42 protein-coding genes and 1 riboswitch (1 of these 43 running past the window's edge) are annotated in these 57,671 nt (G+C 72.1%); of the genes, 12 read left to right on the forward strand and 30 right to left on the reverse strand.

The features are described from left to right. Nucleotides 1–254: 254 nt before the first annotated feature. A complete protein-coding gene (locus KHP12_RS16845) occupies nt 255–1,028 on the forward strand; it encodes a VOC family protein (RefSeq protein WP_086883188.1) in 774 nt (257 codons plus the stop codon). 76 nt (nt 1,029–1,104) lie between these two features. Here KHP12_RS16845 and KHP12_RS16850 read toward each other — a convergent pair whose 3' ends face one another. The 4 genes from KHP12_RS16850 to KHP12_RS16865 form a co-directional block, all read right to left on the reverse strand. Next, nucleotides 1,105–1,749 (reverse strand): thymidine kinase, encoded by a 645-nt coding sequence (locus tag KHP12_RS16850; RefSeq protein ID WP_086883189.1) that lies wholly within the window; start codon nt 1,747–1,749, stop codon nt 1,105–1,107. Nucleotides 1,750–1,837: 88 nt separating this feature from the next. Further along, nucleotides 1,838–3,079: an alkaline phosphatase family protein gene (locus tag KHP12_RS16855; protein ID WP_086886174.1), complete on the reverse strand. Its 1,242-nt coding sequence runs from the start codon at nt 3,077–3,079 to the stop codon at nt 1,838–1,840. Continuing rightward, entirely contained in the window at nt 3,079–3,675 is a 597-nt protein-coding gene (locus KHP12_RS16860) for a DUF5998 family protein (protein ID WP_020867961.1), read from the reverse strand. Before KHP12_RS16860 ends, KHP12_RS16855 begins: the two co-directional genes overlap by 1 nt. Before the next feature lie 142 nt (nt 3,676–3,817). Further along, the gene (locus KHP12_RS16865) at nt 3,818–6,646 is read right to left on the reverse strand and encodes a bifunctional acetate--CoA ligase family protein/GNAT family N-acetyltransferase (RefSeq protein ID WP_211833128.1); all 2,829 of its coding nucleotides are present in this window, start codon (nt 6,644–6,646) and stop codon (nt 3,818–3,820) included. 189 nt (nt 6,647–6,835) lie between these two features. Here KHP12_RS16865 and KHP12_RS16870 point away from each other — a divergent pair, with 189 nt between their 5' ends. After that, a complete protein-coding gene (locus KHP12_RS16870) occupies nt 6,836–7,117 on the forward strand; it encodes an HPr family phosphocarrier protein (RefSeq protein ID WP_020867963.1) in 282 nt (93 codons plus the stop codon). Between the two features lie 157 nt (nt 7,118–7,274). Here the strand turns inward: KHP12_RS16870 and KHP12_RS16875 are convergent, their stop codons facing one another. From KHP12_RS16875 to KHP12_RS16890, 4 genes are all read right to left on the reverse strand, one after another. Further along, nucleotides 7,275–8,030 (reverse strand): GntR family transcriptional regulator, encoded by a 756-nt coding sequence (locus tag KHP12_RS16875; RefSeq protein ID WP_086884069.1) that lies wholly within the window; start codon nt 8,028–8,030, stop codon nt 7,275–7,277. A gap of 265 nt (nt 8,031–8,295) precedes the next feature. Continuing rightward, a complete protein-coding gene (locus KHP12_RS16880) occupies nt 8,296–9,090 on the reverse strand; it encodes a M23 family metallopeptidase (protein ID WP_086884070.1) in 795 nt (264 codons plus the stop codon). A 14-nt stretch (nt 9,091–9,104) separates the two neighbouring features. Beyond that, nucleotides 9,105–9,269, reverse strand: a riboswitch (cyclic di-AMP (ydaO/yuaA leader). 284 nt (nt 9,270–9,553) lie between these two features. Further along, entirely contained in the window at nt 9,554–10,936 is a 1,383-nt protein-coding gene (locus KHP12_RS16885) for a M16 family metallopeptidase (RefSeq protein WP_086884072.1), read from the reverse strand. Nucleotides 10,937–10,956: 20 nt separating this feature from the next. After that, nucleotides 10,957–12,327: a M16 family metallopeptidase gene (locus tag KHP12_RS16890; RefSeq protein ID WP_078559733.1), complete on the reverse strand. Its 1,371-nt coding sequence runs from the start codon at nt 12,325–12,327 to the stop codon at nt 10,957–10,959. A 314-nt stretch (nt 12,328–12,641) separates the two neighbouring features. Between KHP12_RS16890 and KHP12_RS16895 the strand changes: the two genes are divergently transcribed. Further along, complete coding sequence (locus KHP12_RS16895; protein WP_086884071.1) at nt 12,642–15,095, forward strand: DNA gyrase/topoisomerase IV subunit A; 2,454 nt, start codon at nt 12,642–12,644, stop codon at nt 15,093–15,095. Nucleotides 15,096–15,812: 717 nt separating this feature from the next. On the opposite strand, the gene KHP12_RS16900 is transcribed toward KHP12_RS16895, so the two are convergent. Then, a complete protein-coding gene (locus tag KHP12_RS16900; protein WP_245010183.1) occupies nt 15,813–16,139 on the reverse strand; it encodes a tetratricopeptide repeat protein in 327 nt (108 codons plus the stop codon). Between the two features lie 287 nt (nt 16,140–16,426). On the opposite strand from KHP12_RS16900, the gene KHP12_RS16905 reads away from it, so the two are divergent. The 3 genes from KHP12_RS16905 to KHP12_RS16915 all read left to right on the forward strand — a co-directional run bounded on the left by KHP12_RS16905 (nt 16,427) and on the right by KHP12_RS16915 (nt 19,961). Next, a complete protein-coding gene (locus KHP12_RS16905; protein WP_086886472.1) occupies nt 16,427–17,446 on the forward strand; it encodes a ferredoxin family protein in 1,020 nt (339 codons plus the stop codon). Nucleotides 17,447–17,583: 137 nt separating this feature from the next. Next, a complete protein-coding gene (locus KHP12_RS16910; protein WP_210609998.1) occupies nt 17,584–19,254 on the forward strand; it encodes an ATP-binding protein in 1,671 nt (556 codons plus the stop codon). Continuing rightward, nucleotides 19,251–19,961: a response regulator gene (locus tag KHP12_RS16915; protein ID WP_086881187.1), complete on the forward strand. Its 711-nt coding sequence runs from the start codon at nt 19,251–19,253 to the stop codon at nt 19,959–19,961. The genes KHP12_RS16910 and KHP12_RS16915 overlap by 4 nt, the downstream gene beginning before the upstream one ends. 50 nt (nt 19,962–20,011) lie before the next feature. On the opposite strand, the gene KHP12_RS16920 is transcribed toward KHP12_RS16915, so the two are convergent. The 3 genes from KHP12_RS16920 to KHP12_RS16930 all read right to left on the reverse strand — a co-directional run bounded on the left by KHP12_RS16920 (nt 20,012) and on the right by KHP12_RS16930 (nt 24,408). Continuing rightward, nucleotides 20,012–21,616, reverse strand: a complete 1,605-nt coding sequence (locus KHP12_RS16920) for a monocarboxylic acid transporter (protein WP_086881188.1) — start codon at nt 21,614–21,616, stop codon at nt 20,012–20,014. Continuing rightward, nucleotides 21,613–22,065 carry a DUF485 domain-containing protein gene (locus KHP12_RS16925; RefSeq protein WP_208652951.1) on the reverse strand — a complete coding sequence of 151 codons (453 nt, stop codon included), beginning with the start codon at nt 22,063–22,065 and terminating at the stop codon, nt 21,613–21,615. Before KHP12_RS16925 ends, KHP12_RS16920 begins: the two co-directional genes overlap by 4 nt. A 219-nt stretch (nt 22,066–22,284) precedes the next feature. After that, nucleotides 22,285–24,408 (reverse strand): DNA gyrase/topoisomerase IV subunit B, encoded by a 2,124-nt coding sequence (locus tag KHP12_RS16930; protein WP_086881189.1) that lies wholly within the window; start codon nt 24,406–24,408, stop codon nt 22,285–22,287. A gap of 441 nt (nt 24,409–24,849) precedes the next feature. Between KHP12_RS16930 and KHP12_RS16935 the strand changes: the two genes are divergently transcribed. Continuing rightward, complete coding sequence (locus tag KHP12_RS16935) at nt 24,850–25,080, forward strand: DUF7455 domain-containing protein (RefSeq protein ID WP_037964812.1); 231 nt, start codon at nt 24,850–24,852, stop codon at nt 25,078–25,080. A gap of 225 nt (nt 25,081–25,305) precedes the next feature. Here the strand turns inward: KHP12_RS16935 and KHP12_RS16940 are convergent, their stop codons facing one another. The 6 genes from KHP12_RS16940 to KHP12_RS16965 form a co-directional block, all read right to left on the reverse strand. After that, nucleotides 25,306–26,136, reverse strand: a complete 831-nt coding sequence (locus KHP12_RS16940; protein ID WP_086881190.1) for a S1 family peptidase — start codon at nt 26,134–26,136, stop codon at nt 25,306–25,308. 204 nt (nt 26,137–26,340) lie between these two features. After that, a complete protein-coding gene (locus KHP12_RS16945) occupies nt 26,341–27,909 on the reverse strand; it encodes an RNA polymerase sigma factor (RefSeq protein ID WP_210609996.1) in 1,569 nt (522 codons plus the stop codon). Between the two features lie 468 nt (nt 27,910–28,377). Then, entirely contained in the window at nt 28,378–29,331 is a 954-nt protein-coding gene (locus KHP12_RS16950; protein WP_078559735.1) for a FadR/GntR family transcriptional regulator, read from the reverse strand. Between the two features lie 263 nt (nt 29,332–29,594). After that, nucleotides 29,595–31,868, reverse strand: a complete 2,274-nt coding sequence (locus KHP12_RS16955) for an ATP-binding cassette domain-containing protein (protein ID WP_211833129.1) — start codon at nt 31,866–31,868, stop codon at nt 29,595–29,597. A gap of 130 nt (nt 31,869–31,998) precedes the next feature. Continuing rightward, entirely contained in the window at nt 31,999–32,760 is a 762-nt protein-coding gene (locus KHP12_RS16960; RefSeq protein ID WP_210609992.1) for an NUDIX hydrolase, read from the reverse strand. A gap of 402 nt (nt 32,761–33,162) precedes the next feature. Further along, entirely contained in the window at nt 33,163–34,692 is a 1,530-nt protein-coding gene (locus KHP12_RS16965; RefSeq protein WP_086879268.1) for a DUF4192 domain-containing protein, read from the reverse strand. 111 nt (nt 34,693–34,803) lie between these two features. Here KHP12_RS16965 and KHP12_RS16970 point away from each other — a divergent pair, with 111 nt between their 5' ends. Together KHP12_RS16970 and KHP12_RS16975 are read left to right on the forward strand one after the other, a co-directional pair. Then, nucleotides 34,804–36,969, forward strand: coding sequence for a RecQ family ATP-dependent DNA helicase (locus tag KHP12_RS16970; RefSeq protein WP_211833130.1), 2,166 nt, complete (start codon nt 34,804–34,806; stop codon nt 36,967–36,969). Nucleotides 36,970–37,198: 229 nt separating this feature from the next. Further along, nucleotides 37,199–37,822 carry a hypothetical protein gene (locus KHP12_RS16975; RefSeq protein ID WP_211833131.1) on the forward strand — a complete coding sequence of 208 codons (624 nt, stop codon included), beginning with the start codon at nt 37,199–37,201 and terminating at the stop codon, nt 37,820–37,822. A 100-nt stretch (nt 37,823–37,922) separates the two neighbouring features. Here KHP12_RS16975 and KHP12_RS16980 read toward each other — a convergent pair whose 3' ends face one another. The 5 genes from KHP12_RS16980 to abc-f all read right to left on the reverse strand — a co-directional run bounded on the left by KHP12_RS16980 (nt 37,923) and on the right by abc-f (nt 42,791). After that, nucleotides 37,923–38,582: a hypothetical protein gene (locus KHP12_RS16980; protein WP_211833132.1), complete on the reverse strand. Its 660-nt coding sequence runs from the start codon at nt 38,580–38,582 to the stop codon at nt 37,923–37,925. A 68-nt stretch (nt 38,583–38,650) separates the two neighbouring features. Further along, complete coding sequence (rnhB, locus tag KHP12_RS16985; protein WP_086879272.1) at nt 38,651–39,352, reverse strand: ribonuclease HII; 702 nt, start codon at nt 39,350–39,352, stop codon at nt 38,651–38,653. A gap of 191 nt (nt 39,353–39,543) precedes the next feature. Continuing rightward, nucleotides 39,544–40,464 carry an ADP-ribosylglycohydrolase family protein gene (locus KHP12_RS16990; RefSeq protein ID WP_211833133.1) on the reverse strand — a complete coding sequence of 307 codons (921 nt, stop codon included), beginning with the start codon at nt 40,462–40,464 and terminating at the stop codon, nt 39,544–39,546. Nucleotides 40,465–40,475: 11 nt separating this feature from the next. Next, nucleotides 40,476–41,135: a histidine phosphatase family protein gene (locus KHP12_RS16995; protein WP_086879273.1), complete on the reverse strand. Its 660-nt coding sequence runs from the start codon at nt 41,133–41,135 to the stop codon at nt 40,476–40,478. A gap of 9 nt (nt 41,136–41,144) precedes the next feature. Continuing rightward, nucleotides 41,145–42,791, reverse strand: coding sequence for a ribosomal protection-like ABC-F family protein (gene abc-f, locus KHP12_RS17000; RefSeq protein WP_086879274.1), 1,647 nt, complete (start codon nt 42,789–42,791; stop codon nt 41,145–41,147). A gap of 114 nt (nt 42,792–42,905) precedes the next feature. On the opposite strand from abc-f, the gene KHP12_RS17005 reads away from it, so the two are divergent. Beyond that, nucleotides 42,906–43,532: a TetR/AcrR family transcriptional regulator gene (locus KHP12_RS17005; RefSeq protein WP_086879275.1), complete on the forward strand. Its 627-nt coding sequence runs from the start codon at nt 42,906–42,908 to the stop codon at nt 43,530–43,532. A gap of 38 nt (nt 43,533–43,570) precedes the next feature. On the opposite strand, the gene KHP12_RS17010 is transcribed toward KHP12_RS17005, so the two are convergent. The 3 genes from KHP12_RS17010 to nrdR all read right to left on the reverse strand — a co-directional run bounded on the left by KHP12_RS17010 (nt 43,571) and on the right by nrdR (nt 47,854). After that, the gene (locus KHP12_RS17010) at nt 43,571–44,176 is read right to left on the reverse strand and encodes a YdbC family protein (RefSeq protein ID WP_044569357.1); all 606 of its coding nucleotides are present in this window, start codon (nt 44,174–44,176) and stop codon (nt 43,571–43,573) included. Between the two features lie 171 nt (nt 44,177–44,347). Then, complete coding sequence (locus KHP12_RS17015; RefSeq protein ID WP_086879276.1) at nt 44,348–47,215, reverse strand: vitamin B12-dependent ribonucleotide reductase; 2,868 nt, start codon at nt 47,213–47,215, stop codon at nt 44,348–44,350. A gap of 117 nt (nt 47,216–47,332) precedes the next feature. Beyond that, nucleotides 47,333–47,854, reverse strand: coding sequence for a transcriptional regulator NrdR (gene nrdR, locus KHP12_RS17020; protein ID WP_020867993.1), 522 nt, complete (start codon nt 47,852–47,854; stop codon nt 47,333–47,335). Between the two features lie 451 nt (nt 47,855–48,305). Between nrdR and lexA the strand changes: the two genes are divergently transcribed. Then, nucleotides 48,306–49,109, forward strand: coding sequence for a transcriptional repressor LexA (lexA, locus tag KHP12_RS17025; RefSeq protein WP_037958216.1), 804 nt, complete (start codon nt 48,306–48,308; stop codon nt 49,107–49,109). A 145-nt stretch (nt 49,110–49,254) separates the two neighbouring features. Here lexA and KHP12_RS17030 read toward each other — a convergent pair whose 3' ends face one another. The 4 genes from KHP12_RS17030 to KHP12_RS17045 all read right to left on the reverse strand — a co-directional run bounded on the left by KHP12_RS17030 (nt 49,255) and on the right by KHP12_RS17045 (nt 56,470). Continuing rightward, a complete protein-coding gene (locus tag KHP12_RS17030; RefSeq protein ID WP_086879277.1) occupies nt 49,255–51,255 on the reverse strand; it encodes an ATP-dependent DNA helicase in 2,001 nt (666 codons plus the stop codon). 242 nt (nt 51,256–51,497) lie between these two features. Next, a complete protein-coding gene (locus KHP12_RS17035) occupies nt 51,498–52,196 on the reverse strand; it encodes a GNAT family N-acetyltransferase (RefSeq protein ID WP_086879278.1) in 699 nt (232 codons plus the stop codon). 77 nt (nt 52,197–52,273) lie between these two features. Continuing rightward, nucleotides 52,274–54,289 carry an IucA/IucC family protein gene (locus KHP12_RS17040; RefSeq protein WP_244202452.1) on the reverse strand — a complete coding sequence of 672 codons (2,016 nt, stop codon included), beginning with the start codon at nt 54,287–54,289 and terminating at the stop codon, nt 52,274–52,276. A gap of 435 nt (nt 54,290–54,724) precedes the next feature. Further along, nucleotides 54,725–56,470, reverse strand: coding sequence for a diaminobutyrate--2-oxoglutarate transaminase family protein (locus KHP12_RS17045; RefSeq protein WP_372455201.1), 1,746 nt, complete (start codon nt 56,468–56,470; stop codon nt 54,725–54,727). A 235-nt stretch (nt 56,471–56,705) separates the two neighbouring features. On the opposite strand from KHP12_RS17045, the gene KHP12_RS17050 reads away from it, so the two are divergent. After that, on the forward strand, nt 56,706–57,671 hold the 5' portion of the coding sequence (locus KHP12_RS17050; RefSeq protein ID WP_210609990.1) for a trypsin-like serine peptidase. 210 nt of this gene lie beyond the right edge of the window; the window shows 966 of its 1,176 coding nt (coding positions 1–966); it begins with the start codon at nt 56,706–56,708; its stop codon lies off the right edge, out of view.

Genomic DNA, 57,671 nt, shown 5'->3' on the forward strand with positions numbered 1-57,671 from the left:
ATTGGACCACCCGGTCACCCGGTGTACGTTCGGGTGACACCAGAGCGCAATGAAGCCGAAACGGATGTGCGGTAGTAATTCGGGCATTCTGCTTCGAGGCACGGTGAATTGCCGCTCCGCCAGGGCGCTATGTGCGACAGGTGGTGCAAACATCTGTCGGACCCCCCGCATCAGCACCTCCGCACGACCGCCCCGCGCCGCCGACCGGCCCGGGGCCGTACGTCCACCACGATGGTCCGAGGAGAGAATGACGTATGACCCAGGCAGCGACTCGGCGCACACCGGGCACGCCCTGCTGGACGAGTCTGATGGTGCACAGCCTTGCCGCGACACAGGACTTCTACCACTCCCTGTTCGGCTGGGAGTTCACCCCGGGCCCCCAGCAGCTCGGCGCGTATGTCCGCGCGGTCCAGGGCGGCCGGCCGGTCGCCGGGTTGAGCGAGCTGCCTCCGGATCGCCATCTGCCCGTGGCCTGGATGACCTATCTGGCCTCCGACGACGCCGATGAGACCGCCGAGATGATCCGCGCGTGCGGCGGCACCGTGGCGGTGGGCCCGCTGGACGCCGGCGAGGCCGGCCGGATGCTGATCGCCGCCGACCCCGAGGGCGCGGTGTTCGGGGTGTGGCAGGAGTGCACCTACGCGGCGGCGGAGCCCGGGGCGCCGGGCACTCCGGTCTGGCACGAGCTGCTGACCCGTGACGGCACCGGGGTGCTGAAGTTCTACAAGATGGTCTTCGGCTATCAGGCGGAGCCGGCCGCGCCGGAGGAGGCGGGCTGCCGCACCCTGCGGCTGGACGGCCGGCCGGTCTGCGCGGTCCAGAGCGTGGGCGACGCCCTGCCGCGCGACCGGGGCCCGTACTGGATGACCCACTTCGCGGTGGACGATGTGGACGAGACGGTGCGCCGGGTGACCGCGCTGGGCGGTCAGGTGGTGCGGCCTCCGTCGCGGGGAGCGAGCGGCCATCGGGCCACGGTGCGGGACCCGGAGGGGGCGTCCTTCACCGTCGTACGGCGCGCTGAGGGATGAGCCGGGCGCCGGCCGGGGGGCCATGAGTCGAGCACCGGCCGGGGGCCGGGGCGGGCCGGACCACGGGAGGACCCCGTCAGTCGACGGGCAGCACCTCCGGTGACAGGGCGGCGGCGCGCGCCCGGGCGGCCGTCATCCGGCGCCGGTGGTGGCGCCGGCACAGCACCTCGTAACCGACCTCGTTCCCCGGCCGGTTGACGTCGCCCACGACCACCTGGGCGCCCTCGACGACCATCTGGCCGCCGACGGTACGGGCGTTGTGCGTCGCCCGGGCGCCGCACCAGCACAGCGCCTCCACCTGAAGCACCTCCACCCGGTCGGCGAGCTCCACCAGGCGCTGGGAGCCGGGGAAGAGCTTGCTGCGGAAGTCGGTGGTGATGCCGAAGGCGAAGACGTCCACCTCCAGGTCGTCCACCACCCGGGCGAGTTGGTCGATCTGCGGCGGGGTCAGGAACTGCGCCTCGTCCGCTATGACGTAGTCGACCCGGCCCCCGGCGGTCAGCGCCTGGATCACATGGGTGTAGAAGTCGAGGTCGTCGGCGACCTCGATGGCCTCGGTGGCCAGCCCGAGCCGCGAGGAGAGCTTGCCCTCGCCCTCCCGGTCGTCCCGGGTGTAGATCATCCCCTGGAGCCCGCGCGCCGAGCGGTTGTGCTGGATCTGCAGAGCGAGGGTGCTCTTTCCGCAGTCCATCGTTCCGGAAAAGAACACCAGCTCGGGCATGAGGAGGCGGGGCCTTTCGTAGGGCGGGGGTGACCGGGGCGGGGCTGAGCGGGGCGGGCGTGAACGGGGCGGGCGTGAACGGGGGCGCTCAGGAGCGTACTTCGAGGAGCGGCACCAGCTGCTCCAGGGGGGTCATCGAACCGTGCAGCCCGACCATGGCGGACTCCTTCGGCTCGGTGTGCGAGGCGACGATCGCGATGTCGTCGCGCGCGGCGGCCACGATGTCGCCGATCCGCCGGTACACCCGGTCGTCGACGCCCTTCCCACCGCCATCGGCACCGCCGGGCCCGCCGAACCAGCCCGCCTCGATGGCCTCGTCACGGCCGGCCACCCACATCCGCTCCCCCAGCACCTCGCGCCAGACGGCCAGCACATCGCCCGCGGCGCCCGGGACGGCGTACACATGGCGGGCGCGGCCCTCGCCGCCGAGCAGCGAGACGCCCGCGCGCAGCTCCCAGTCCTCGTCGAAGTCGATGCGCGACTCCGGGTCGAAGGGGACGTCGATCATGCCGTGGTCGGCGGTGACATAGAGCGCCGAGCGGGGCGGCAGCCGCTCCGCCAGCCGCTGGGCGAGCCCGTCGACATAGCGGAGCTGATCGCGCCACTCGGGCGAGTCCACGCCGAAGCGGTGCCCCTTGCCGTCCACCTCGCTGTAGTACGTGTAGACGAGCGAGCGGCCCGCGGCGGCGAGTTGCTCGGCCGCGAGGTCCATCCGCTCCTCACCGGTGAGCCGCCCGTGGAAGGTGCCGCCGCTGAGCGCGACCTTGGTGAGCGGGGTCTCGGCGAAGGTGGGCGCGGAGACCTGGCAGGTGTGCACCCCCGCGGCGTCGGCGAGCTGGAAGACGGTCGGATACGGCTGCCAGGCGTGCGGCTCCGTCCAGGGCTGCCAGCGCAGCTGGTTCATCAGCTGGCCGGTGTCCGGGTCCAGCACCGTGTAGCCGGGCAGGCCATGGGCGCCGGGCGGCAGTCCGGTGCCCACCGAGGCGAGCGAGGTCGCGGTGGTGGACGGGAAGCCCGCGGTGAGCGGCTCCCCCGAACCGTTCAGCGAACTGGGCAGCAGCGAGGTCAGAAACGGCGCCTCGTCGGGGTGGGCGCGCAGCAGCTCCCAGCCGAGGCCGTCCACCAGGAAGACGCAGACGCGGTCGGCGGGGGCCAGCGCCAGGCCGGAGGAGAGCCCCGGGACCTCCTGGCCCGCGGCCACGGCGGGCAGCAGATCGGCGAGCGAGCCGGTGCCGTACCGCGGCAGGGGCGCGGAGCGGGGGTCGAGCGGGGTGGGCTCGGGCCAGAAGGAGGCGGTGGAGGGCAGCGGGCCGGTGGCGGGGCCGGACATCAGCGACCGGTGTCCGGGGTGGCCGCGGTGGCCTCGGAGAGCGCCTGGGCGAAGGCGAGGGTCTGACGAACGGTGTCGGGGCCGTCCCCGGCCTCGCTGACGCGCAGGCTGAGGTCGTCGGCGGTGGACGAGCCGGTGTAGCCGTGGTCGGCCTCGCAGTTGGGGTCGCCGCAGGCGGCGGGCTCCAGGTCCAGGCGGCTGACGGCGCCCCAGCCGATGGTCAGCACGACCTCGCGGGGCAGCGTGCCCGGGGTGTACGACTCGGGGTTGGCGACGACGCGGCTGAGCACGACCGAGGAGATCCGCTGGAGCTTCACGGACTCGGTGGAGGTGGTGGCGTACGGCGACGGGGAGGTGCCGTCCGCGGCCTGCTCGTCGGTGTGGCTGACGATGAAGCGATTGTCCGTGAGGACCAGCACCGTCACATGGCGGCGGACCTCGTTGGCGTCGAAGGTGGTCTCCTGGTGGACCAGGTACGACACGATGGGCTCGCCGCCCACGGCGGCCTCCACCGCCTCGGCCACGAGTGCCGGGTAATAGCCACTGCGCTCGATCGCCGCGCGCAGCCCCTGGGTCGTCGTACCGGTCTTCGCCATGTGCACCATCCTACGGGGCGACGCCGACACGGGCGCCCGTGCCCGTCGAGGCTCGGACGACTCCCGCCGAGGTTCGGACGACCGCACGCCAAGGTTCGGACGGCTCGGCACGCCAAGGTTCGGACGGCTCGGGGCAGGCGGCTCAGTAGGCGGGCATGTGGCGGGGGCCGAGGTCGGTGCGCGGGGGCGGCGGGGCGAGCCGCGCCGAGGCGCCGAGCACGGACAGGCCGTGCTGGGCGACGACGACGGGCTCGAGGTCGACGGCGACCATTTCGGGGTGGTCGTCCACCAGGCGGGACACCCTCAGCAGCAGCTCCTCGAGGGCTACGGTGTCCACCGGCTTGGAGCCGCGCCAGCCGAACAGCAGCGGCGCGGTCCGGATGGACCGGATCAGCTCGGCGGCGTCCCGGCCGGTGACGGGGACGAGGCCGTGGGCGGTGTCGCCGAGCAGTTCGGACGGGGCGCCGGCGAGCCCGAAGGAGAGCACGGCCCCGGCGGCGGGATCGATGGCGGCCCGTACGACGGTGTCCACGCCGCGCGGCGCCATCCGCTGCACGACCAGCCCCAGCTCCTCGGGGCGGCCCAGGTAGTCGGTCAACTCGGCGTAGGCCCGGCGCAGTTCCGTCTCGCTGCCCAGCTCCAGCCGCACCCCGCCCAGGTCGGCGCGGTGGCGCAGATGGGGGGCAGTGGGCTTGAGCGCGACCGGGAAGCCGAGCCGCTCGGCGGCCCTCACGGCGGCGTCGGGGTCGGGCGCGGGGAGGGCGGGCAGCACGCTGACGCCATAGCGGGCCAGCAGGCGCTGGGTGTCGGCGGCGGACAGCTCGACGCCGGGGCCCGCGCCGTCGACCGTCCCGCCGCCCGTGCCGTCGCCGCCGTGGCCGCCGCCGCCGTGGCCGTCCGCCGGGGCGAGCAGGACCTGGATGTCGGCGGCGGCACCCGCCTCGTCGATGTCGTCGTACTCCGGGACCCGCCCGGGCTCGGCGGACTCCTCCCGCCAGCGCGCGTACCGTACGGCCTCGGCGAGCGCGCGCACGGCCCGCTCGGCGGCGGGGTAGGCGGGGATCCTGCGGGTGCCCGGGGCGGGCTCGGCGCCCGTCCCGGCCAGGGCCTGTGCGAGTTCCTGGATCTCCAGGTGGACCACCGCCACCGGCTTGGCCGGACCGGGCCCGGGAGTCTGCGCCGCCTCCCTTACGGCCGCCGCGAGGGCCTGGGCGCTGCCGTCGCCGACCCAGGGGATGGCGGTGACGATCACGGCGTCACAGGTGTCGTCGGCGAGGGCCTCGGTAAGGGCGCGCCGGAAGTCGTCCGGGGTGGCGTCCGTGGTCAGGTCGCGGGGCGGCAGCGGGCGGAGTTCCTCGGTGAGGCAGGCGTCGTAGGTGATCAGGCCGAGCGACTCGGAGTTGCCGAGGATGGCGACGCGCGGACCGGCGGGCAGCGGCTGGGAGGCGAGCAGCACCCCGGTGTCGGCGAGTTCGGTCACGGTGTCGACCCGGATGACGCCCGCCTGCCGCAGCAGATCGGAGACGGTGGCGTCCGGGATCCGGGTGGTGGGCACGGCGTGGCCGGTGGGGGCGCTGCCGGTGTGGCGGGCGCCCTTGACGACGACCACCGGTTTCACGGCCGCCGTGCGCCTGGCGAGCCGGGTGAACTTGCGGGGGTTGCCGATCGACTCCAGGTACATCAGGACGACGTCGGTCAGCGGATCGTCGTACCAGTACTGGAGCAGGTCGTTGCCCGAGACGTCGGCGCGGTTCCCGGCGGACACGAAGGTCGATATCCCCGCGATCCCGGCGAGGCTCGCCAGCCCGGCGCCGCGCCGGTTCAGCCCGGACAGCAGCGCGATGCCGATCGCCCCGGACTGGGTGAACAGGCCCAGCCGGCCGGGGTTGGGCAGCCGTGGGGACAGGGAGGCGTTCAGCCGGACGCCGTCGGCGGTGTTGATGACGCCGAAGGCGTTGGGGCCGATGACGCGCATGCCGTAGGACCGGGCCTGGCGGACGAGATCCCGCTGCCGGTCACGGCCCTCGCCCCCGCTCTCGGCGTATCCGGCGGAGAGCACGACGAGCCCCTGGACGCCGTGGTCGCCGCAATCGGCCACGACGGCGGACACCCGCTCGGCGGGGACGGCGACGACGGCCAGGTCCACGGGCTCCTCTATGGCGCGCAGCGAGCGGTGGGCCGGGACACCCTCGGGCTCCAGGAGCGTCATGTCGTCGGGGAAGGCGTGGTTGACGGCGTGGACGCGCCCGGTGAAGCCGCCGTCCAGAAGGTTGCGCAGCACGGTGCGGCCGACGCCGCCGGGCGTGCGGCTGGTGCCGATGACGGCCACGGAGCCGGGCGCGAGCAGCCGCTGGACGGAGCGCGCCTCGGCGCGCTGCTCACGGGCGCGCATGACGGCCAGGGACCGGTCGGTGGGTTCGAGGTCGAACTCGAGGCGGACGACCCCGTCCTCGAAGCTGCGCTTCTGGGTGTAGCCCGCGTCCGTGAACACCTTGATCATCTTGTTGTTGGCGGGCAGCACCTCGGCGGCGAACCGCCGGATGCCCCGCTCGCGTGCCACGGCGGCGATGTGTTCGAGGAGCGCGGAGGCCACCCCGCGGCCCTGGTGGGCGTCCTGGACGAGGAAGGCGACCTCAGCCTCGTCGGCGGGGGCCGCGGCGGGCACCCCCCGGCCGTCGATGCGGTCGTACCGAACGGTGGCGATGAACTCATCCCCCACGATGGCCGCCAGGCCCACCCGGTCGACGTAGTCGTGGTGGGTGAAGCGGTGGACATCGCGGTCGGAGAGACGGGGGTAGGGCGCGAAGAAGCGGTAGTACTTCGACTCGTCCGAGACCCGCTCGTAGAAACTGACCAGCCGCTGGGCGTCATCGGTGGTGATGGGACGGATCTGTGCCGTGCCGCCGTCCCGGAGCACCACATCGGCTTCCCAGTGGGTCGGGTAGGCGTGATGGTCCGACGGGCTCCGCATGGGAGCCAGCGTACGGGCCCGCCCGGTCCGGATGGTGGACACCCTTGCATCGGGGCCAAGTGTCGGGGGAAGGTCCGTATCGGGCCAGTCCGGGCATGGCCGGGCTCACTCGGACATCGTTCGGGTGAATCCGGACACCGTATGATTTTGGTCTAGACAACACCACCGTCACACCTGAAGGGCAACACCATGGCTGAGCGCCGCGTCACCATCGGCTGGGCCGAGGGCCTGCACGCCCGCCCTGCGTCGATCTTCGTCCGGGCGGCCACCGCCGCCGGCGTCCCCATCACGATCGCCAAGGGCGACGGCACCCCGGTCAACGCCGCCTCCATGCTGGCCGTGCTCGGCCTGGGCGCCCAGGGCGGCGAGGAGGTCGTCCTCGCTTCCGACGCGGACGACGCCGAGGTCGCGCTCGACCGTCTGGCGAAGCTGGTGGCGGAGGGGCTCGAGGAGCTTCCCGAGACCGTCTGACCCCGGGCTAGCCCTGCCTGGAATTCCCTGGCTGATTCCCGGAGTGATTTCAGGGATTCGACACGGCGGGGCCGCGGTGGCCGTAATGGTCACCGCGGCCCCGCCGTTTTCATGTTTCCGCGCACAGAATTCCCAAGAGTTGTATACGGGAGCTCTGTTAATTCCGGCCGCTTGCCGTGTTGACGGAATGTTTCGAAGTCCTCACCGGAATCGGGCGGCGCAGCCGGTATTCCGACAGCGCGCGCTCGGTGTGCGCGGTGGCGAGCGCCCGCGCGCGGTCGGCGTCGCCGCGCGCCACCGCGTCCACCAGCGCGCCGTGCTCCGCCCAGGACTCCATGGCCCGCGCGGCCGGGTCGGGGCGCACGGTGCCCTCGGGGGGCGCGGGCCACGCCCCGGGAGCGGCCGCGTACACCCACGCGGTCTTACGCCGCAGCTGGACGAGCAGCGCGGCCAGGCTCGGGCTGCCGGACGCCTGGGCGAGCGTCTCGTGGAACCAGTCGCCCAGCGGCCGCAGTTCGCCGAGCTGACCGCCCTGGGCCCGCTCCCGGCCGAGCCGGACCAGTCCGCGCAGCACCTTCAGATGGGCCTCGGTGCGGCGCTGTGCGGCCCGTGCGGCGCCCAGCGGCTCCAGCAGCGTGCGGATGTCCAGCAGATCGGCCGCCTCGCGCTCGGAGGGCTGGGCGACGCAGGCCCCCGCGTGCCGCCGGGTCGTCACGAATCCCTCGGACTCCAGGGTGCGCAGGGCCTCGCGGACCGGCACCCGGGAGACGCCGTAGCGCCGGGCGAGCAGTTCCTCGGTGAGGCGGCTGCCGGGCTGATACGCACCGGAGACGATGTCGTCGCGAATCGCCGTGCAGACCGCGTGTGCCGAAATCCGGCGACCGCCCTGGACCGCGTTCGTATCCCCGCTCACTTACGGTCCCGCATTGTAGAACCTCCGCCTTTACGCCCGCGAAACGTAACCATGGAACGCGCGTTGAACGACTCTATTCCACGCGGCCGCCATTTCCGATGGCGGGAAGCATTTCATAGATATTTTTTGGTCAGGCGGGCGGTGGCACGCCGAAGGCCCCGTCCGGCGGACGGGGCCTTCTCGGAAGTCTCCCGGGATCCCGGGATCGTGGGACCGCGCGGCGTTCGCGCCGGACGCGCGACGGGGCAGACGTCGACGCCGTGCGTCAGACGTTGACGCCGTGCGTACGCAGGTACGACAGCGGGTCGATGTCCGAGCCGTAGTCCGGGCTGGTGCGGGCCTCGAAGTGCAGATGCGGTCCGGTGACGTTGCCGGTGGCGCCCGACAGGCCGATCTGCTGGCCGGGGGTGACCTTCTGGCCGACCGAGACGCTGATCGACGACAGATGGCCGTACTGGGTGTACGTGCCGTCGTTCATCTTGATGACGACATTGTTGCCGTAGGAGCCGCCCCAGCCCGCCTCGACGATCTCGCCCATGCCCACGGAGTGCACCGTGGTGCCGGTGGAGGCGTGGAAGTCGATGCCGGTGTGGGTGCCGGAGGACCACAGTCCGCTGGACGCCTGGTAGCCGGTGGAGACGTAGGAGCCGCTGATCGGCGACACGAAGGTGTTGAGGCGCTTGCGCTCGGCCTCGCGCGCCGCGCGCTCCTTGGCCTCGCGCTCGGCCTTGGCCTTCTTCGTCGCGGCCTCCGCCTTTCTGGCGGCCTCCTGGCGGGCGATCGCCTCTGCCTTGGCCTTGGCGGCGGCCTGCTCGGCGGCGGTCTCCTGGGACTGCGCCTGGGCCTCGATGTGGTCCGCGATCCCGTCGCCGATCACGATCGCCTGGGTCAGACCGGTCTGCTGGGGGTCGGGGGGCCCGTCGGCCGCGAACGCCTGTCCGGTGATCCCGGCGACCACACCCGAGGCGACGGTCGTGATGCCCACGACGTTCGCACTCGTGCGGATGTTGACCTTGGTGGTGCGGCGATGCTTCCCGGTGGCAGTGCGGGTGGACGCCATACTGAGGCGCACTCCTTTCCTTCCTTCTCGCCTACCGGGTTAGCTGACGGGTTCGGAGCAGGAAGGTCTCCTACGGACCCCTCCCCCGGCCGGGGAAGGCGCCCGATTCACCCCTGGGGACGTGTTGGGTCCCCGGCTCCCCTGGCTTGCGCCGTACGGGGACTCGGCGATGACTGTCCGGTGCCGCGGATGCGGCGGGTCGCTGGCGAACAGCCGGACTGACGCTAAACGGGCCCGCTTTCGATCACCAAACGGTTCCGGTTTTTTGTTGCTCTCCCCACAAACCAAACAAGCAGTCAGTCCTATAAATCGGGCATGTCCGACGGACTCCGGCGCCCTTCCGGGACCGGGGTCCCTCCGCTGCCGGCTCATGGACCCGAGGTCCGCCGGACCGCCCGCCGGACCGTCAGCGAGTCGGCCGGACCGGCGGTTCAGCGCACGGATCCGGCCAACTTTCCTCGCCTCAGTTGGAGATGACGCGCACCTCGCCGATGCCGAGCGCCCGGACCGGCTCCTCGATCGCCGAGGCGTCCCCGACCAGCACCGTGACCAGCCGGTCCGCCGGGAAGGCGCTCACCACCGCGGCGGTGGCCTCCACCGTGCCGGTCTCCGCCAGCCGGGCGTACAACTGCGCCTGGAAGTCGTCCGGAAGATGCTGCTCGACCTGGTCCGCGAGGGTGTTCGCGACGGACGCCGCCGTCTCGTACTTCAGCGGGGCGACGCCCACCAGGTTCTGCACCGCGACATCGCGCTCGTCGTCGGTCAGCCCCTCCTCCTTCAGCGTGCGCAGCACCTTCCAGAGGTCGTCCAGCGCGGGGCCGGTGACCTCGGTGGCCACCGAGCCGCTGATCGCCAGCATCGAGGCGCCCGAGGAGCCGCCCGTGGGCGACGGGGGCCCGGAGCGCAGCACCTGTCCGAAGGCGCGCACCCCGTAGGTGTAGCCCTTCTCCTCACGCAGCACGCGGTCGAGGCGGGAGGTGAGGGTGCCGCCCAGGCAGTACGTGCCGAGCACCTGCGCGGGCCAGACCCGGTCGTGGCGGTCGGCGCCCACGCGCCCGATGAGCAGCTGGGTCTGCACCGCGCCCGGCCGGTCGACGATCACCACACGGCCGGTGTCGTCCGCGACGATCGGCGGAGCCGTGCGCGGCGCGCCCGCCCCGCCCGTCCAGGCACCGAGGGTGTCCACGAGCGCCCGGTCCAGGTCGACGCCGCCGAGGTCGCCCACGATGACGGCGGTGGCGGTGGAGGGGCGGAGATGCGCCTCGTAGAAGGCCCGCACGGCCGCGGCGTCGATGCCCTCGATGGTCTCCTGGGTGCCCTGGCGCGGCCGGGACATCCGCGACTCGGCCGGGAAGAGCTCAGCGGAGAGGGCCATGGAGGCGCGGCGGGCCGGGTTGGCCAGCTCATGGGGGATCTCGTCCAGCCGGTTGCGCACCAGCCGCTCGACCTCGCCGTCCGGGAAGGCGGGGGCGCGCAGCGCGTCGGCCACCAGACCGAGCGCCTTGGGCAGCCGGGAGACCGGGACCTCCAGGGAGACGCGGACGCCGGCGTGGTCGGCGTGGGCGTCCAGCGTGGCGCCGCAGCGCTCGAGCTCGGCGGCGAACTCCTCGGCGTCGTGCTTGTCGGTGCCCTCCGACAGGGCGCGCGCCATGATCGTGGCGACGCCTTCGAGCCCGGCCGGCTCGGCGTCCAGCGGCGCCTCCAGGTTGATCTCCACGGCGACGACCTGCTGGCCGGGGCGGTGGCAGCGCAGCACGGTGAGGCCGTTGGGCAGCTCACCGCGCTCGGGGGCGGGGAACGCCCACGGCCTGGGGGCGCCGCCCTTGGGCTGCGGGTGGAAGGTCATGGTCGCGGTGACGGCGTCGCTCACTGGGCCGCCTCCCCTTCTGCGTCGGTCTCGGCGGCTTCGGCGGTGTCGGCTGCGTCCTCGGCACCCTGGACGGGCTCGTAGACCAGCACGGCGCGGTTGTCGGGGCGCAGCCGCGCCGCGGCCACGGCCCGCACCTCCTCGGGGCTGATGTCGAGCACCCGCTCCACGGCGGTCAGCGCCAGCTGCGGGTCGCCGAAGAGCACCGCGTAACGGCAGAGCTCGTCGGCCCGGCCGCCGACCGTGGCCAGCCGGTCCAGCCACTCGCGCTCGATCTGCGCCTGGGCGCGCTCCATCTCCTGCGGGGTCGGCCCCTCCTCGGCGAAGCGGGCCAGCTCCTCGTCGACGGCGGCCTCGATGGCGGGCACCTCGACACCGCCGGAGGTCTTCACGTCCAGCCAGCCCAGCGAGGGGGCGCCCGACAGCCGCAGCAGGCCGAACCCGGCGGCCACGGCGGTGCGGTCGCGGCGCACCAGGCGGTTGTGGAGCCGGGAGGACTCGCCGCCGCCGAGGACGGTCAGCGCCAGGTCGGCGGCGTCGGCCTCACGGGTGCCGTCGTGCGGCAGCCGGTAGGCGGCCATCAGGGCGCGGGCCGGGACCTCCTCCTCCACGACCTCGCGCAGCTGACCGCCGATCACCTCCGGGAGCGTGCCGTCACGCGGCGGCCGCTTGCCCTCGTGGGAGGGGATGGAGCCGAAGTACTTCTCGATCCAGGCGAGCGTCTGCTCGGGGTCGATGTCGCCGACGATCGCCAGCACGGCGTTGTTGGGGGCGTAGTAGGTGCGGAAGAACTCCCGCGCGTCCTCCAGGGAGGCCGCGTCCAGGTCGGCCATGGAGCCGATCGGGGTGTGGTGGTACGGGTGGCCCTCGGGGTACGCCATGGCGACGAGCTTCTCGAAGGCGGTGCCGTACGGGACGTTGTCGTACCGCTGGCGGCGCTCGTTCTTGACGACGTCGCGCTGGTTCTCCAGGCTCTCCTCGTCCAGCGCGGTCAGAAGGGACCCCATCCGGTCGGCCTCCAGCCACAGGGCGAGCTCGACCTGGTGGGCGGGCATGGTCTCGAAGTAGTTGGTGCGCTCGAAGCTGGTCGTGCCGTTGAGCGAGCCGCCGGCCCCCTGCACCAGCTCGAAGTGGCCGTTGCCGGTGACCTGCGCCGAGCCCTGGAACATCAGGTGCTCGAAGAGGTGCGCCAGGCCGGTGCGCCCCTTGACCTCATGGCGCGAGCCGACGTCGTACCACAGACAGACCGCGGCGACCGGGGTCAGATGGTCCTCGGAGAGCACCACGCGCAGGCCATTGGCCAGGCGGTGCTCAGTCGCTTTCAAGCCGCCGGAGCCGGCCTGCTGCGTGGCCGTGTGACCCATGGGCATGTACGTCCCTTCGATCGCGTGATGGAGCGCGTGCCAGCCGCTTGCGCAGCGCTTCTGTCACTGTATGCAAGGGGACGGACATCTGGCGAAGTTCCGGTCCACTCCCGTCCCGCCGAGCGGTCCCGAACCGTTTCCGCGAGCCCTCCGGCGCCGGATCCGGACCCCTCCGAGGGGGCTTCGCGCGGTGCCGCCGGGCGCGGTTCCGGGGCCGCCCGGGCCGCTCGCGCCCCGGCCCGTTCCACACTTGTCGGTGGACCGGGCCACAATGGTCCGCGTCAGATCCCGCATCGGCAGTTGAAGGAGCCCCAAGCGCGATGGCCCGCCGCCGCACGAAGACCCCGCCGCCGGACGACTTCGAGGAGCGCATCCTCGACATCGACGTCGTCGACGAGATGCAGGGCTCCTACCTCGAGTACGCCTACTCGGTCATCTACTCGCGCGCGCTGCCCGACGCCCGAGACGGGCTCAAGCCCGTGCACCGCCGCATCCTCTACCAGATGAACGACATGGGCCTGCGCCCCGAGCGCTCCTATGTGAAGTGCGCCCGCGTCGTCGGCGAGGTGATGGGAAAGCTCCACCCGCACGGCGACGCGTCGATCTACGACGCGCTGGTGCGCATGGCGCAGCCGTTCTCCATGCGCCTGCCGATGGTCGACGGCCACGGGAACTTCGGCTCGCTGGGCAACGACGACCCGCCGGCCGCGATGCGGTACACCGAGTGCCGGATGGCGTCGGCCACCTCGCTGATGACCGAGTCGATCGACGAGGACACGGTCGACTTCTCCCCGAACTACGACGGCAGCGAGCAGGAGCCCGTCACCCTCCCCGCCGCCTATCCGAACCTGCTGGTCAACGGCACGTCCGGGATCGCGGTCGGCATGGCCACCAATATGCCGCCGCACAACCTGGGCGAGGTCATCGCCGCCGCCCGCCATCTGATCAGGCACCCGGGCGCGGACCTCGACACGCTGATGCGGCATGTGCCGGGGCCCGACCTGCCCACCGGCGGCCGGATCGTGGGCATGAGCGGCATCCGGGACGCGTACGAGACGGGCCGCGGCACCTTCAAGATCCGCGCCACGGTGGCCGTGGAGGACGTGACGGCCCGCCGTAAGGGCCTCGTCGTCACCGAGCTGCCCTTCGCCGTGGGGCCCGAGAAGGTCATCTCCAAGATCAAGGACCTGGTCGGCTCGAAGAAGCTCCAGGGCATCGCGGACGTCAAGGACCTCACCGACCGTGAGCACGGGCTGCGGCTGGTCATCGAGATCAAGAACGGCTTCAACCCCGAGGCCGTGCTGGAGCAGCTCTACAAGCTCACGCCGATGGAGGAGTCCTTCGGCATCAACAACGTGGCGCTGGTGGACGGCCAGCCGCTCACGCTGGGCCTCAAGGAGCTGCTGGAGGTCTACCTCGACCACCGCTTCAATGTGGTCCGGCGGCGCAGCGAGTTCCGGCGCACCAAGCGGCTGAACCGGCTGCACCTGGTCGAGGGTCTGCTGGTGGCCCTGCTCGACATCGACGAGGTCATCCGCCTCATCCGGCAGAGCGAGAACGCGGCGGAGGCCAAGCGGTCCCTCATCGAGCGCTTCGGCCTCTCCGACATCCAGACCCAGTACATCCTGGACACCCCGCTGCGCCGGCTGACCAAGTTCGACCGGCTGGAGCTGGAGTCGGAGCGCGACCGGCTCAACGCCGAGATCGAGGAGCTGACCCGGATCCTCGACTCCGACGCCGAGCTGCGCAAGCTGGTCTCCTCCGAACTGGCCGCGGTGGCCAAGAAGTTCGGCACCCCGCGCCGCACGGTGCTGCTGGAGTCGTCGAACGCGCCGGTGACCGCGGTGCCGCTGGAGGTCGCGGACGACCCCTGCCGGGTGCTGCTGTCCTCCACCGGTCTGCTGGCCCGCACCGCCGACGGCGAGCCGTTCCCGGTCGAGGGGAAGGCCAAGCGCGCCAAGCACGATGTGATCGTCTCGGCGGTCCCGGCCACGGCCCGCGGCTCCGTGGGCGCCGTGACCTCCACCGGGCGGCTGCTGCGGCTCTCGGTGATCGACCTCCCGATGCTCCCGGAGTCGGCCGCACCCCCGAATCTGTCGGGCGGGGCGCCCATCGCCGAGTTCCTCTCCCTGGAGGACGACGAGGAGCTGATCTGCCTCACCACCCTGGACGAGTCCTCACCGGGGCTCGCGATCGGCACGGAGCAGGGCGTCGTCAAGCGCGTGGTCCCCGACTACCCCGCCAACAAGGACGAGTTGGAGATCATCGGCCTCAAGGAGGGCGACCGGATCGTGGGCGCGGTGGAGCTGTCCACCGGCGAGGAGGACCTGGTCTTCATCACCGACGACGCCCAGCTGCTGCGCTACGCGGCGAGCCAGGTGCGGCCGCAGGGCCGCGCCGCGGGCGGTATGGCAGGCGTCAAGCTCGGCTCCGGCGCCAAGGTGATCTCGTTCACGGCCGTCGACCCGGCGAGCGACGCGGTGGTCTTCACGGTCGCGGGCGCGAGCGGCACGCTCGATGACTCGGTGCAGCAGTCGGCCAAGCTCACCCCCTTCGACCAGTACCCGCGCAAGGGCCGGGCCACGGGCGGGGTGCGCTGTCAGCGGTTCCTGAAGGGCGAGGACTGCCTGGTCATGGCCTGGGCGGGCACGATCCCGGCCCGCGCGGCGGGGCCGAACGGCACCCCGGCGGCCCTGCCGGAGATCGACCCGCGCCGGGACGGCTCGGGCGAACCGCTCGCCAAGCCGGTGACGGTGGTGGCCGGGCCGGTGTAGCCGGGGCCGGGCAGGTGTAGCCGGGGCCGGGCAGGTGTAGCCGGGGCCGGGCAGGTGTAGCCGGGGCCGGGCAGGTGTAGCCGGGGCCGGGCAGGTGTAGCCGGGGCCGGGCAGGTGTAGCCGGGGCCGGGCAGGTGTAGCCGGGGCCGGGCAGGTGTAGCGGACGGGCCGGTCTGGCAGGACGGGCAGGGCTGGCGGAACGGGCCCGGACGAGCCGGGTCTGGCCCGGACGAGCAGGACGAGCGCGCAGGGGCGCGGCACCGCGAGGGTGCCGCGCACCGCGCCGTACGCGGGCACCGCAACGCCGCACGCAGACACCCGCAACGCCGTACGAGGGCACCGCACCGTACGAGGGCACCTCGCCGTACGAGGGCACCGCGACGCCGTACGCAGACACCGCGCCGTACGTGGGCACAGGCACTGCTCACCCCCTCGGGCCCGTCCGCACACGGGCCGCCCCGCTCCGGGCGTGCGGCACGGCCCGACGGGGCCCGCATGACCCGATGTGACGGCTGCCCCGCTCCTGGCGCCCGGCACGGGCCCTCGCCGCGTTGCCGGAGCGGCCCGAGTACGCCCCGCCCACGACGGGGCGAGCCTCCCCCGGACACGCGACCGCACCAGGCTTCCCCGGCTGCCGCCGGGAGCTACCCCCGCTCGCGGCCGGGCGCCCCGAAGAAGGCGGCCACCGGACGGCGGACGGGCGGACGGGCGGACGATTCAGTGGCCGCTTCCGTTGCGCCGGGCGCGCATCTGGCGGAGGGCGAGGCGCGCGCCGTCGTGGCCGCGGTCGGCCGCCCGCTGGAAGTGCCGCTCGGCCTCGCCCAGCTCGCCACGGTCCAGGTGGACGGTGCCGAGCACCACCATGGCCGAGAGATCCCCCGTCGCGGCGGCCTTACCGAGCCAGTGGACGGCCTCGGCGTACGCGCCGCGCTGCCCCAGCCCGATGCCGTAGACGGTCATCCCCCGCGGATCACCGGACTCGGCCGCCTTACGGGCGAGCGATTCGGGAATCGGCCGCCCCTCGTCGTAGGCCGCCCTCACCATGGCCCTCAGCCCGGGATCCAGCGAGCGCGCCCCGCGTCTCCCCCGGCGGCTGCGCCATCGCGCCCATAACCCACCCATATCCGCCCCCTCCGCCCCCTGGGCGTCATTTTCCCGCCTGCTCCCATCGCATGGAACGGCGAGTACGCGGCGGAATACGGACTGCCGCGCTCCGCCGCCCGGGGCCGATGGCGCCGTCCGGCTCCGATCGCTCGTCCCTCCACCACGGCTCCGGCGCGTACGTACGGCCCGGCGCGCGCTCTCGATCAAGAGAGGTTAGGCTTACCTTCGTGAGCACGTGCGCGACCGCCTCCCGCGACCTGTCCGAGCCGCTCGCCGGGACGGCGGCCACCGCCTCCACCTGGCTGCTGGTGGAACAGCCCGGACCCTGGGGCACCGAGGCCCTCACCGCCAGCCGGCTCGACCCGGCCGTAGGGCGCGCCCTGGAGCGCGCCGCCGAGGGCACCGGCGTACGGGTCGCGCTGATCCGCCGCCCCGGCCGCCACGCCGATCTGCACACCGGCGCCCGGCACCGGGTGTTCGTGGCCCACACCCGGCCCGGCCGCTCCTGGATCCGCACCACCGCCCTGGACGACCCGGCGCGGCTGCTCGGCCTGGATCTCACCGCGCTGGGCGCGGGCGACCCCGGCGGGCTCACCCTTCGGCCCCACGAGCCCCACAAGCCCAACGAGCCCCATGACCCCGCCGCTGACCCCGCCGCCTGGGAGGAGTACACCGGCGATCCACTGGTGCTGGTGTGCACCAACGGCAAGCGCGACCGCTGCTGCGCCCTCCTCGGCCGCCCGCTGGCCGGTGAGCTTGCCGCCTCCGGGGTCCACGGCACCTGGGAGATCACCCATATCGGCGGCCATCGCTTCTCCCCCACCCTCGTCGTGCTGCCCCACGGCTACACCTACGGCCGTGCCACCGCGCAGGGCGTCAAGGACGTCATCGAGGCGCTGCGGAACGGCCGGGTGGTCACCGACGGCTGCCGCGGCCGCTCCGCCTGGGAGCGCCCCGGCCAGGCGGCGGAGCTGGCCGTCCGCGAGCTGACCGGCGAGGACGGGACCGACGCGCTGACCGTCGTACGGACCGAGGGCGAGGCCCCGGTCTGGTCCGTGACCGTCGCGCACCGCGACGGCCGGGCCTGGCGCGTGAGCGTCGCACAGCTCGCCGCGGCGCCGCCGCGGCCGGAGAGCTGCGGGCTCCCCCTAGGCTCCCCGGCCCGGATGGAGGTCGTCGGGATCCGGACCGCCCGGCGGCCCGCGCACACGCACGGCGTACGGGCGATGGCCGCCGGGCGCCTCTGACGCCCCGGGCGACGCTCTCGTAAGCCCGCACCCACCCCCGTAGCACCCCGGGACCGCCGCTCCCGGGCCTCTCCGCGGGCGCCTCCCCAGGTCCTGCCCCGGCCCCTCCCACCCGCGCTTGGTTACCCTTCGTTGCCATGAGCGCCGCGATACCGCCGGGGCCGGCAGCCACGGCCACAAGGTGGCGCATCGGCTGGCCCCGACGCGTCTTCTCCCAGGTCCTGCTGATGCAGCTGGCCATCGCCACGGGTGTCACCGTGCTCGCGACCGGCCTCTTCCTCGCGCCGCTCAGCGACCACCTCGACGACCAGGCCATGCGCCGCGCCCTCGCCATCGCCCAGACCACGGCCGCCGAGCCCCGGATGGCCGACGCGCTCCAGCACACCCGGCCCACCCCCGGCGGGCCGGTGCAGACCGAGGCGGAGCGCATCCGCCGGGCGACCGGCGCCGAATATGTCGTGATCATGGACCGGCGCGGGGTGCGCTGGTCCCACACCTCCCCGGACGAGATCGGGAAGCATGTCTCCACCGACCCCACCGAGGCCCTCGAGGGCCGGGAGGTCATGGAGATCGACGACGGCACCCTCGGCAGGTCGGCCCGCGGCAAGGTACCCCTGCGCACGGGGGACGGCCATATCGTGGGCGCCGTCTCCGTGGGCATCTCCTACGAGAGCGTGCGCGCCCGGCTCGTCGCCGCGGTCCCGGAGATGCTCGCCTACGCGGGCGGCGCGCTCGCGGTCGGCGCCCTGGCCGCGTACATGGTCTCCCGCCGGCTCCAGCGACGCACCCATGACCTGGCCTTCTCCGATATCTCGGCGCTGCTGGCCGAACGCGAGGCGATGCTGCACGGCATCCGGGAGGGCGTCGTCGCCCTCGACGCCCACGGCCGCATCCGCCTGATCAACGACGAGGCCCAGCGGCTGCTTGATCTGCGCCCCGAAGACACCGGGCAGCACCTGGAGGCGGTGCTGTCCCCAGGTCGTACGACCGATGTGCTGTCCGGGCGGGTCACCGGCGCCGATCTGCTGACCGTCAGCGGCGGCCGGGTGCTGGTCGCCAACCGGATGCCGACGGACGACGGCGGCGCGGTGGTCACCCTGCGTGACCGCACCGAGCTGGAGCGGCTGGGCCGCGAGCTGGACGGCACCCGGGGCCTGATCGACGCCCTACGGGCCCAGGACCATGAGCACGCCAACCGGATGCACACCCTCCTCGGCCTGATCGAACTCGAACTGCACGACGAGGCGATGGAGTTCATCACCGAGGCGATCGGGGTGCACCGGGCCACCGCCGAGCAGGTCACCGAGCGGGTGCACGATCCGCTGCTGGCCTCCCTGCTGGTCGGCAAGGCCACGGTCGCCACCGAACGCGGCGTCTCGCTGTCCGTCGCCGGGGACAGCCTGCTGCCCAACCGGCTGGTGGACCCACCGGGAGTGGTGACGATCGTCGGCAACCTCATCGACAACGCCCTGGACGCGGCGGTCGGTTCGGCGGAGCCGCGGGTCGAGGTGGAGCTGTGCGCCGACGACCGTACGGTGCTGCTGCGGGTCTCCGACACCGGCCCCGGGATCCCCGCCGACCGGCGCGACGTGGTCTTCACCGAGGGCTGGTCGACCAAGGAGCCGCCCGCCCACGGCAAGCGCGGCATAGGGCTCGCGCTGGTCCGCCGCCTCGCCGAACGCCAGGGCGGCAGCGTCCGCGTGTCCGACCGCGAGGGCGGGGGCGCGGAGTTCACCGTCGTCCTCCCCGAGGCGCTGGCCGAACAGCCGGCCGGGCCACCGCTGACCGCGACAGGAGAGCCACGATGACCCTTGGAACCGGACCGGGCGGGCCCCTGGAGGTGCTGGTCGTGGACGACGACGTCCGGGTGGCCCGGGTCAACGCCGCGTACGTCGGCAAGGTGGCCGGATTCCGCGTCGCCGGGCAGGCGCACACCGCCGCCGAGGCGCTGGCCTTCCTGGCGGGCCCCCAGGGCGCCCGCGTCGACCTGGTGCTGCTCGACCACTATCTGCCGGACGGGACGGGGCTGTCGCTGGTGCGGCGGCTGCGGCAGCTCGGCCATCACACCGACATCATCATGGTGACCGCCGCCCGCGACATCGCGACCGTCCAGGCGGCCATGCGCCATGGCGCGCTCCAGTACCTGGTCAAGCCGTTCACCTTCGCGGGGCTGCGGGCCAAGTTGGAGGGGTACGCGGCACTGCGCCGCGCCCTTGAGGGCGACGGCGAGGCCGGGCAGGACCAGGTGGACCGGATCTTCGGCGCCCTGGGCGGCGCCTCGGCCGGGCCCGCGGAGCTGCCCAAGGGCCATTCCGCGCTCACCGCCGATCTCGTACGGGAGGTGCTGCGGGGCGCGGAGGGCCCGCTGTCGGCGCAGGAGGTGGCCGAGCGCTCCTCGCTCAGCAGACAGACCGCACAGCGCTATCTGAAGCTGCTTGAGCGCACGGGCCGGGTGCGGCTGAGCCTGAAATACGGCGAGACCGGCCGCCCCGAGCACCGCTACGACTGGGTCTGAGCCCTTCCCCACCTCAGGCCGCGCCCGCCACCTCAGGCCCCGCCCCCGTCTCAGGCCGCGCCCGCCCCGGTGAGCGCCCGCACCTCCGTCTCGGCGTGCTCGGCGGCATGGCCGGGGAGATCCGCGGGGGCGGGTGAGGTGACCGTCCCGAGCCAGCCCGCGAGGAACCCGAGGGGCACCGAGACCAGCCCCGGGTTCTGGAGCGGGAAGAGGTGGAAGTCCACCCCGGAGAAGATCGCGTCCGGGCCGCCGGAGACCACCGGGGACAGCACCACCAGCACCACCGCCGGAAGCAGCCCCCCGTAGACCGACCAGACCGCGCCCCGCGCGGTGAACCGCCGCCAGAACAGCGAGTACAGCAGCACCGGGAGGTTCGCCGACGCGGCGGCGGCGAACGCGAGCCCCACCAGGAACGCCACATTGAGGTCCTCGGCGAGCAGCCCCAGCCCGATCGCGGCCGCCCCGATCCCCACCGCCGCGATCCGCGCGACCACCACCTCGCCGCGCTGGGTGCGGCCCGCCCGCCTGCTCAGCGAGGCGTAGAGGTCATGGGCGACGGAGGCCGAGGAGGCGAGGGTGATCCCGGCGACGACGGCCAGGATGGTGGCGAAGGCGATCGCGGCGACGACCGCGAACAGCACGGTGCCCCCGGTCGATCCGGCGCCGCCCCCGAGGTCGAGCGCGAGCAGCGGAACGGCCGTGTTCCCGGCCGCGTTGGAGGTTCGTACGGCATCGGTGCCCAGCACGGCGGCCGCGCCGAAGCCGAGCACGATCGTCATCAGGTAGAAGCCGCCGATCAGCCAGATGGACCAGATCACCGAGCGGCGGGCGGCCCGGGCGGTGGGCACGGTGTAGAAGCGCGAGAGGATGTGCGGCAGCCCGGCGGTGCCCAGCACCAGGGCGAGGCCGAGGCTCACGAAGTCCAGCCGGGCGGTCCAGCCGCCGCCGTACTTGAGCCCGGGGGCGAGGAAGTCCACGCCGCGGCCGCTGTTCCGCGCGGCGGTGCTGAGCAGGGTGTCGAGATCGCCGCGGAAGCGGACGAGGACCAGGGCGGTCAGCGCGATCGCCCCGCCCATCAGCAGCACGGCCTTCACGATCTGGATCCAGGTGGTGGCGCGCATCCCGCCGAGCGCCACGAAGACCACCATCAGGGTGCCCACGCCGATCACCGTCCAGGCGCGGGCACGGCCGCCCGTCTCCCCGAGCAGCAGGGCGACCAAACTGCCCGCGCCGACCATCTGGGCCACGAGATAGAGCACACAGACCGTGACCGACGAGATGCCCGCGGCGATCCGGACCCGGCGCTCCCGCATCCGGGCGGCCAGCACATCGGCCAGGGTGAACCGGCCGCAGTTGCGGACCAGTTCGGCCACCAGCAGCAGGACCACCAGCCAGGCCACGAAGAAGCCCACGCAGTACAGCACCCCGTCATAGCCGAAGAGCGCGATCAGGCCGGAGATCCCGAGGAAGGACGCGGCGGACATGTAGTCACCGGCGATGGCGAAGCCGTTCTCCATCGGGGAGAACAGCCGCCCGCCCGCGTAGAACTCCTCCGGCGAGCCGTGCCGGCGCCCCGCCCAGGTGGTGATGGCCAGGGTGGACGCCACGAAGACGCCGAAGAGCAGCAGCGCCAGGTTCCGCTGATCGCCGGTCACCGCCCGTGCCCCCGCATCATCTCCTGCGTCACCCAGCGGAGTTCGAGCGCGACCCGGTCCCGGCGCAGCCGTGCGTGCCGGGCGTACACCCAGGTCAGCAGGAAGGTGGTGGCGAACTGCGCGAGCCCCGCGACCATCGCCACATTGAGCGTGCCCACAACTGGGCGGGCCATCAGCCGGGGTGCGGTGGTGGCCGCGACGACATACGCGAGGTACCAGATGAGGAACGCTGCGGCCGCGGGGAACACGAACCGGCGGTAGCGCCGGCGCACCTCCTGGAACGCGGCGCTGCCGTGCACCTCCGTGTAGACCGCCTGGGCGGCGGGCGGACGCGCACGCCTGGGTTCACCCTCCGTGTCGTCCGCCTCACCCCAGCCGGACGCGAGCGCGTCGTACCACGGGTCCTCCAGCCGCGCCGCTCCCGTGTCGCGCGCGTTGTGCATGTCCACCCCGAACACTCCTTGTTCACTGCGGCATTCGCCGCGTGACCAAGGATGTGCAGATCAGAGAGATCCAGAGCCGTTCAATACCGGACCTTCACCCCATCAGGTGACTCAGGTGATGAACAGCCCGGAAACGGCACTACAGGAGTGAGTAGCGCGGGGAAACGCCGGCGGGGTCTCCCGGGTGGGAGACCCCGCCGGACCGGCCCTGCCGAGGGCCGGGCGTCAGACGTCGATGCGCGACCGGTCCAGGGTCGCCGCCGAGTTGGTGATGAACTCCTTACGGGGCGCGACCTCATTGCCCATGAGCAGGTCGAAGGCGCGCTCGGCGGCCTCCAGGTCGCTGATGTTGATGCGCCGCAGGGTGCGGTGGCGCGGGTCCATCGTGGTCTCCGCGAGCTGGTCGGCGTCCATCTCACCGAGACCCTTGTAGCGCTGGATGCCGTCCTTGTAGCGGATCTCCCGGCGCTCCAGGTCCAGCAGCGTCTCCCGCAGCTCGTTGTCCGAGTATGTGTAGAGGTACTTCTCCTGGCCACGCTTGGGGTTGACCAGCTCCACCCGGTGCAGCGGCGGCACCGCCGAGAAGACCCGTCCCTGCTCGACCATCGGCCGCATATAGCGCTGGAAGAGTGTCAGCAGCAGACAGCGGATGTGGGCGCCGTCGACATCGGCGTCCGCGAGGAAGATCACCTTGCCGTAGCGCGCCTGGTCGATGTCGAACGTACGGCCCGACCCCGCCCCTATGACCTGGATGATCGCTCCGCACTCGGCGTTCTTCAGCATGTCGGAGACGGACGACTTCTGGGTGTTGAGGATCTTGCCGCGGATCGGCAGCAGCGCCTGGAACTCGGAGTTCCGGGCGAGCTTGGCCGTACCGAGCGCCGAGTCCCCCTCGACGATGAACAGCTCGCTGCGGTCCACATCATCACTGCGGCAGTCGGCCAGCTTCGCGGGCAGCGAGGAGGACTCCAGCGCGGTCTTACGGCGCTGTGCCTCCTTGTGCTGACGGGCGGCGATGCGCGTACGGGCCGCGGCCACGACCTTCTCCAGGATGGCGCGGGCCTGCTGCTTGTCGTCCCGCTTGGAGGAGGTCAGGAACGCCTTGAGCTCCTTGGAGACCACATTGGCCACGACGCGGGAGGCCGCCGAGGTGCCCAGCACCTCCTTGGTCTGGCCCTCGAACTGCGGCTCCGCCAGCCTTACGGTCACCACCGCCGTCAGGCCCTCCATGGCGTCGTCCTTGACGACGTCGTCCTCGGCGACCCGCAGCAGCTTGGTGGCGCGCAGCGCCTCGTTCACCGTCCTGGCGATCGAGCGCTCGAAGCCGGAGACGTGAGTGCCGCCCTTGGGGGTGGCGATGATGTTGACGAAGGACTTGACCGTCGTGTCGTAGCCGGTGCCCCAGCGCAACGCGATGTCGACACCCAGGTCGCGGGTGACCTCGGTCGGGGTCATGTGGCCGTGCTCGTCGAGGACCGGCACGGTCTCCTTGAAGGTGCCCTGTCCGGACAGCCGCAGCACATCGCAGACGGGCTTGTCCTGGGCGAGGTACTCACAGAACTCGCTGATCCCCCCGTCGTACCGGAAGGTCTCCTCGACCGGCCCCTCCTGCCCCTCCAGACCCCGCTCGTCCCGGACCACCAGGGTGAGCCCCGGCACCAGGAACGCGGTCTGCCGGGCGCGCGCGTACAGCGTCTCCACGGAGAGCTTGGCGTCCTTGAGGAAAATCTGGCGGTCCGCCCAGTAACGGGTGCGGGTGCCGGTGCGGGTCTTGGGAACCCTCTTGCCCTTGAGGAGGCCGCTGGACGGGTCGAACGGGGCGTCCGGCCCGGACTCGGTGAAGATCCCGGGGACGCCGCGGCGGAAGCTGATCGCGTGGGTCCTGCCGTTGAGGTCCACCTCCACGTCGAGACGGGCGGACAGCGCGTTCACCACGGAGGCGCCGACGCCGTGCAGACCGCCGGAGGCCGCGTACGCGCCGCCGCCGAACTTTCCGCCGGCGTGCAGCTTGGTCATCACCAGCTCGACGCCGGACAGCCCCGTCTTGGGCTCGATGTCCACCGGGATCCCCCGGCCGTTGTCCCGCACCTCCACGGATCCGTCGTCGTGGAGGATCACCTCGATGTGATCGCAGAAGCCGCCCAGGGCTTCGTCCACCGAGTTGTCGATGATCTCCCAGAGGCAGTGCATGAGACCACGGCTGTCGGTGGAGCCGATGTACATGCCGGGGCGCTTGCGCACCGCCTCGAGCCCCTCGAGGACGAGAAGGTGCCGCGCGGTGTAGTTACCGCCGCCCCGGTCTGCTCCGGTCAGCAGCGCAGTGGACGGCACGGACGTGTCGGCGGTCACGCGGTTCGCTCCTCGCTGAATTTCTGGTTGGCCCGGCTGTGGGCACGATGGTGGCATGGTCGCCCGACAGAGCGTACCGAGGCCTGATAGAGCCTTTGTGCCGCCACCCATGGAAACGTCCATGCTAGTCGCACTGGCCACCGTTTCGCTCGTACGTTCGATAGCTCGCGGCGGTGCCGCACAGATCACGTTCCCTTTCAGGCATGAACCATTTAGGCTCCGGGCACGTCCTCATTCACAACCGGCAACCCGGCCGGGAGGGCAAACCAGACAATCGACGCGAAGCATCAAAGCTAGGCAATACGGCTCATTCGCCGCCAAACGTCACCATCCGGCCTACTCAGAAGCAACTTTTGGGAAAAAGCCACGAGCGGGAACGATTTCAGGCTGGTTGGATGTTGACCCTGGTACGACAGCTCGTCGAGCTAGAGAAGAGGCGACGTGACTACTGTTCTGACCCCCGCGAGCCCGTTGACGGCCGCTGACCGCTGCGATCGCTGCGGCGCCCAGGCGTACCTGCGCGTCGTGCTGATCAGCGGTGGTGAACTGCTCTTCTGCGCCCACCACGGGCGCAAGTTCGAGCCGGAACTCAAGAAGATCGCCGCGGAAATACAGGACGAGACCGAGCGACTCACGGCCGTTCCGGCGTCCGCGTCCGAGGACGAACGCTGACGCCTCATACCCACGACGACGAGCGACGCCGGCCCAGGGCCGGATTCCGGGCGGTCTGCCCCCTGACCGGGGCGGCCGCCCACGCTCGTATCGTGGGTCTCTCCGCGGTTTCAGCGCTTTCGGCGCCCTCGGCATGACGCAAGGGCCCTGCGGGGCTCGCCCAGGGACCCCTTCCAGGCCCTTCCACAGGCGCCCCCGGGCCCACAGGCACCTCCGGGCTCCGCGTCAGTCATGGGCGGCCACCAGACCCGCCACCGAGGAGATCCTCGTGTAGACGCCGGGCCGCCCCGCCACGGCGCATCCACTCCCCCAGGACACCAGGCCCACCAGCCGCCCCCGGACCACCAGAGGCCCTCCACTGTCCCCCTGGCAGGCATCCCGGCCCCCGTCCGGCAGCCCCGCGCAGACCATGGAGCGCGGGTCGTAGTCCCCCTCGGCGTTGCCCGGATAGGCGCTCTCACAGACGCTGTCGGCCAGCACCTGGACCGTCGCGGTGCGCAGCGACGAGGCATAGGTTCCATCGCCCTCCGTATCGCCCCAGCCGTACACCGCGGCCCGCTCACCCGGCTGGTACGCCTTGTCGCCGGTGGCCGCCATACGGATCGTGTAGGCCGCGGGCACCGCGACCCCCAGGGTGAGCACCGCGATGTCCCCGGCCCTGTTGTCGCCCTCGTACGCCGGATTGACCCACACACGCGCGAGCGGGTACTCCACCCCGTCCTTCTTGCGCAGGTCGTTACGACCGATGATCACCTTCAGGTCCCGTACCTCCCGCCAGTCCTTGCCGAGCACCCCACGACTCAGGCAGTGGGCCGCCGTGACCACCGTTGTGGGGCCCACCACCGCCCCGCCGCAGAACTGGCCCGACCTCTTCTCCCCGAAGAGCGCACGGCTGGCCACGGCCACCGCCCAGGGCGCCTCGACCGTACGGGCCGGATGCCCGCCGATCACCACCCGGTCGGCCGTCGCCGGGGCGGGCGCGGTGAGCACTATCGCGAGCGCGGCGGCCAGCGGCACCGCCAGGGCGATGAGGAGCGAGCGGGGCGACCTGGACATGCGGCCTCCTGACCATACGGAGCAAGACGCATACTCAGCGTTACCCCCTCTGTCGCGAAGCGCATCCCGAGTGGGCCCAAGCGGGGAACGGGACGCCGGGGGACTTGGCACCGCGCAGCGCGAAGGCCGGGCTCCCTCGGAGGGAGCCCGGCCTTCGCGCTGTACCGCTTACGCCGTAAGGCGGCTATGAAGCGGCGGTCCGCATCAGTCCAGGTAGTCGCGGAGGACCTGGGAGCGGGACGGGTGGCGCAGCTTCGACATCGTCTTGGACTCGATCTGACGGATGCGCTCACGCGTCACGCCGTAGACCTTGCCGATCTCGTCGAGAGTCTTCGGCTGACCGTCGGTGAGGCCGAAGCGCATCGAGACCACGCCCGCCTCGCGCTCGCTGAGCGTGTCGAGCACGGAGTGCAGCTGCTCCTGGAGCAGGGTGAAGCTGACCGCGTCGGCCGGGACGACCGCCTCGGAGTCCTCGATGAGGTCACCGAACTCGCTGTCGCCGTCCTCGCCCAGCGGGGTGTGCAGCGAGATCGGCTCACGGCCGTACTTCTGGACCTCGATGACCTTCTCGGGGGTCATGTCGAGCTCCTTGGCCAGCTCCTCCGGAGTGGGCTCACGGCCCAGGTCCTGGAGCATCTGGCGCTGAACGCGCGCCAGCTTGTTGATGACCTCGACCATGTGCACCGGGATACGGATGGTGCGGGCCTGGTCGGCCATGGCGCGGGTGATCGCCTGACGGATCCACCAGGTGGCGTACGTGGAGAACTTGTAGCCCTTGGTGTAGTCGAACTTCTCGACCGCGCGGATCAGACCGAGGTTGCCCTCCTGGATGAGGTCCAGGAAGAGCATGCCGCGGCCCGTGTAGCGCTTGGCCAGCGAGACCACCAGACGGAGGTTGGCCTCCAGGAGGTGGTTCTTGGCGCGGCGGCCGTCCTCGGCGATGATCTCCAGCTCGCGCTTGAGCTTGGGGGCCAGCTTGTCGGAGTTGGCGAGCTTGTCCTCGGCGAACAGACCGGCCTCGATGCGCTTGGCGAGCTCGACCTCCTGCTCGGCGTTGAGCAGCGGGACCTTGCCGATCTGCTTGAGGTAGTCCTTGACCGGGTCGGCGGTGGCACCGGCCGCGGCGACCTGCTGCGCGGGGGCGTCGTCCTCGTCCTCGTCGGAGAGCACGAAGCCCGCGTTCTCCGGCTCGGCCTCGGCGCCCTCGGGGCCGGGCTTGCCCGGTGCCTCCTCGATGACGTCCTCGCCCTCGAGGAGCTCGTCGGTGACGTCCTTCTTGGCGGTGGTCTTCTTCGCGACCGTCTTCTTGGCGGCGGCGGTGGTGGCCTTCTTGGCGACCGTCTTCTTGGCCGCGGTCTTCTTGGCGGCGGCCTTCTTCGCGGGGGCGGCCGCGACCTCACCGGCCGGGGCGGCGCCCGGGTCCGCGGTGGGGGCGACCGGGGCGGCGGGGGCCTTCTTGGCGGTGACCGTCTTGGCCGCGACAGTCTTGGTGGCGGTGCGCTTTGCCGGGCTCTTCGCTGCGACGCTCTTACGGGTGCGTTTGGGCGCCTCTGCGGCACTGACCATCAGCGTCACACCCTCCTCGTCGAGGATCTGGTTGAGGCTGCGCAGTACGTTCTTCCACTGGGTTGGCGGAATCTGGTCAGCCTCGAAGGCCCGGCGCACATCGTCGCCGGCGATCTGCCCCTCAGCCTTTCCCCGCTCGATGAGCGCCATGACAGACTCCGACTCGGCGATCTCCGGCGGGAGCGTACGGGATGTGCTGGCCGACACGAACAACCTCTCGGAACGTTGGAAACGGCTTCCGGCTCAGTCCACTGGGGACCGGAGCCGACGACCGCCGGCAGGGATGAACCGACGGCGCGGGCGGAGTGCGGAGGAGTACAGCGTTTTGAGCGACATCCGTATTCCCTCCGCGGCTGCCACCTCTTTAATCATCGCGCTGCCCCAAAGAGCGTTACGCCCAATACTCGTGGCCCGAGTCACACCCCATAACGGTCTTAATGCCCATCCAACGGGACAGAAAACTCCCAATCGCACACCGATGGGAGCCACACGGCGCCGATCGACCAGATCGCGCCGCGCCGCCGAACCCGCGACGCGGGATCCGGCGACGCCCTCTCGTACGCCGTACGGCATCCATCGGGCCGGAACTCGCCGCCTACCGACACCGCCTTGCCGTACGTCGTACGCCGCACGCTCCGGACGCCCGGCGCTCCGGGCGACCGGACGCGCCGCGGATCAGTGCTCGCGCGGCGCGGGCACCCCGACCTCGGCATGATCGAGATCCGGGTGGACGGTCAGCAGCTGGCGCATCGCCGCCTCGGCCGCCGCGGCGTCGCCCTCGCCGACCGCCTCGACGATCCTGCGGTGATGGGCGACCCCCGCCTCGGTGAGGCGGTCGCAGCCGGAGACCGGGGCCCCGGAGACATGGAGCGCGGCGGCGACGATGCCCGCCAGGTGCTCCAGCATCCGATTGCCCCCGACCTGGAGCAGCAGCGCGTGGAACTCGGCGTCGGCGCGGGAGAAGGTGAGGGCGTCACCCTGGGCCAGCGCGTGGCTCATGATCTCGACCATGTCGCCGAGCCGCTGCTGCACCTCCTCGCGGCCGTGCCCGGCGGCGAGCCGGGCGGCCAGCGGCTCGATGGTCCAGCGCAGCTCGCACAGCTCACGGCGCTGGTCGTCACGCTGCGGGCCGAAGGCGCGCCACTCGATGATGTCCGGATCGAGCAGGTTCCAGTCGCTGACCGGACGGACCCGGGTGCCCACATTGGGGCGGGCGCTGACCAGGCCCTTGGCCTCGAGGACGCGCAGCGATTCCCGTACGACGGTGCGGGAGACCTCGAAGCGCTGACCGATCTCCTCGGGGACGAGCGGACGGTCCGCGCCCAGGTCACCGGAGACGATCATCTGGCCCAGCTGCTGAACGAGTTGGCCGTGCAGCCCGCGGCCCCGGTTGCCGGCCGCGCGTCGGCCCACCCGGCCGATCTCCGCCTCGGCACCGTCCCAGGAGGAGGGGGCGCTGCCGCGGTCGGCGCCGGGGGCTTCGGCGTAGGAGTAGCGGTCAAGCTCGCCCGAACCGGCCAGGCCGGAGTCGGCGGGGCGAGCCGCGGTCATCGTGGTGTGCGCAAGGGTACTCACGCATCCTTTGTCGGCGACGCCTCGGAAGCCCTTGAGGTCTTTGGTGAAAAGCACACGAAAGGGTGATCGCCCATTACCTCACAATTGACGCTCAATCAGACAGAAAGAAGCATCCTTCGGGGAGTTGCGAGCAGCTCGCGCGACGGCTGTACGAATCCGCTCCGGGCCTGATCCACTGGCCTGGGGACGGGCGACTGGCTGCGCACGAGCCAGGCGGCCGCTGGGCCGAGCGGGCGGCGGGGCGGGCATCGGAGCGGGCGGGCGGTCGACGGGGCGGGCGTGGGCGCCCGGCGCGGGGCGGGTGCTGCCGGCGGGTGCTACTGGCGGGTGCTCTTGCCGCGCAGACCGGTGAGGGCGTAGGCGCACAGCAGGACGGCCACCGACAACATCAGCGCCTGTCCGACCGGTTGGGAGGCGAGCCGCAGCGCGACCGCCAGCCCTCGGTCGATCAGGGAGGGCGACCGGTCCAGCGTCGCCGCGCGCAGCCGGTGCGGCAGCATGACCAGCGAACGCAGCGACGGGTCCTGCCCGGCGCGCTGGACGACGGGCACCGCGAGGATCGGCACGGCGAGCAGGGTGGCCAGCCCGAGCGCGGTGGAACGGAAGACTCCGGCGGCGAGCAGCCCGGCCCACGACGAGCCGATGGTCAGGCCGAAGACGCCGACCACCAGCGCGGGCCAGTCGCCCGGCAGCGGTACCGCGTTGCCGCCCACGAGCAGCAGGAGCGCCGCGCTGTCGAGCACGATGACGCCGAGCGACAGCAGGACGGCACCGGCCGCGCAGACCGCGAATTTGGCGGCCAGCAGCCCGAGTCGGCGGGGCACCGCGTCCCGGGTCGCGGCCAGTGCCGGAAAGCGGAACTCGTCGCCGAAGGCGAGGGCGCCCAGGAGACCGGCCGCGATGGCGACGGGAGGCAGCGGGAGGTCGGCGGGCCAGCCGGTGAGCCGGTGCAGCTCCCCGGTATCACCGGCGCGGGCGAGCAGCACGGAGGCGAGGAGGGAGGCCACGATGGAGGCGACGCCGATCAGCCAGCCGGTCCGTACGCCCGTGGCGCGGCGCACCTCGTAACGCATCGGCCAGGCGGGGCCGGGGAAGCGGAGCTTGGGGAGCAGCCGCAGCGGGGGCGCCTCGGGGTCGCGGGCGCGAGCGGCCGCGGGAGTCCCCGGGCCCAGATCGGCGGTCTCCTCGACCAGCCGGTGGACCACGATGCCGTGGCGGTAGGCGGTCTCCCCGACCGATGCGGGGGACAGGCCGTAGACGGAGATATGGGTGTCGTCGTCCCGCACCACGGAGAACGGGTCGGCGGGCGTGGCGACCGGCTCCTCCTCGGCCTCGGCTCCGACTCCAACCCCGACCTCGACCCCGACCCCGGCGCCGACGGCGATCCCGGTCCGCGTGCGGGCCGCTTCGGCGCCAGCCGCGTCGGTGTCGGCAGCGGGGGCGGGGATGGCGGCGGGTGCGGGGGCTGGTGCGGGGGTGGTGGCTGGTGCGGGGGTGGTGGCAGCCTTGTCCGCCGGGTTTGCCGTGTCTGCCTTGTTGGCCCTGGTCGCCTTGCCGCCGGCCGGCTTGTCGTTGATCGCCTTGTCGTTGACCGTCTTGTCGTTGACCGCGGCTTCCGCGGTGGCCTTCTTCGCCTCGGCCGCGGCGGAGCCCCGGGTGGCGAACGGGGCCATCCTGACCTTGCGCCAGATCGCCCTCTTCCTGGCCTTGGGCCCGGCGCTCTCGGCCTTGACGACATCGCCCCCGTCGGCCACGTCGGGCTGGGCGACGTCGGCGGCCTGAGCGGCCTCGGCCTTGGCCGCGAGCTCGGCCGCCACCCGGGCCTCCTCCGCCGCCTGTGCCTCGGCCAACTGCCGGGCGGCCTCGACCTCCTCTTCCAGGACGGCGGCGAGGCGGCCGACGAGCGGCGAGTGGACGACGACACGGGGGCGCAGCCTGGTGCGGGCGAACTCGTCCACCGGCTGATCGGCCACCAGCCGCCCCGATTCCAGGGTGAGCACCTGGTCCGCGAGGCGGATCACACCCTCGGCGTCCTCGGTGGCGACGAGGACGGCGCCGCCCTGGGAGGCGAATTGACGCAGCAGCCTGTACAGCCAGGCGGTCTCCCGGGCCGACAGGCCCCGCGCGGGCTCGTCGAGGACCAGGGTGTGCGGGTCCCCCAGCAGCGCGGTGGCGATCCCGAGACGACGCTCCGCCCCGGTCGACAGATCACCGAGACGCTCGTCCGCCAGATCGGTGAGGCCGACCACATCGAGCACGACATCGGCGCGTGCGGCAGCTACCCCGGCCGCGGCACCGAGCATCCTCAGATGCCCCCGCACGGTGCGGCCAGGGTGGCCCGGGACGTCCTCGAGGAGAACGCCGATCTCATGAGCCGGGCGCCGGATGCGGTGCAGGGGGCGGCCCCGGAAGAAGGCGGAGCCATGGCCCCGGTCGAGCTGTAGCAGAAGCCGCAGCGCGGTGGTCTTGCCCGCGCCGGGGCCGCCGAGCAGTGCGGTGACCCGGCCCGCCGGGGCCTCGAAGGTGAGGTCGTCGACAACGGGCGGATGGTTGCGGCGGGGGGTGCTGGTCAGTCCGGTGGCCTGGATCATGGCTTCTCCCGCGGGGCATGGAACCGCTCGATGGCACGTGGGGACTGGTGGCGTACCGGAGAACGTTAACCCGCTATGTCCTATTTCGTCAGGACATAGCACTCCCGGGGAGTCGTCGTGTCATGGCCCGTCACACCTCGGGGCGAAGCATGGGCGGATTGAGCAGCGTCGCCCCTCCGGCCCGGAACAGCTGGGCCGGACGGCCGCCCTGACGGGTCGTCGTACCGCCGGTGGGCACCAGGAAGCCCGGGGTGCCGGTGACCTTGCGGTGGAAGTTCCGTGGGTCCAGGGCCACGCCCCACACCGCCTCGTACACCCGGCGCAGCTCGCCGACCGTGAACTCCTGCGGACAGAAGGCGGTGGCCAGCGAGGAGTACTCGATCTTGGAGCGGGCGCGCTCGACCCCATCCGCGAGGATGCGGGCATGGTCGAAGGCGAGCGGGGCGGCCAGATCACTGTCGCGCGCGAAGGCCCCCTCCTGGTCGAGCAGCGACTCGACCGGCGCCCAGCGCACCGTGTGCGCGTCGCCCCCGGCCCGGGGCGCGGGCAGATCGGGCGCCAGCGCGAGATGCGCCACGCTGACCACGCGCATCCGGGGGTCCCGCTTCGGATCGCCGTACGTGGCGAGCTGCTCAAGATGGGCCGCGTTCGGCGGGACCGGAAGCGTGGGGTCATGGGCGAGCAGCCCGGTTTCCTCGGCCAACTCCCTGGCAGCGGCGACGGCGAGATCCTCATCGGGCCGCACGAAACCGCCGGGCAGCGCCCACCGACCCTTGAAAGGCGGCTCCCCGCGACGAACGGCCAACGCACACAGCGAATGCCGCCGCACGGTGAGCACGACCAGATCAACGGTGACGGCGAATGCCGGAAAGGCCGACGGGTCGTAGGGCATGACGCGATCATAGTCGTCTGCCTGACGATAATCAGGCCCTTGAGCATGATCACCGATGTTCGTGAAATCGCTCTCTCAAGCGCTCGCCTGCACGAATCCCACACCCCCTTCCGATTCCCCGACCCGCCCCACACGGGCGAACCGCCACCCCGCAACCCACCATCCACCCCGGACCGCCACGCCTCGGCCCAGCTCTCTCGTCGCCCCCTGTCCACCCGGCCGCCGAGCCTCGGCACGCCTCCTGCCGCCCAAAGGCCGCCCCTGGCATCCGGACCTCAGCACACCCGCCTGCCGCCCCCGGGCCCCGTGTCATAGGCCTGAGCCGTCCAGCGGACCGGCACCCCGAGAGCGACCCCGCAGCCGCTCCTGCCCCCGCCCCAGGACTCCCCCGGTCCGTCCGGGTCAGCGGCGGCTGCGCGTGCCCCGGCCGCCGGTGCGGCGTCGGGTGCGCGGCCGCCCTTCCGGGCGGCGCCTGCCACCGGGGGCGCTCGTCCCTGCCGGGCCGCTCCTGCCGCCCGGGGCCGCCGTCCCGCTCCGCCGCTCCCGCGCCGACTGCCGCTCCATCTGGCCTTCCACCTCCCCCGAGTCCTCCAACCCCTCCGCTTCCTCCGACTCCTCCGCTTCCGCGCGGGCGACCGACTCGGCAGGCTCAGCCGACTCGGCCGGTCCGGCCGTTTCCACGACCGCTTCGGCCGGGGTTCCGGCCGCCCCCTGCGCTTCGGCGGCAGCCAAGCCGCCGAGCCGCTCCAGCTCCGCGTGCACCGCGGCGTGTACAGCACGGTCGGCGCGGTCGGCCGGGTCGTAGCGCTCGGAGTCCTCCCGGCGCAGGCATTGGCGCAGCAGCTTCGGATGGACTCCCTCATTGCACGCCTGGTGCAACAACCTCGCGAAGAGGTAGTCCGGATCGACCCGCAGGGCACGGCCGAGCGCCACCCGTGCCATGAGCTCATCCCCCGCCGACCAGGCGACCCACCCCGCCAGGGTGAGCGGCGCCGCCGCATGCTCCCCATAGGAGCCGACACAGCGACGGGCCAGCGCGCGCCACAGCCGCAGCGCCGCGTCGGCGTCCGCTTCCTCCATCCATCCGGCCACCCGATCCCGGGTCCGCCGGTCCTGCAACCCGATGATCATCACCGCCGCCTCCTGGTCGTCGAGCAGACCGTCATCGCGGAGATCGGCCGCGCAGACGTCGGCCACCGGCGGCGCGGCCTGGAACGTGTCCAGCATCCGGCCCACCAGACCGAGGGTCTGCGCACGCACGGTCGCGGAGCCGGCGCCATCCAGAATCCTCGGCACAAGATCGGCTCCGGCCGCGTCCAGCGCCCGCTCCTGAATATCGGCCCGAGGCGCCCCGAGCGGGGCGAGCCTGACCTCCATCTCGCTCAGCGAGCCGCGCACCTGGACCCCCGCGTACGTCGCCGCCGCGGCCATGACCGAGGTGCCGGGCAGAGCGAGCGGAACGCCTTCCGGCGGACAGCAGCGCCGGTCGGGGCAGACATACGACCAGAACCGGCCGCCGGAGATGCACAGCGCCTCGAACACCGGCACCTCCAACCCGCCGCACGCGATGCGCAGCCGCTGGGCGAGGGGCCGCAGCCGCTCCATCGCCTCCTGCGCGGACTCACCCTCGGCCGGCTCCTGGCACAGGAACAGAACGACCCCGTCCGGCCGCACACCACGCCGCTCACTGCCGCTGATCAAGCATTCGGCGAGCTGATCGCAGACCTCCGGCCACTCCTCCGGAACTCGGGGAATGCCGAGCCTGAGCCTGCCGCCGAACCGGCCGCGGGTGCCGTGCAGCGCGATCATCACGATGCTGTCGTCCGGCTGGAAGCCCAGGACATAGGGCAGGGCATCGGCGAGCTCCGCCGGACTGCGGAGAGTGACCTGCTCTTCGCCGGGCAGACCGGCCGCTTCGTTGTGTCGAGTCATGGCCCGACGGTCCCTCAGCCCCGACGGTCCCGCCACCCCTGTGGATAACGTTATCCACAGGCTGCCGGGGGCGTTGGCGCGATGTCGGCGGGATCGGGTTGCATGGGGGGCATGAGCGACGAAAACCTGCGCCTCTCGGCCGACCGCGTCCTGGCCCGCCTCGTCGGGGACACCACCGGCTCCGCCCGGCTCCGGGAGGATCAATGGCGGGCGATCGAGGCGCTGGTCGCCGAGCGTCGCCGGGCGCTGGTCGTCCAGCGCACCGGCTGGGGCAAGTCGGCGGTGTATTTCGTCGCCACCGCGCTGCTGCGCGAGCGCGGCAGCGGTCCCACCGTGATCGTCTCCCCGCTCCTCGCGCTGATGCGCAACCAGGTCGAGGCCGCCGCGCGCGCCGGTATCCAGGCCCGCACGATCAATTCCGCGAACACCGAGGAGTGGGACACCATCCAGGCGGAGGTGGCCGCGGGTGAGGTGGATGTGCTGCTGGTGAGCCCGGAGCGGCTCAACAACCCCGACTTCCGCGACCAGGTGCTGCCCCAGCTCGCCGCCGCCACCGGCCTGCTGGTCGTCGACGAGGCACACTGCATCTCCGACTGGGGCCATGACTTCCGGCCCGACTACCGCAGGCTGCGCACCATGCTCGCCGATCTTCCCCAGGGCGTGCCCGTGCTCGCCACCACCGCGACCGCGAACGCGCGGGTCACCGCCGATGTGGCCGAGCAGCTGGGCACGGGCGAAGGAACCGGGCGGGCGCTGGTGCTGCGCGGCCCGCTGGACCGGGAGAGCCTGCGGCTGGGCGTGCTGCCGCTGCCGGACGCCGCGCATCGGCTCGCCTGGCTCGCCGACCACCTCGATGAGCTGCCGGGCTCCGGGATCATCTACACCCTCACCGTGGCCGCTGCCGAGGAGGTGACCGCGTTCCTGCGGCAGCGCGGTCACACCGTCGCCTCCTACACCGGCAAGACGGAGAACGCGGATCGCCAGCAGGCCGAGGAGGACCTGCTGGCCAACCGGGTCAAGGCGCTGGTCGCCACCTCAGCGCTGGGCATGGGCTTCGACAAGCCGGACCTCGGCTTCGTGGTCCATCTCGGTTCGCCGTCCTCCCCCATCGCCTACTACCAGCAGGTCGGGCGCGCCGGGCGCGGTGTGGAGCACGCCGAGGTGCTGCTCCTGCCCGGCCGCGAGGACGAGGCGATCTGGCGGTATTTCGCCTCGCTCGCCTTCCCGCCCGAGGAGCAGGTGCGCCGCACGCTCGACGTGCTCGCGTCGTCGGACCGGCCGGTGTCGCTGCCCGCGCTCGAGCCCCAGGTCGAGCTGCGGCGGTCGCGTCTGGAGATCATGCTCAAGGTGCTCGACGTGGACGGCGCGGTGCGGCGGGTGCGCGGCGGCTGGACCGCCACCGGGCAGCCCTGGGCGTATGACGCGGAGCGGTATGCGTGGGTGGCACGCCAGCGGGAGACCGAGCAGCAGGCCATGCGGGACTACGCCACGACGGCCGACTGCCGGATGGAGTTCCTGCGGCGACAGCTGGACGACGAGAAGGCGGCGCCCTGTGGCCGCTGTGACAACTGCGCGGGGGCGCGGTTCACCACCGAGGTGTCCGCCGCCTCGCTGGACGCGGCGCGCGGTGAGCTGGGGCGGCCCGGTGTCGAGGTGGAGCCGCGCCGTATGTGGCCGACCGGGCTGCCCGCGGTGGGCGTCGATCTCAAGGGCCGCATTCCGGCGGGTGAGCAGGCCGCTCCGGGCCGGGCCCTGGGCCGTCTGTCCGACATCGGCTGGGGAAACCGGCTGCGGCCGCTGCTGGCCCCGCAGAGCCCGGACGCCCCGGTGCCCGACGATGTGGCCGGTGCGGTGGTGACGGTGCTCGCCGACTGGGCCAAGGGCCCCGGCGGCTGGGCCTCGGGCGCGCCGGACGCCCCGGACCGCCCGGTGGGCGTGGTCACCCTCGCCTCCCGCACCCGCCCGCAGTTGATCCAGTCACTCGGCGAACGGATCGCCACGGTCGGCCGGTTGCCCCTGCTCGGGAGCGTCGCGTACCACGGCGGCGAGATCGACACCCGGGTGCCGCGCACCAACAGCGCCCAGCGGCTGCGGGCGCTGCACGGCGCGCTGACCGTGCCGCCCCCGCTGGCGGCGGCCCTCGCCGAGGCGGGTGGACCGGTGCTGCTGGTGGACGATCTGGCGGACACCGGCTGGACTCTGGCCGTCGCCTCCCGGCTGCTCCGCCGGGCCGGGGCGGCCGGGGTGTTTCCGCTGGTCCTGGCCGTGCAGGGGTAGGGACGGCCAGGGCCGCGGCGAGGCGCGAACCGGCCAGGAATATAGAACGCACATCCACGTAAAACGGTCAGTGGTGCCGACTGTGCATTGCCGCACGCGGGCGCTGCCGCGAGAATTGTCAGCAGCTCCCCCGCCCCCGGTCCGGCCGTGGCACCGACGGGGCTGTGTCGTGGCCCGCGCCCGTGCCCGACCCTTCGCACGGACCGTGGGCGCAGACGAAGGGAGGACCGTGACCTTCGGCTTCGTTCCGCCACCGTCCGCCGATTCCGCTTCCCGAGTCGGCCGGATGCTCCAGCCCGCCGAGTGGGCGGCAGCGGGAATCCCGTTGCTGCGCAATCCGCGCGAGGTGGTCACCGGACTGCACATCCGCCATCTGCCGACGCCCTCGACCGCCGTCGTCGCGGTCCTCGATCCGGAGGAACGGCTCACGGCGAGCGCCTCGTTCGTCCGCCGCGGCGCCGCCGCCGTCGACGGCTGGGACTTCCGGAACGCGCTGCTGGCGCAGTTGCGCCGGGTGATCCCGCACGATCTGCGCCGCCGCACACCGATCCGCACCGCCGTGCTCCTCTACTGCCGCGAGGGCGAGAGCCGGTGGACGGAGGAGGACGGCGCCTGGATGTGGGGGCTGCGCGACGCCTGCACCCTGCACGGCCTGCGCTGCGGTGCGTACATCACGCTGACCCACGACGGATGGCGGGTCCTCGGCGAGGGGCGGGGCGGCCGCCGGCCGCACTCCACTTCGCTGCCGGCCGAGCTGGGCGTGGCCGTCGAGGGCGACGGCGACGCCAAGGCGCTGCCGCGGCCCCACCTCGGAGGGCGGCGCAAGGCGCTGAGCCACTCCGCCGCCGTCTGACCGGTCGCGGGCCGCGCGGCCACCGGCCGTCCGGGCGCCGGACAGCTCCGCCACGTGGGGCAGAGACTGCCGGACACCGGGCGTTCGGGGACGTGCGGCCTCAGGCGCCCGGACCGATGAGGGTGTTGATGCGCTCCGGATCGCCGCAGACGATCAGCAGCGTCCCGGCCCGGCCCATCGCCTCGGGCAGCGCGCGGGCCACCGCATCGTTCGCACCACCGTTGACGGCGACGACCACGACCGGACGGCCCTTGAGGCGGTCGGCATCCGCGCCGGCGTAGAAGACATCGTCTCCGGCGTCGTGCTGCGCCCAGTAGGACGCCTCGCCGAAGGACAACTCATGTGCCGCCCACGGATGCTGCTCCCCGGTGGTCAGCACCAGGATGTCACCAGGGGCTCGGCCGGAATCCAGCAGCAGGTCGACCGCCTCGTCCGCCGCGTCCAGGGCGCCGTCCACCGTGGCGGGGATCAGCTGGATCTGGGGCGTGGCCTTTGTGGCGGTGGGTGCGGCCTTGGCAGCCGAAGCCGCCGGGGCGGTCGGCACGGGCTTCGTCGCATCGCTCGTGGTGCGCTGCGACTGGGCCGACGAGGTTCCGGCGGAGCCACGGTTGGGACCGGGGCTTCCTGGCCGCCGCGGTGCGGGCCGGGGGCCGGGACCAGGGACAGGACGAGGGGTCGGCGCGGTGCGGCCTGCGGCCGGTGTCGCGCGGGGACCCGGGACACTCTCGTGAATCTGAGGCTCCTCGGGGATGAGAGGCATGGGCTGATGTCTATCAAACGTCGGTGCGAGTCGCATCGGCGGGTGGCGGTTTTGACCGCTTGGTCTGCTCAGAAGTCGAAGCCGAGTTGGCCTTCGTCCTCCAGCCCGACCGGTTCGGATGTGCTGCGGAACCGCTTCAGGTGCCGCCAGCGGGGCAGCCCGTCCATATAGGCCCAGGACAGCCGGTGGTGGGGCGTGGGCCCCAGTTCCCGCAGGGCGGCGCGGTGCGTGGGGGACGGATATCCGGCGTTGTCCCCGAAGCAGAAGTCCGTGTGCTCGGCTCCCAGTTCGGCCATCATCGCATCCCGGCGGACCTTGGCGATCACCGAGGCGGCGGCGACGGACACACAGGACTGATCGCCCTTGATGACCGTACGAACCGTCCAGGGACCGCCGAGGTAGTCGTACTTCCCGTCCAGGATGACCGCGTCCGGCCGGACCGGCAGCGCGTCCAGCGCACGCGTGGCGGCGAGCCGGAGGGCGGCCGTCATCCCCAGGTCGTCGATCTCCTCGGGAGAGGAGTGACCCAGGGCGTGCGCGGTGACCCACGAGTCCAACTCCAGGGCCAGGGCCGTGCGCTTCTTGGGACTCAGCAGCTTGGAGTCGGTGAGCCCGGTCGGCGGACGGCGCAGACCGGTGACCGCCGCGCAGACCGTCACCGGACCGGCCCATGCCCCGCGCCCGACTTCGTCGATACCGACGACGATCTTGGCTCCCGTCGTGGCTCGGAGCGAGCGCTCGACACTGTGGGTGGGCGGTTCATAGGCCATGGCGAGGACAACCTTACGCCGCTCTTACCTGCGTTCGGAACCCGGTTCCCCAGCAGTGATCATCGACCGCCGCCGGCGGTTGCCACCCTGGTGGATCCGGGGGCCGTTTCCGCCCAACACGACGCGGCGCACGGCTGGTTCGACGGGTGGGGCAAACCGGACGGCGCACCGCAGCGCGCCCACGCCGAAGGTCAGTCGGCGCCCGCGCGCCCCGGCCGCCCATCGCCGGTGCCCGGGGCCCACTCCGGCAGCGCCTCGGTGCGGTCCAGCCAGTCGGCCGGCGGCGCACCGGCGGCCTCGGACGCGACCACTCCCCCGACGATGGCGCAGGTGGTGTCCACGTCTCCGCCGGCCGAGGCCGTCCTCCAGAACGCCTCCTCGAAGGAGCCCAGGTGGCGAGCGGCCGCCCACAGGGCGAACGGCACGGTGTCATGGGCGCTGGTGCGGCGGCCACAGCCGAGCACCGCGGCGACGGTCCCGGCGTCCGCGTAGTCGAGCATGTCGCGGGCGCGGCGCAGCCCCGCCTGGACGGCGCTGCGCGGCACCACCTCGACCACCCGGTCCAGCAGTTCCCCGGGCCCGCCATGGCCCGCCGGATCGGCCACCAGTGCCGCGGCCGCGGCCACCGCCATGGCGCCCGCCACCGCCTCGCGATGCTGATGCGTGGTGCACGCCGAGATCTCCGCCTGATGCGTGGCCTGCTCCACATCGCCCGCGTACCAGGCGCCCAGCGGGGCGATCCGCATGGCGGCGCCGTTGCCCCACGAGCCCTGCCCCTGGAACAGCCCGGCGGCCAGGTCGCGCCAGTCGCCGCCCTCCCTGATCAGGCGGAGCATCCGGTTCACGGCGGGGCCGTAGCCCCGGTCGAAATCGTGGTGGTCGGCGAAGGACCGGGCGAGATCGTCCTGGTCGATCCGGCCGTGGGTCACCAGGGCGGCCAGGATCGAGCAGGCCATCTCGGTGTCGTCAGTCCACTGCCAGGGGGTGGGCGGCAGCGCGCGGCGCTTGAGGTAGGGATAGTTGGCGGGGACGAAGAACTGGGAGCCGAGGGCGTCGCCCACGGCCAGCCCGCGCAGGCTCCGCAGAGCCCGGTGGAAACGGTCAGCGGTCATCGTTGCGCACTCTAACCGGTGTGGCCGTAGGGCTTGGGGGCGCACCAGCGCTCAAAGGGCCGGTCGAGGTGGTAGCGGCCGTCGGAGCCGAGCAGCAGGGTCCGCATCTCGCCGTTGCCGGGGTTCGACAGCGACTCGAATTCGGCGACGCTCCAGTGCAGCCACCGCATGCAGAACAGCCGCATGGTCATCCCATGGGTCACCAGCAGGACGTTCGGCGGGTGTGCCGGGTCCTGGAAACTGCGCCACAGGCTCTCCAGGAAGGCGTCCACCCGGTCGTAGACGTCGGCGCCCGACTCACCCTGAGCGAACCGGTAGAAGAAGTGCCCGTAGGCATTGCGGTACGCCTTCTGCTTCCGCACGTCCTCGCGGTCCTGCCAGTTCCCCCAGTCCTGCTCCCGCAGCCGCGGCTCCTCCCTGACCCGGGTGCGGGAGGGGTCGAGATCGAGCAGCTTCAGGGTCTGATGGGTGCGACGGTACGGCGACACATAGATCGACACGCGCTCGTCGCCGAAGGTGTCGCGCAGTCGCTCACCCGCCTCCTCCGCCTGCCTGCGCCCGGTCTCGGTCAGTCTCAGAGCATGGTCGGGCACCCTTTCGTACACCGAGTCGTCGACGTTCCCCTCCGATTCTCCGTGCCGTAGGAGGACGATGCGCCGGGGTCGTGCCATGGCGCCACCCTAGATCGAGGCCGTGGCCGGCGCCTCGCCGCCCTCCTCGGCCATGGGCCGACCTCCTCGTATCTCGCGGCGGCGCCCAGTGAAGCGGCTGCGCAACAGCCGGTCGTGCGAGACCACCACCAGCGCCCCGGTCCACTGGGCCAGCGCCTCCTCCAGCTCCTCCACCAGGCCGAGGGCGAGATGGTTGGTCGGCTCGTCGAGCAGCAGCAGATCGGCGGGGCGGGCCAGCAACCTGGCGAGCGCCAGCCGGCGGCGCTGGCCCGCGGAGAGCGACCCCACCGGGACGTGGAGGGCATCCGGGCGGAACAGCCCGTACGACAGCAGCAGGTCGGTCTGCTCCTCCGGTGTCCCCGGCAGCCCACGGCCGAAGGCCGACAGCAGCCGCTCCCGGGGCCGGGCAACGGGTATCTCCTGGGCGAGATAGCCGATCCTGCCCCGGCGGGCCACCCGGCCCGCCTCCGGTTTCTCCACCCCGGCCATGACCCGCAGCAACGTGGATTTGCCCGCGCCGTTGGCACCGTGGACGAGCAGTCTCTCTCCGGCCGCCACCGTGAGCCGGTCGACCGCCAGCCGCTCCCCCACGCGGACATCGTGAAGGTCGACGAGCAGACCGTCCGCCGAGCCCGCGGCGGGGAGTGCCGAGAACCGCAGCGGCTCCGGCGGGCGCGGCACCGGGTCCTCCTGGAGTCTGCGCAGCCTCTCGCGTGCGTTCCGCACCCTGCTGGAGACCGAGGACTGCACACGTCCCCGGTCCCGGTCGTAGGCCAGCTTGTTGCCGTCCTTCATGCCGCGCCCCGGGGCCACCCGCCGGGCGACGGTGGTGGCGGCCTCGGCGAGCGCGGCCGTCTCCGCGCACCACTCCTCGTACGCCTGCTCCCAGCGGCGGCGCGTGGCGGTCTGCTCGGCGACGAATCCGCCGTACCCCCCGCCGTACCGGACCAGGGTGCGCCGGTCGGCGTCCACCTCGACGATCGCGGTCGCCACCCGCTCCAGGAAGACCCGGTCGTGGGAGACGGCGACGACGGTGCCCCGATGCGCCCGGAGCGCCTCCTCCAGCCAGCCGAGCGCCGCGCCGTCGAGGTGGTTCGTCGGCTCGTCCAGCAGCATCACCTCGGGGGCGGCCGCGATCAGGCAGGCGAGCCCGAGCCGGGCCTGCTCACCGCCCGACAGACTGCCGAGCCGCCGCTCGTACCCGATGCCGCCGAGCCCCAGGCCGTGCAGGGCCTTCTCCACCCGGGCATCCGCCTCATAGCCACCGCGGGCCTCGAACGCGGTGAGCAGATCGCCATAAGCGGCGAGCACATCGGGGGTACCGTCGGCGAGATCCGCCTCCAACTCGCGCAGCCCGCGCTCCATGGCGCGCACCTCGGCGAGGGCGGTGTCCACCGCGTCACGCACCGTGCGATCCGGCGGCAGCTCGGGCGTCTGGCCGAGGTGGCCGACGCCGCCTTCGGCCACTGTCACCACGGCGCCGTCGTCCGGCGACTCGCGCCCGGTCAGCAGCCGCAGCAAGGTGGACTTACCGGCCCCGTTCTCCCCCACGACGCCGATCCGCTCCCCGGGCCGCACCGCGAAGGACACGTCGTCGAGCAGCAGCCGGTCACCCCGGGACAGCGTGACGCCTCGCAGCGAGATCTGAGTGGGCAAGGGCGCACCTCCGAGCACGCGAGCGGCCATTCGGACCGCACACTCCAAACACAACTGAAGTTGCGTTACCCTCAGCATGGCACAGCGAACCCACTAACACAACTGGAGTTGCACTTGTCCACAGAGAGCGCCGCCCCGACGCCGGGCACCGTCCGCCCCGGCGGGCGCACCGCGCGCACCCGCTCGGCGGTGCGCGACGCCGTGCTCACCGGCCTCGCCGAGCACGGCTATCCGGGTCTGACCGTGGAGTACGTCGCCGAGCGCTCCGGCATCCACAAAACGACCGTCTACCGGCGCTGGGGCAGCGTCGAGGGGCTCGTGGCGGACGCGCTTGACCTGGCGGGAGAGGACGCCTGGACGCCGCCCGACACCGGGAATCTGGAGGGCGATCTGCGCGCCCTCGCCCGCGAGGTGGCCGAGACCTTCGGCAGCGCGTCGGCCGCCGCCGCGCCGACCGCCTTCATCGCGGCCGCGTTCCAGTCCGAGCGCGCGGCGCAGGCGCTGCGCGACTTCTACACCGAGCGCTTCGCGCGCTGCGAAACCGTGGTGCGCAGGGCCGTCGACCGAGGCGAGGCCCCCTCCGGCACCGACGCCGCGGCGGTCGTACGCGCCGTCTCCGCGCCCTTGTTCTTCCGGGCGCTCATCACCCGCGAGCCCATCGACACCCCGCTCGCCGACCAGACGGCCACCGCCGTCGCCGCCGCGGTCCGGACCGGGGCCTATCTCCCCGCCCGCCGCTGATCAGGACCGCCCCCCCTTGCCCGGCAGCGGGCTCCGCATCACACCGTCCAGGCGGACTCGACCCGTACGACATCGCCGGCGATCGCCGCCACATCCGCTTCCGTCTGCGCGCGCAGGCCGAGCCGCTCGACCCGCTCCACACGGTACTTCCCGTGCTCGGCCGCCGAGTCCCACATCGACAACACCAGGAACTCGTTCCCCGGCGCCTCCCCGAACACCCCGCGCAGCATCCCGGGCGACCCGGCCATGGCCGGATTCCACACCTTCTCCTGCACCAGCGTGAAGTGATCCACCCGGTCGGGGCGCACCCGGCAGTGCGCGACGCGCACCACGTCCGCGTCGGAGAACCGCGGCTCGAAGCCGACCTTCACATCGAATCGGTGCTCGAACAGCCGGACTTGCATATCTCGGTACGTGCCCGACTGCGAGGCCGCCAGCCGGTCGTGCGAGCGCGCCATGAAGGAGTCGTAGAACGCCCGGCTCTCCCAGAACGAGAAGACATGCGCCACATTCGGCCGCCCCCGGCTCCAGCCACCGCCCTGCCCCCGGAATCCCGGTTCGCCGGGCAACCCCGCCCACTTCCGCTGCCCCCGCTCGAAACCCGGGCGGTCCACCACGGTGCAGCGAATCCACTTGACCAGCACCGCGCCATCCTACGGCCGTACGGTGGCCCTCATCACATACCGGAGAGTCCGCCCCCGGTTCGCCATCGCGCCCTACGGCGCCGGGGGACGACGGCGGCGGGGCGCGGACCCGAAGGCCCGCGCCCCGCCTGGGATGTCATCCCCTCGGATGCCATCCGTAAGGACTCACGATCAGCTGCAGCCGCTCGTGGAACCGCAGCCCTCGCACAGGTAGCAGCTGCCCGCACGGCGCATCTTGGTGCCACAGGAGAAGCAGAGCGGCGCGTCCGCGTTCAACCCCAGCTGGATCTCGACCAGTTCGGTCGAGCTGTGGGCCTCCTTCGCCGACTCGGACCCGCTCCGCGGCTGCGACGACGACCCACTGCTCTTCGGGGCGGTCACATGGCGCGGCGCGGACTGGGCCAGGCCCTCGACGTCCACCTCGTCGTCGGCGGCCTCGTAGGACCCCGTCTCCAGGTGGCGCTGGCGCTCCTCGGCGGAGTGGATGCCGAGCGCCGAGCGGGTCTCGAAGGGCAGGAAGTCCAGCGCCAGCCGGCGGAAGATGTAGTCGACGATCGACTGCGCCATCCGCACGTCCGGGTCGTCCGTCATCCCGGCCGGCTCGAAGCGCATGTTGGTGAACTTCGAGACGTAGGTCTCCAGCGGCACGCCGTACTGAAGACCGACCGACACGGCGATCGAGAAGGCGTCCATCATGCCCGCCAGGGTCGAGCCCTGCTTGGACATCTTCAGGAAGACCTCACCGAGACCGTCGTCCGGGTAGGAGTTGGCGGTCATGTAGCCCTCGGCGCCGCCCACCGTGAAGGAGGTGGTGATGCCGGGGCGGCCCTTGGGAAGGCGCCTGCGGACCGGGCGGTACTCGACGACCTTCTCGACCTCGGGCTCGGCCTGCTCCTTCTCCTCCTTCTTCTTGGCGGAGAGCGGCTGGCCGACCTTGCAGTTGTCGCGGTAGATCGCCAGCGCCTTGAGGCCGAGCTTCCAGCCCTCGAAGTAGATCTCCTCGATCTCCTCGACGGTGGCCGACTCCGGCATGTTGACCGTCTTGGAGATCGCGCCGGACAGGAACGGCTGGGCGGCCGCCATCATCCGCACATGCCCCATCGGCGAGATGGAGCGCTCGCCCATCGCGCAGTCGAAGACCTCGTAGTGCGCGGGCTTGAGCCCCGGCGCGTCGATCACATTGCCGTGCTCGGCGATGTGAGCGACGATCGCCTCGACCTGCTCCTCCTGGTAGCCGAGCCGCTTGAGCGCCTTGGGGACCGTGTTGTTCACGATCTGCATGGAGCCGCCGCCGACCAGCTTCTTGAACTTGACCAGGGCCAGGTCCGGCTCGACGCCCGTGGTGTCGCAGTCCATCATCAGGCCGATGGTGCCGGTCGGCGCGAGCACCGACGCCTGGGCGTTGCGGTAGCCGCTCTTCTCGCCGAGGCGCAGCACGTCCTGCCAGGCCTCGGTGGCCGCGGCCCAGACCGGAGTGTCCAGGTCGTCCATGCGCTTGGCGGCGGCGTTGGCGTCCGAGTGCTGCTTCATGACGCGCTTGTGGGCGTCCGCGTTCCGGGCGTAGCCGTCGTACGTGCCGACCACGGCGGCGAGCTCCGCGGAGCGCTTGTACGAGGTGCCGGTCATCAGGGAGGTGATGGCTCCGGCCAGGGCCCGGCCGCCGTCGCTGTCGTAGGCATGGCCGGTGGCCATCAGCAGGGCGCCCAGGTTGGCGTAGCCGATGCCCAGCTGGCGGAAGGCGCGGGTGGTCTCGCCGATCTTCTCGGTCGGGAAGTCCGCGAAGCAGATGGAGATGTCCATCGCCGTGATGACCAGCTCGACGACCTTGGCGAAGCGCTCGGCGTCGAAGCGCTGGTTGCCCGCGTCGTCGTCCTGGAGGAACTTCATCAGGTTGAGCGAGGCGAGGTTGCACGAGGAGTTGTCCAGGTGCATGTACTCGCTGCACGGGTTGGAGGCGGTGATCCGGCCCGACTCCGGCGAGGTGTGCCAGTGGTTGATGGTGTCGTCGTACTGGATGCCCGGGTCGGCGCAGGCCCAGGCGGCCTCGGCCATCTTGCGGAAGAGCGTCTTGGCGTCGATCTCCTCGATGGGCTCACCGGTCATCCGGCTGCGCAGCCCGAACGAGGAGCCGGACTCCACCGCCTTCATGAACGTGTCGTTCACGCGGACGGAGTTGTTGGCGTTCTGGTACTGGACGGACGTGATGTCGTCGCCGCCCAGGTCCATGTCGAAGCCCGCGTCGCGCAGGGCGCGGATCTTCTCCTCCTCCTTGACCTTGGTCTCGATGAACGCCTCGACGTCCGGGTGATCGACATCGAGCACGACCATCTTGGCGGCCCGGCGGGTGGCGCCGCCCGACTTGATCGTTCCGGCGGAGGCGTCGGCGCCGCGCATGAAGGAGACGGGGCCGGAGGCGTTGCCGCCCGAGGAGAGGAGCTCCTTGGAGGAGCGGATGCGGGAGAGGTTCAGGCCGGCGCCGGAGCCGCCCTTGAAGATCATCCCCTCTTCCTTGTACCAGTCCAGGATCGACTCCATGGAGTCGTCCACGGAGAGGATGAAGCAGGCGCTGACCTGCTGCGGCTGCTTGGTGCCGACGTTGAACCAGACAGGCGAGTTGAAGCTGAAGACCTGGTGCAGCAGCGCGTAGGTGAGCTCGTGGTCGAAGATCTCGGCGTCCGCGGGCGAGGCGAAGTAGCCATTGTCCTCACCGGCCTTGCGGTAGGTGCGCACCACGCGGTCGATGAGCTGCTTCAGGCTCGCCTCGCGGTCCGGGGAGCCCACCGCACCACGGAAGTACTTGCTTGTGACGATGTTGACCGCGTTCACCGACCAGAAGTCGGGGAACTCCACGCCGCGCTGCTCGAAGTTGACCGAACCGTCGCGCCAGTTGGTCATGACGACGTCACGGCGCTCCCAGACCACCTCGTCATACGGATGCACGCCGGGGGTGGTGTGAATGCGCTCGATACGCAGACCCTTGTTCGCCTTGCTGCCCTTGGAGCGGGAGCCTCGTGCCGGGCCGCTCGTCGTCTCTGTCATTCCGCCTCCCTGTACGGGCGAAAACGCCCTGATGTGCCCATTTCTTCCCCAGGCACGGTGTGTCTGTTCTTTCACCCGGACGCGGCAAGCGCCCCGGGCGGGTATGTGGGCCGCCGGTCAGTCGGCGGCGATGGCCGGCGCGGGGGCCTCCGCGGCCCCTTCGGCGCCGGGCCCGCGGTCGTGCGCGGGAGGCCGTTGCTGGTCACGCAGCTCCGCCACGGCGGCTTCGAAGTCCTCGAGGGAGTCGAAGGCGCGGTAGACGGAGGCGAAGCGGAGGTAGGCGACGAGGTCGAGCTTCTGGAGCGGGCCGAGTATGGCGAGCCCGACGTCATGGGTGGACAGCTCGGCGCTGCCGGTGGCCCGGACCGCCTCCTCCACCTGCTGGCCGAGCTTGGCGAGGGCGTCCTCGGTGACCGGACGGCCCTGGCACGCCTTGCGAACCCCCGAGATGACCTTGTCGCGGCTGAACGGCTCGGTGACCCCGCTCCGCTTGATCACCATGAGTGACGCGGTCTCCACGGTCGTGAAGCGACGCGAGCAGTCGGGGCACTGGCGGCGCCTGCGGATCGAGCAGCCGTCATCCGTGGTCCGGCTGTCGACGACGCGGCTGTCGGGGTGCCTGCAGAAGGGGCAGTGCATGACTCCGGTCCCTCCCTCACCCTCAAAAACGGCGCATGACTGAACATGCCTGAACATGCCTGATCAGCCCCGTCCAGGCCGTAAGGCCCTCCGAGGCGGCCACAAGCATAGGCCAAAACTCTGTCGGCGGATCCACCAGGGACCACAACCTGTGGGTGGCTTGCATCCATCAAACCACTAGATCTGGTGTCCGGCACTCAACCGAGCCGGATGGCGTGTCGCGGGCCGGGAGCAGGCACGAGACTACGCGAACCCCGTGCGTCCCGGATTCACAGGGGTCGGGATGCAAGACTGGGGCCGCCGCACGGCGACCGGACCAAACGGCGTATACACCCAACCCTGTGATCACGTCAGTCCATCTGCGAAATTTCACTCGAACGTGTGTTTGGCGCAACCTTTCGAAAGCAACTACCGTTGTCCAACTAGGGAGAACATCTCGAGAGGGGCCGTCGTGACCACCACCGCAGAGAGCGCCACCGTTACCGCCCAGGAGCGCTCCCAGAGCCGACTCGAACAGACACACGCGATGAACCAGACCCACCCGATGAACGACGACGCCACGACCCCGGAGGGGCAGAAGCCCGCGCGCTCGCTACCAGGGCGACCTCCAGGCATCCGGGCGGACAGCTCAGGGCTGACCGACCGGCAGCGGCGCGTCATCGAGGTCATTCGCGACTCTGTGCAGCGGCGTGGCTACCCGCCGTCCATGCGGGAGATCGGTCAGGCGGTGGGCCTCTCCAGCACCTCCTCCGTCGCCCATCAGCTGATGGCCCTGGAGCGGAAGGGCTTTCTGCGGCGCGACCCCCATCGGCCCCGAGCCTACGAGGTCCGCGGCTCCGACCAGCCCAGCACCCAGCCCCCGGACACCACCGGCAAGCCCGCCGCCTCCTATGTGCCGCTGGTCGGCCGGATCGCGGCCGGTGGCCCGATCCTCGCCGAGGAGTCGGTCGAGGATGTCTTCCCGCTCCCCCGGCAGCTGGTCGGCGACGGTGAGCTCTTCGTGCTGAAGGTGGTCGGCGACTCCATGATCGAGGCCGCCATCTGCGACGGCGACTGGGTGACGGTGCGCCGCCAGCCCGTCGCGGAGAACGGCGACATTGTCGCCGCGATGCTCGACGGTGAGGCCACGGTGAAGCGTTTCAAGCGTGAGGACGGCCATGTGTGGCTGCTTCCGCACAACGCCGCCTACCAGCCGATCCCCGGCGACGAGGCCACCATTCTGGGCAAGGTGGTCGCGGTGCTGCGGCGCGTCTGAGCGCGCCGGATCGAGGTGCGCCCTTAGCGTGCCCTACGACCGGGCCCCGGGACCACTGCGCCGGTTCCGGGGCCCTGCTGTGTCCGACGACCGTCGAGGCCCTGTCGCGTGAGAGCACCTGTCGTATGGGACGACCGCGCCCCCGCTAGCCCTCCTTCGCCTTGGCCGCCGCGTCGATGGCGGCCAGCGAGCGGCGCACTTGGTTGCGGTCGGTGGTGTACCAGAATTCCGGCATGGACTTGCGGAGGAACGAGCCGTAGCGGGCCCGCTCGACCCGCGGGTCCAGAACGGCGACGATGCCCCGGTCGCCCGAAGCCCGCACCAGCCGGCCGGCGCCCTGGGCCATCAGCAGCGCGGCATGGGTCGCGGCGACGGCCATGAAGCCATTGCCCCCGGCCTCCTCCACCGCCTTCTGGCGGGCACTCATCAGAGGGTCATCGGGACGGGGGAAGGGCACCCGGTCCATCACCACCAACTGGCAACTCGGCCCCGGCACATCGACGCCCTGCCAGAGGGACAGCGTGCCGAACAGGCAGGTCCTGGCGTCGGCGGAGAAGGAACGGATCAGCTCGCCCAGCGTCTCCTCGCCCTGGAGGAGGATGGGCATGTCCAGACGCCCACGCAGGTCCTCCGCGGCCGCCTGGGCGGCGCGCATGGACGAGAACAGCCCGAGCGTACGACCACCCGCGGCCTCGACCAGCTCGGCGAGCTCATCGAGCATATCGGCGCGGCTGCCCTCGCGGCCGGGCTGGGCGAGATGCTTGGCGACGTAGAGAATCCCCTGCTTGGAGTAGTCGAAGGGCGAGCCGACGTCGAGACCCTGCCAGCGCGGCGCGGTCTCCTCGCCGCCCTCCGGGTCCTGCGGGCTCTCGGGGGCGAGACCGAGTGAGGCCGCCACCCCGTTGAAGTCCCCGCCCAGCTTGAGCGTGGCGGAGGTGAGGACGACGGACCGGTCCTCGAACAGCTTCTCGCGCAGCAGCCCGGACACCGAGAGCGGGGCGACACGCAGCGAGGCGCCGAAGCGATCGTGCCGCTCGTACCAGACCACGTCGTACTCGGACGCTTCGACGATCCGCTCGGCCACCTGGTGGATGTTCTCCACGGCGCCCAGCGCCTGCTTGCGGACCGCGTCCTCGTCCTTGACCGAGGCGTCCCGTGTGGCGCCGAGCGCCGAGATCACCGTGCGGGCCGCGTCGCGCAGCGCCATCAGCACATAGCCGAGGTCCTCGGGGATCTTCTCGAGGCGGCCGGGCAGGGCGAGCTCCATCAGCCGCTCGAAGCCCTCGGAGGCGGTCTGGAGGGCGTCCGCCGCCTGTTCGTTGACCAGCTTCGCGGCACGCCGCACGGCGCGGTTGACCTGGCCAGGGGTGAGCTCTCCGCTGGCCACGCCGGTGACCCGGGAGACCAGCTCATGGGCCTCGTCGACGATCAGCACCTCATGGCTGGGCAGCACGGGGGCGCCCTCGATCGCGTCGATGGCGAGCAGCGCGTGATTGGTGACGACGACATCGGCGAGCTTGGCCCGCTCACGGGCGGCCTCGGCGAAGCACTCCGCGCCATAGGCGCACTTGGACGCGCCGAGGCACTCCCGGGAGGTGACCGATACCTGGGACCAGGCGCGGTCCGAGACACCGGGGGTCAGATCGTCCCGGTCGCCCGTCTCGGTATCGTCCGACCAGTCGCGCAACCGCAGCAGGTCCTTGCCGAGCTTGCTGGTGGGCGCGGCGGCCTCGAACGGGTCGAAGAGCCCGGCCTCATCCGCGTCCTCCTGCGGGACGCCCTCGTGGAGCCGGTGCAGGCACAGATAGTTGGAGCGGCCCTTGAGCATGGCGAACTCGGGGCGACGGCGCAGCAGCGGATGCAGCGCCTCCACGGTGCGGGGAAGGTCGCGCTCGACGAGCTGCCGCTGCAGGGCGAGGGTCGCCGTGGCGACGACGACGCGCTCGCCGTGGGCGAGGGCGGGCACCAGGTAGCCCAGGGACTTTCCGGTGCCAGTACCGGCCTGGACCAGCAGGTGGGAGCTGTCGTCGATCGCCTCCGCCACCGCTTGGGCCATGGCGGTCTGGCCAGGGCGCTCGGTGCCGCCGACGGCGGTTACGGCGGCGTGCAGCAGATCTTCGAGTGGAGGCGAGGACGATTCAGTCATAGGGCTGCCAGCCTAAGGGGCGGCACCGACATCACTCCTGTCGGTGTGGTCGGTGACGGACGGTTTCGGCCGGGGCGGGGTTCGGGCGGGGTTCCGGCGGGGCGGGGTTCGGGCGGATCTTCGCTCCGTGGCACGGCGGTTCCGCGCCGCGTGGGAACCGGGACCGGGCGAGCGGTGTATCAACAGTGGAATCTCGCATCGAGGCAGATGGATCACCGGGGGGCACGGATGGTTGCGGAGGCTCACAGGACGTGTCGCAAGGCACGGTCGCGCAGCATCAGCGCGGCGCGTTTGCCGGGGAGTTCGACTTCCGCGGAGAAGCGGAAGCCGGCACCGAGGAAGGCGGCCACGGAGGGGGTGTTGCGGAGATCCGGTTCCGCCACGACCCGGGTGCAGGACGGACGGTGCTCGAGGACGAGGTCGGCGGCCGCGCGGAGCAGGGTCGTCCCCAGGCCACGCCCGCGATCGCTGACCCGGCCGATGAGCAGATGGATACCCGTGTCGTGCGGCCGGGCCGGGTAGTACCGCGCGAGGGGGTCCAGATCGGCGCGGTACACCTCCCAATAGCTCATCGGGACGCCGTCCAGGACACCCAGACAGGGCACGCTGCGCCCATCGCCGTCGAGCTGGTCCCCAAGGTGGCTCGCGGTGGCCTCCTCGGGGCCGTCGAGCTCCCAGAAGGCGGCCACGGACGGGTCGTTCATCCATTGCGCGATGAGCCGCAGATCGCGCCCAATACGGACCGGGACGAGCTGGAAGGTGCCCAACGGGATGTTGGTGGGCCCCCATTCGACGATGTGGTCGAGCAGATCCGGCCGGTCGTCGGCCTCCGAACGGGCGGAGTCCAGGTCGATGAGTCGTGCGACGTCCTCTTCCTGGCGCAGCCGCATGTCGATGGTGTCGTCGGTGCTAGAGCTCGTACTGGAGTCGGTGTGCGGCACGGCGATGCTCTCCTCTCAAGGGTCTGGGCACGTCGGGAGGGACGTGGCGGTGAGGGGCGTGATCGCGGGTCGCGGAGTCAGGCCATGGGGGTGACAGCGGTGGAGCCGGAAGGCGAGACAGACATGGAAAGGGGGTTGGGGATGGTCACATAGACGGACTGGGTGTCCACCGGTCCCACGAGCTCGTCCAAGCCGCGCAGCCGCGTGAGCAGGTTGGCCTTGCAGCGCAGGGTGGGTGTCTCCAGGAGCCGGGCGGGAAGCGGTGAGCGGGTACTGCCGGGGCCGGACGCGGCTTCGGCGAGGAAGCGGCGGAACGCGGCCAGCAGGACGCGTTCGTCGACGAGTCGCTGGGATCCGAAGGCGCCGATCAGTCCGAGGACGTTGTTGACACCCAGGTAGTAGGCGAACCGCTCATCGGTGACCTCGTCGGAGACGAAGGTGTCGCTGCGGCCGCCGATACCGGGCAGCCGGCGCTGGAGTTCGGCGTGCCGGGACGCCCGGAAGTAGTAGCCCTGGTTGTCCCGGTAGCGGCCGCCGACCGGCCAGCCGTCGGGGTCCAGCAGCACCAGAGTGTTCTGCTGGTGCGCCTCGAGCGCGATCCCGGCCTCTCCGTCCAGCCAGAGCAGGGGGCGTACGACCGTGTGCAGATAGCGCAGGAACCACTCCGTGCCGACGGCCGCGGTGGAACGGCCGGTTCGATCGGCGAGCCGGGCGACGAGGTGGGCGAGCCGGGAGCGCATCACCGGCTGTCCGGGCCAGGGGCGCGGCGCGAGGAGTCCGGCGACGCAGACGGCGTCGTCGCCGGGGCCGAACGGGTTGTGCCGGATGACAACGTCGAGGCCGGTCAGGGGTTCGCCATCCGGTCCGTCGACGGCGAGCCAGGCCGGGTCCCGGACGATGTCGAAGCCCGGGAAGCCGGGGAAGGCCGCCCGCCACTGCTCGGCCAGTCCGCTGCGGAGCAGCCGGTGCACCTCGACACCGCGGCGGAGTTCCTTACGGAGATTCTCACGACGGGAGTTGGTGATCCGCAGACCGAGGGAGAGTTTCAGCATGGCGGGAGCGCCGGGTCGGTAGACGGTGCGGACCGAGGAAGTGGGGTGCCAGGGCCCACCGGACGGCCCGAGGTCGTGCAGCAGGCCGGCGTCGAAGAGCGCGGCGATCTCCGGACGGTGCCGGATCTCGCGAGCCTGCCAGGGATGCAGGGGCAAGGGCACGCTTCCGGTGGGCAGTTGGAGGCCGCCGCCCGCCAGGGAGAGGGCGAGCCGCTCTGCGGGCACGGTCCGGCCGCGCTCCGTCCACGCCGACTCACAGGCCAGTGCGGACCGGCCGACCGCGATCCAGTGAAGGGGGAAGGAGCCACGCGTTTCCGGTGAGCAGACGGTGGATTCGGAGTCGGAGAGGCCCTCGCGGCTCTTCGGCGTGGGATGCAGGGGGTGACCGAAGAGGAGGGACTGTTCGGCGCTGAGGAACGGGGTGCTCGTGCTCGGATCGGCGGGTGTGGCCCGGCGGAGGGTGAGGAAGAGGGCGGTGCGTCGCACGGAGTCCGCGACACGGCCGACGAGTTCGGTGGCGTCCGCATCGGGGTCGTCCCGCCGCGCGCTGTACGTCGCCTCGCGGGTGAGCAGGGCCGCGAGGGTGACAGCGCCGACAGCGGGCGCGTCATGGGGCCCGTGCTCCAGCAGCGGCGGGCCGAAGCGGTGCCAGCCGGTGGGCGACCAATAGCGCACCGGGACGAGCAGGACGGTTCCGCTGGCGGCGAGGGGAATGCGCAGAGTGTCCCCGTCGGTGCGCACGAGGCCGCTCTCGCGAACCCAGCAGCGCAGCAGGTTCTCGACGGCAGCGGCGTCGGCCGCGCTCTGCGGGTCGGGGTCGTCGAGCGGATCCGCACAGAATTCGCGGGGGCCGGCCTCGCGGGGGCGGTTGTCCGGCGACGCTTCATGGCCGTCGTGGTTCTGCCGGGGCACGGCCGTCGTGGCGAGGGGCGGCCCCTGGGCGGGCGGCCGCGGCGCGGGCGGTTCGTCCGCCGAGGGCTCCGGGGCAGGTGGCTGAGGTGCTCCCGTTCCCGCTCCCGCCGCGCCGGCGCGCGGCGCCATGGCGGGCGATGCCGCCGGGGGCAGTGGCACGGGTGCCGGGCGCGGTGACACCGCCGGTGACGCCGCTGTTGGGGGCGATGGCGGCGCTGGGGAGGCCGTCTGGTCACCGGCGGCCCTCGTGGCACTGGACGGTGCCCTGACCGTCGAGACCATCGTGGATGGGGCGGGCGGTGGGACGGGCGGTCTTGCCGCCTCGTCCGGGGGAGGTGCTGTGTGGGGCGGGTGCGGGAGGGGCGGCGGAGAGCCAGGGCGGGCGGAGTCGTCGGGGCCGGTCAGGGCGCCGGGCACGGGCTGCGGTTGGGGAGGCAAGGGGGCTCCCCCGGAGGTGTGCGGCATGGTGGGTGTGGCGCGGGCGTCACGGCGTTCACATCCTGGGCCCGGCGCCTGCCTCCTTCGGTGGTGCGATGGCGGTGCGGTCGTACGGTGCGGGACGCGTCACCGGTGGTCTCCGGCGAGCGGCGGGGCGAATGGGGCAGCGGGGTGGAGGAGTTCGCGGGAGCGGGCTCCGGCGATGCGGTTCGCCGCGTCCAAGGCGTCCGTGAGCCGGTCCAGGACGGCCTCTGTCTGCTCATCGGTGATGGTGAGTGGAGGGAGAAGGCGGATCACCGCGCCGTGGCGTCCGCCGAGTTCGACGATGAGCCCACGCCGCAGGCACTCCTGCTGAACGGCCGCCGCGAGCTCGGGATCGGCGGGCAGAGCCGCCGCACGCGCGTCACCGGCGTACGGTGCTCCCCCGCCCAGCGCCCCGCCCGCACCCTCGCCTTGAGCGCCCATCCGCCGGGCTCCCTCGCGCGGAGTCATCTCATAGGGGGCCACCTCGCTCGGGGATGCTTGGTGCGGGGATGTCTGGTGCGGGGGTGCCTCACTCGGGGGTGCCTGGTGCGGGGGTGCCTCGCTCGGGGATGCGCAGTCCGGGGATCCCTCGCGGTCGGCGTTCGCCGCGGACCCGGTCCCGGCGGCATACCCGGCCCCCGCAGCGTGCCCGACGGGCGTTGCGTTCCCTGCCTCCCTCGCGGGTCCAGCCTCAGGGTCCACCAGTTCCAAGCCGATCATGAGGCCGCGGCCGCGTACGTCTCCGATCCACCGGCGCCCGGTGGCGAATTGGCGTAGCCGGTCCAGCATCCGTGCGCCGACCGTCGTCGCGCGTTCGGCGAGGTTGTTCTCGCGGACGTGGGCGAGGGTCGCGGCGCCCGCGGCCATGGCCAGTTGGTTACCGCGGAAGGTGCCCGCGTGGGCTCCGGGGGGCCAGACGTCGAGGTCCTCGTGGTAGACCACGACGGCCAGCGGCAGGCCACCGCCGATGGCCTTCGACAGCACCATCACATCGGGCACCACCCCGCTGTGGTCGACCGCCCAGAAGGCCCCGGTGCGCCCGACGCCGGTCTGGACCTCGTCCGCGATGAGCGGGATGGAGCGGGCCGCGGTGATGTCGCGCATCCGGCGCAGCCAGCCGTCCGGGGCCGGGATCACCCCGCCCTCGCCCTGTACGGGTTCGAGGATCATCCCGGCCGGGTCGGCCGCCCCGCCCTTGGGGTCGTCGAGCAGCTTCTCGGTCCAGCGCGCGGAGAGTTCGGCACCGTGCTCCCCGCCGACTCCGAACGGGCAGCGGTAGTCGTACGGAAAGGGCAGCCGGGTCACACCGGACGACCCGGACGACGGGGCGCCGCCGGAGGCGGCCAGGGCTCCGGCCGTCATGCCGTGGTAGGCCCCGGAGAAAGCGAGCACGCCGTCGCGCCCGGTGGCGGTCCGCACCAGCTTGAGCGCGGCCTCGACCGCGTCCGTACCCGCCGGTCCGCAGAACTGCACCCGCGCGCGGGCGGCCAGTCCGGGCGGCAGGGTGGCGAACAGCTCGTCCGTGAAGGCGTCCTTGACCGGTGTGGCCAGATCCAGGACCTGCAACGGCGCCCCCGCGTCCAGGACTGCCCGGATCGCGTCCAGCACCACCGGGTGGTGGTGCCCCAGGGCCAGCGCACCGGCCCCGGAGAGACAGTCGAGATAGCGGCGGCCGTCGCCCCCTTCGACCGTCATCCCCCGGGCGCGCACCGGAACGACGGGCAGCGCCCGGGCGTAGGTGCGGGCTGCGGACTCACGCAGCGCCTGGCGCCGCAGAATGCCCTGAGCGGCGCCGCCGTCGTCGGAGACGGCGGCCAGGGCCATCGGCGGGAGCTGGGTCACGGCCACGCGTCTCAGTCCTCCTGCTGCTGAACACCCTCCGGCTGTCCCCCGTACGTACCAACGACGCGTGGCGCTCTGGATCACGGGCTGGGCGAAGATCCTTGCGGCCGGGAACCGAGGACCCGCTCGCAGCCGTCGTAGGCGGCACCGGCATAGTGGGATACCACCCCATTGCCGGGGCGGTGCATGACAATTCCACACAGGCCTAGAGCAGCTCAGAACCTCAGGGGGAGTCCCACCCATGCCATCCAAACGCCGACCCGTACTGGCCGTGGCCGCCATAGCCTCGGTTCTGGCGCTCACCGCCACCGCGTGCGGCTCCTCGGACGAGACCACCGACGCCAAGCCGACCGCGTCGTCGGAGCAGCGGGGCGTGGGCGACATCAAGCTGCCCGACAACCTCAACGACAAGTTGAAGAACCTCGGCATCGATCTGGACCAGTGGAAGAACGGCGCCTGGAACAAGTGGGACAAGGACGACTGGCTGCGCGAGGCCGGTGACTTCATCAACCCGATCATCAAGGGCCTGTGGAAGCCGGACCGGATGCGCGAGGCGCAGGAGCCCGACAAGCCGGTGGACGACAGCGACATCGCGGACGACCAGGGTGTGACCGACCCCGACCCGCAGCCCGTCGCGGCCAAGGAGGTCACCAGCCCGTACAGCTCCAAGGTCCCCTACGCGGGCAAGGTCTTCTTCGACGGCCCCGAGGGCTCGATGGTCTGCTCCGCGACGGTGGTCGAGGACCCGGCGCACCCCGGCAAGTCCAACCTGGTGTGGACGGCGGGCCACTGCGTCCACGCGGGCAAGGGCGGCGGCTGGTACAAGAACCTGATGTTCGTGCCCTCCTACAACGACGCGGGCAAGTCGCAGGCGGAGCTGGAGAACGCCACCAAGGAGGAGCTGGCTCCCAAGGGCGTCTGGTGGGCCGACTGGGCGCAGACCTCCTCGCAGTGGATCGACAACGGCGCGGCCGTGGGCGGTAAGGGCGCTCCGTACGACTTCGCGGTGATGCATGTGAAGCCGGAGGCCAGCGGCGGCAAGTCGCTCGAGGAGACGGTGGGCGGCGCGCTGCCGGTCGACTTCAACGCCCCGGCGGTGAAGTCCATCGACGAGATCACGGCCACCGGCTACCCGGCCGCCCCGCCGTTCGACGGCCAGAAGATGAACCAGTGCGCGGACAAGCCGGGCCGGCTCTCCCTGGACGCC

It is taken from the genome of Streptomyces asiaticus, assembly GCF_018138715.1.
Lineage (GTDB): Bacteria > Actinomycetota > Actinomycetes > Streptomycetales > Streptomycetaceae > Streptomyces > Streptomyces asiaticus.

Coding starts and splice junctions, on each gene's coding strand:
- KHP12_RS16845 (WP_086883188.1), top strand. CDS start 255: ATGACCCAGGCAGCGACTCGGCGCACACCGGGCACGCCCTGCTGGACG.
- KHP12_RS16850 (WP_086883189.1), bottom strand. CDS start 1,749: ATGCCCGAGCTGGTGTTCTTTTCCGGAACGATGGACTGCGGAAAGAGC.
- KHP12_RS16855 (WP_086886174.1), bottom strand. CDS start 3,079: ATGTCCGGCCCCGCCACCGGCCCGCTGCCCTCCACCGCCTCCTTCTGG.
- KHP12_RS16860 (WP_020867961.1), bottom strand. CDS start 3,675: ATGGCGAAGACCGGTACGACGACCCAGGGGCTGCGCGCGGCGATCGAG.
- KHP12_RS16865 (WP_211833128.1), bottom strand. CDS start 6,646: ATGCGGAGCCCGTCGGACCATCACGCCTACCCGACCCACTGGGAAGCC.
- KHP12_RS16870 (WP_020867963.1), top strand. CDS start 6,836: ATGGCTGAGCGCCGCGTCACCATCGGCTGGGCCGAGGGCCTGCACGCC.
- KHP12_RS16880 (WP_086884070.1), bottom strand. CDS start 9,090: ATGGCGTCCACCCGCACTGCCACCGGGAAGCATCGCCGCACCACCAAG.
- KHP12_RS16885 (WP_086884072.1), bottom strand. CDS start 10,936: ATGACCTTCCACCCGCAGCCCAAGGGCGGCGCCCCCAGGCCGTGGGCG.
- KHP12_RS16890 (WP_078559733.1), bottom strand. CDS start 12,327: ATGCCCATGGGTCACACGGCCACGCAGCAGGCCGGCTCCGGCGGCTTG.
- KHP12_RS16895 (WP_086884071.1), top strand. CDS start 12,642: ATGGCCCGCCGCCGCACGAAGACCCCGCCGCCGGACGACTTCGAGGAG.
- KHP12_RS16900 (WP_245010183.1), bottom strand. CDS start 16,139: ATGGTGAGGGCGGCCTACGACGAGGGGCGGCCGATTCCCGAATCGCTC.
- KHP12_RS16910 (WP_210609998.1), top strand. CDS start 17,584: ATGAGCGCCGCGATACCGCCGGGGCCGGCAGCCACGGCCACAAGGTGG.
- KHP12_RS16915 (WP_086881187.1), top strand. CDS start 19,251: ATGACCCTTGGAACCGGACCGGGCGGGCCCCTGGAGGTGCTGGTCGTG.
- KHP12_RS16940 (WP_086881190.1), bottom strand. CDS start 26,136: ATGTCCAGGTCGCCCCGCTCGCTCCTCATCGCCCTGGCGGTGCCGCTG.
- KHP12_RS16955 (WP_211833129.1), bottom strand. CDS start 31,868: ATGATCCAGGCCACCGGACTGACCAGCACCCCCCGCCGCAACCATCCG.
- KHP12_RS16960 (WP_210609992.1), bottom strand. CDS start 32,760: ATGCCCTACGACCCGTCGGCCTTTCCGGCATTCGCCGTCACCGTTGAT.
- KHP12_RS16965 (WP_086879268.1), bottom strand. CDS start 34,692: ATGACTCGACACAACGAAGCGGCCGGTCTGCCCGGCGAAGAGCAGGTC.
- KHP12_RS16970 (WP_211833130.1), top strand. CDS start 34,804: ATGAGCGACGAAAACCTGCGCCTCTCGGCCGACCGCGTCCTGGCCCGC.
- KHP12_RS16980 (WP_211833132.1), bottom strand. CDS start 38,582: ATGCCTCTCATCCCCGAGGAGCCTCAGATTCACGAGAGTGTCCCGGGT.
- rnhB (WP_086879272.1), bottom strand. CDS start 39,352: ATGGCCTATGAACCGCCCACCCACAGTGTCGAGCGCTCGCTCCGAGCC.
- KHP12_RS16990 (WP_211833133.1), bottom strand. CDS start 40,464: ATGACCGCTGACCGTTTCCACCGGGCTCTGCGGAGCCTGCGCGGGCTG.
- KHP12_RS16995 (WP_086879273.1), bottom strand. CDS start 41,135: ATGGCACGACCCCGGCGCATCGTCCTCCTACGGCACGGAGAATCGGAG.
- KHP12_RS17015 (WP_086879276.1), bottom strand. CDS start 47,215: ATGACAGAGACGACGAGCGGCCCGGCACGAGGCTCCCGCTCCAAGGGC.
- nrdR (WP_020867993.1), bottom strand. CDS start 47,854: ATGCACTGCCCCTTCTGCAGGCACCCCGACAGCCGCGTCGTCGACAGC.
- KHP12_RS17030 (WP_086879277.1), bottom strand. CDS start 51,255: ATGACTGAATCGTCCTCGCCTCCACTCGAAGATCTGCTGCACGCCGCC.
- KHP12_RS17040 (WP_244202452.1), bottom strand. CDS start 54,289: ATGGCGCCGCGCGCCGGCGCGGCGGGAGCGGGAACGGGAGCACCTCAG.